Source organism: Afipia massiliensis, assembly GCF_014203115.1.
Taxonomy (GTDB): Bacteria; Pseudomonadota; Alphaproteobacteria; order Rhizobiales; family Xanthobacteraceae; genus Afipia; species Afipia massiliensis.
Genome location: NZ_JACHIJ010000005.1, coordinates 229407 through 284843, shown reverse-complemented (window position 1 = coordinate 284843; position 55437 = coordinate 229407). Strand labels below are relative to the sequence as shown.

Sequence of the window (55437 nt, the reverse complement as noted above, 5' to 3'; positions counted from 1 at the left end):
CGACACCAGCACAGGTGTCACGAACGCACCGACCACGCCGAGCCCTGCAAGCGCGCGGCCGTGCAAAAGTGCAGCCGCAAGCGTGCCAAGCGCGACCGCGCCGAGCAGGACGAATGCGATGGGCGGCGACAGAAAACCGTAGAGCGCGTAGGACGCGTAGACGGTTGCGAACGCCACCGCCGTTCCGGCGGCGGTGAGGATCGCGGGAATGTTGGCCTTCGGCAACTGCTCGAAAGATAACAGGCTCTCCTTGCGGCGCGCGAATTCGCCGACAGCGAGCAGCGCCAGCGCGAACACGCCGCCCAGCAAGACGCGCACCTCGGGGCCGAGCAGGCCGGCTTCGATGGAGTACTTGACGAGAAACACGCCGCCGAGCGCCAGCGTCAGTCCGCCGACCCAGACCACCCAGCGGGTGCCGAGACGTTCTTCGAGGCCGGGTCCAGCCTGTGCAGGTTCAGCCGGTGCTTCGGGAATATCGCCGTCCACCTTCTCGCGATAGCGCGCGCCAGCGGGAGGCAGCGGTGGCGGCGTTGACGGTGCTCTTTCGGCTGTATCGGACGCGGTTGTTTCTGGCACGATGGGCGGCGCAATGGGCGCGCCGGTTGGCAAGGGTGCCCGTAGGATGCTTCCCGGAAGCGATGCTTCAAGCTGCGCCAGCCTCGCGTTGACCTCTTTCGACTCCATGATGGCCTTGCGGGCAATCCCAATCGCGATGACGGCAAGAGCAAGCGCAATAAATTCCATCGTTCCTCCTTGCGCGATCCGTCCCCGCAGCGCGGGCGATCTGGATCGTGCGAAAAATTCAAAGCGGCCTTGTGAGAGGCCTTAATCTAGCGACGGCCACGCACCCGTAATCCCGGTGCGGGCCGCTCCTGCAACACCTCGCGCCGAAAGCGAAACAGCGCCGCCGGACGTCCGCCGGTCTGGGTCGACATCTCGCCGGTGGGTTCGACCAGCGCGCCGGCCTCCACCAGCCGCCGGAAATTCTGCTTGTGCAAATGACGCCCCGAGATCGCCTCAACGGTCCGCTGCAAGTCAGTTAGTGTGAACTCCGGCGGCAGAAGTTCAAACACCACCGGACGATATTTCAGCTTGGCGCGCAGCCGCGCGATGGCGGTGGCCAGAATCCTGCGATGGTCGAAGCGCATCGGTGCGCCGAGCGCAGGCATCGCCTTGCGCGCCAGTGCCGCGGGGCGCTCGTCGCGGCGCGATTCCTCGATCAGCCCGGCCTCATAAAGTAATTCGTAACGGTCGAGCACGCGCTCTTCGTCCCACTGAGCGCCATCGCTACGAAAATCACGGGTGCCGAAACAAAGCCGCACGCGGTCGCCGCGCGCCAGCGCGCGCTCGGTATCCGGCTTTTCCTGCGCCGCCCAGGTCTCCAGCGCGGGAATGATTTCTTTCTCGATGATTGCGGGGCGTGCATCGCGCCAGTCTTCCCACGGAAAGTAGCGGTACCACGGCTTGAAGGTCGCGCCCGCCACCTGCGGCTTCGAGGTGTTGTCCGCCGCGCGCGTCAGCGCGAGATAGCCGACCGAGGCGACATGGGCGTCGGTGTCGCCGCGCTGGGCGTGGCGGCCGCGATCGCCGAATGTGTAAAGCTGTTCGACATAGCCGAGCCGCAGGCCGGTCTGTTCTTCCACCCAAGACCGCAGGCCGATTTCCAGCGTGCGATGCGCCACCGCGTCGAACGGGCCGAACGGCAGGCCTTCCAGCGCTTCGCCGTCGTTGCCTGATGCGGTCAGGATCGACGGTTCGTTGCCGTCGATCGACACGATGGCGGCCGTCAGCCCGATTTCGATTGGGGTGAGAATTTTATCGGTCATGGCAACGACCTGAATAGCAGACATTCTTTCCGTCATGGCCGGGCTTGTCCCGGCCATCCACGTCTTTCACGCTGCGGTGCGGGCCCACAAGGCGTGGATGGCCGGAATAAATCCGGCCATGACGTGCCAAAAAACAACAGCTCCGTCTTACTGGCTGCATGTCCGAGGACGACGGCGTGGAAATCGCTCTCTCATTCGAGGTCGACCCGGAACGGGCGGCCCTCGATGGTCATGTTGCCCGGACCCATCGCATCGAGCGCGCGAACCATGCGCCCGCCGCGTCCCAGCACCTCGTCCGCCAGCGTGACGATCAGGCGGTTGGGATACGCGCTCGGCGACGCGGCGCGGATCTGCCGGGCGATGGATGTCTCGTCGCGATTTGGATTGAGCGCGCAGGCCGCCATGAATGCGCTGGCGGTGGAGCGGCTGATTCCGGCGTAACAGTGAATGACCATGGGTGCTGTGCGATCCCACTTGCGGATGAAGGCCAGCGCCTGTTCGACATGCTCATGCGACGGCGCGACAAAACCCAGCGCGGGCTCGTTGATGTCGTCCATCTGGATGCGCAGGTGATTGGCTTCCAGCACCGACACCGGACGCACCACCTGCGCGACATTGGCCATCACGGTGAGGATGTGTTGCGCGCCGGTGGCTTCGACGGTGGCGGGCAGGGCGGCGAGCGAGCAGACGTGAATCATGGCGATCCTTGTGTTGACCGCCATTATAGGCCCGGGCTTGCGGCTCCGCCATCACCGGATGAGCGGTCGCCTCCGGAACGGGAGGGCAATGTGTCCCGGCAACCGCCAGGACACAGGGACGCCGTCAGGATTTGACCAGTTCGACGCGCCGGTTCTTGGCGCGCCCTTCATCGGTGTCGTTCGTGGTTGCCGGCTTGTCGGGGCCATAGCCTGCGGCGTTCAGCCGCTTGGCATCGATCCCTTGCGCCGCAAGGGCGGAGACAACGCTGCCGGCGCGGCTGCCCGACAGTTTCACGTTGTAGTCGCGGGCCCCGATATTGTCGGTGTGACCGCCGATCTCGAGCTTGAGCGCGGGATTGTCCTTCAGCAGCTTGACGACCTGCTCGATGATGGGTGTGGCGTCGGGCTTGAGCGTTGCCTTGTTGAAATCGAAATTGATGTAGAGGGAGACGCGGCCATCCTTGTCGAGCGCGGTCTTCAGCGCGCTGGCCGTGGGCGGCTGCACGCTGGACTGGAACGGCTTTTCCTCAATCGCGGTGAGTTCGATCAGGCTTTCCTCGGCGTAGACACTGAGCCAGATCGACTGTCCCTTGTCCTCAAGGCGCGCGACAATGAGGTTGGGTTCGGAAAACATGACCTGCCCGCCCGCCGCGAGAAATGTGGCCTTGTAGTTTTCCTGGACTTCAAGAGGGCTCGCGCCCTCCCGCGGATTGGCTGCCCGGTAGGCGACGGAATGCCTCGCGCCTGCGACCTGTACCTCGCGCGTATCGTCGCCGTCCTGAATCTTGAAGGCCACCTTGTCGAAATTGCGCTTCACCGGCGGGTCGGCGACAAATTTCGGCATGCGACCGGCAAGCCGGTAATCTCCGCCCGACGGCGGCAGCAGCGACGGCTTGAACGCGGCCTTGTCGACAACCGTGACCTCGATCAGGCGCTCTTCGTTGTAGACCGCGACCCAGGTTTCCTGCGCGCCCTTCACGATTTTGGCCGTCATGTTCTGCTCGTCAGCAAACAGGATCTGGCCGCCTAGCTTCTTGACCTGCTCGCGGTAGTTGGTCTGGATTTCAAGGTCGCTCATCGCCTGGGCGCCGTCCTTGAGTTGGTAGGTCTGAAAACACTTCTTTCCGGCCACGGAAACGTTTTCGGTTTCCTCGCCGCGCTTCACCTTGAAATCGGATGAGTTGTGATTGTGCAGGGTCGGCTTCGGTTCGCCGATGTAATTCGGAAGGCTTCCGATCGGAGGGCAATCGGCGGCTTTTGCCGCGCCCGTCGTGCTCAACCCCAATACAGCTAAAAGAAAAACAATTTTATCAATCCGCAGGTTCATTCCAGTCTCCATTTTCGGAGCTGGAACCTAGCCTCAAGGATTGTTGCTGAACAAGGCCATGAATCGCGCGAGAAACTGCTTTTCCGCCCGCCCTGCCGACCACGGCGTCACATAGTCCTTTTCGGTGGCGGCCGGCAGCTTCGGATCGCGGCCGAACAGGCGCCGGGCTTCGGCCTGTGCGAAGCCCGCCAAGTGCGTCGCTTCCAGATAGGCCGCGCCCATATCCGCGGCCTTGATCTGCTGTTCGATCTCGGCAGAGAGTACGGCGGGCAATCCGAACCGGATATGGATCGCCGACAGCAGCCGCTTTTCGACGATTTTGTAGGAGCCACCGATCACCGCCTTGAACGGCGAGATCATGTCGCCGATGACGTATTCCGGCGCGTCGTGCAGCATCGCCGCCAGGCGCACGCGGTGATCGACGCGCGGCGTCTGCTGGCGCAGCACGGCTTCGACCAGCAGCGTGTGCTGCGCCACCGAGAAGATATGCGCGCCGTTGGTCTGGCCGTTCCAGCGGGCGACTCGCGCGAGACCATGGGCGATGTCCTCAACCTCGATGTCGAGCGGCGAGGGGTCGAGCAGATCGAGACGGCGGCCCGACAGCATGCGCTGCCAGGCGCGGGTCGATTGCTTGTGCGGTGCTGTTTTCTTGGCGGTCATGCGGGGATAAGAATCGGTTGTTCGTGCGAAGCGTGCGGGACGATTTCATAGCATCAAACCGCGAGCCGGGCATCGCCGAAACGGAACCCTTGGGTGTAGATTGCGTTTGAGTTAGGCCCCATCCCGAGAGATCATTCGCATGGCAGCGACCCCGCAAGATGCGCCCCGCCGCAAGCGGCTATTGAGCTTCAAGACCGCGCTCACGCCGATCTATCTGCTGGCGCTGGTCAATGCGATCGTGTGCTGGACGATTGCTTGGGTGTTCTGGGACCGCTTCGAGTTTTCCGCGACGCTGTTCGGTCTCGGATGTTTCCCGATTGTGGTCGCGGTCTGCGCCTATCTCTATCTGCTGACAAACAAGGTCGAGCGGAAATAGCGCGTCAGCGCCGCTTTGGCTTCTTCATTTTCCCGCACTTCTCATGGCAGTGGCATGTCACGAGATGATCGTTGACCATGCCGGTGGCCTGCATGAAGGCGTAGACAATGGTCGGCCCTACGAACTTGAAGCCGCGGCCGATCAACTCCTTGGACATTTTTGTCGAGAGCGGCGTGGCGGCCGGCACCGAGGCCGTAGTCTTGAAGTTGTTGACCTTGGGCTTGCCGTCAACGAAGTCCCACAGGAACGTCGAGAATCCGGGGCCTTCCTCCATGATCTTCAGATAAGCCTTGGCGCTGTTGACCGTGCCCACGATCTTGGCGCGGTTGCGCACAATCCCGGCATCATTCATCAGCGCTTCCACCTTCTTGTCGCTGTAGCGCGCGATCTTTGCGGGCTCGAAATCGTCGAACGCGTTGCGGAAATTGTCGCGCTTGCGCAGGATCGTGATCCACGACAGCCCGGCCTGAAATCCGTCGAGGATCAGTTTTTCGAACAGCGCGCGGTCGTCGTATTCCGGCACGCCCCATTCGGTGTCGTGATAGGCCATGTAGAGCGGGTCTTCGCCCGGCCACGGGCAGCGCACCAGCCCATCCTCGTGCAGGCGCGCGCTTTTCATGCGGAAGCTTTCTTCGGCGCGGCCTTCACGTCATCAGGCGAAACAAGACTGATCGGGAGGCCGCCCGCGGTCAGCGCCAATCCGGCATCAAGCGCATCGGAGACGCGGTCGGTGCGCAGCAGCGCGAGGCCAACACCGTTGGCGGACGAGCCCATGGTGCCGACCGGCTTGTCGCCCGCATTCACCGGCAGGCCGATTTCCGGCACTGAGCCATCGAGACGCACGCGGATGGTTCGCGTCCGCGCGGTGCCGCGATGCTCCATGCGCGACACGACCTCCTGGCCGACATAGCAGCCCTTGTCGAAATCGACGCCGTGCAGCCGATCCATGTTGGTTTCGTGCGGGAAGGCGTCGCTGTAGATGAAATCGACGCCGCCGCGCGGCACGCCGCAGGCGATACGGTGAGCCTCATAAGCGTCGCTTTCGGTCACCTCCGCGCCGAGCGCGGCCGCCGTTTCATCCACCAGATCGTCCGGTATGAAGATGCGCCAGCCGAGCTGCGGATCGCGCGGGTCTTCGAACGCGAGATCGGGCGTCATCGCGGGCGTACCGCCCCATGCGGCCATCACGCCGAGCTGCGACGACAGGTTCTCGACGGTGACCTTCGCGCGCAGCTTGTAGAAGCCGAGGCGGTCGGTCAGCGCCTGCGCCAGCACCAGCGGACAATCGAACACGAAGCCGCTGCCATGGGCCTCCGGCGCTTCGGTGACGAGAAAGTCCACGATGATCTTGCCCTGCGGCGTCAGCAGCGCGCCGAACCGGCCGATGCCGGGGCGCACCAGTTCCACATTGGTGGTCAGGAGGCCGTCGAGGAATGCCCTCGCATCTTCGCCGCTCACTTTGACGACGCCGCGATCCGGCAGAAACGCTGCTTTCATAAGGTTTTCTCGGGATTCTCAAGTTCTTTGGGAAAATTCGCCCGTCGGTTGTTACACCGCAACGTAAGGCGCTAAGGTGCGGACAACAAGGCCCGCGCGGCCCTGCGCAGACTGCATTGGATGCGCAGAATCACCCCAACACCAGACGAGTTTCGAGCATTGGCCCAGACATTTGATGTGATCCTGAAATCCGGCACCGTGGTCAACCAGGACGGCGAGGGGGTCCGGGATATCGGCATTTCCGGCGGGCGAATCGCGGAAATCGGGTCGCTCGGGGGCGCCAGCGCCGGTGAAGTGATCGACTGCAAGGGACTGCACATCCTGCCCGGCGTGATGGACACGCAGGTGCATTTCCGCGAACCCGGCCTGACGCACAAGGAAGATCTGGAGACCGGATCGCGCAGTGCGGTGCTGGGCGGCGTCACCGCCGTGTTTGAGATGCCGAACACCAATCCGCTGACCGTGACCGAGGAAACCTTCACCGCCAAGGTCAAGGCCGGACATCACCGGATGCATTGCGATTTCGCCTTCTTCATCGGCGGCACCCGCGAGAACGTCAATCATCTGCCCGATCTCGAACGTGCGCCGGGCTGCGCGGGCGTGAAGGTATTCATCGGCTCAAGCACCGGGTCGCTGCTGGTGGAGGACGACGACAGCCTGCGCCGCATTTTCAAGGTGATCCGCCGCCGCGCCGCATTTCATGCCGAGGACGAATACCGTCTCAACGACCGCAAGCATCTGCGCATCGAGGGCGATCCGCGCTCGCATCCGGTCTGGCGCGACGAGGATGCGGCATTGATCGCGACACAGCGCCTCGTGACGCTGGCGCGCGAGACGGGAAAGCGCATCCATGTGCTGCACATCTCGACCAAGCAGGAAATCGAATATCTGCGCGGCCACAAGGACGTCGCCTCGTGCGAGGCGACGCCGCACCACCTCACGCTCGCAGGCCCCGAGGCTTACGAGCGGCTCGGCACCCGCGCGCAGATGAATCCGCCGGTGCGCGACGCCAGCCACCGCGACGGCATCTGGCGCGGCATCGAGCAGGGCATCATCGACGTGCTCGGCTCAGACCATGCGCCGCATACGCTTGAAGAGAAGGACAAGGTCTATCCCGCGTCGCCGTCGGGCATGACCGGCGTTCAGACGCTGGTGCCGATCATGCTCGATCACGTGAACGCCGGAAAGCTGTCGCTGGCGCGCTTTGTCGATCTCACCAGCGCCGGCCCGGCGCGGCTGTTCAACATCGCCTGCAAGGGCCGGATCGCGGCGGGATACGACGCCGACTTCACCGTCGTGGACATGAAGCGCGAGGAAACCATCACCAACAAATGGGTCGCCTCACGCGCGGGCTGGACGCCTTACGATGGCGTGAAGGTCAAGGGCTGGCCGGTCGGCACCTTCGTGCGCGGCAAGCGCGTGATGTGGCAGGGCGAGGTCGCGACACCATCGACCGGAGAGCCGGTGCGGTTTCTGGAAACGCTGAAGGCGTGATCTGACGAGTTGCCAAACAGCGCCCCGGCAGCGATGCCGGGTTTTTTGCTTTAGTGAAATCCATCAGCCTGGATCGCAAGCCGCCTCAGTCGACCTCATCGGTCCAGACCTTGAAGCTGACCAGCGTGTTCGGCCCGAATGTCTGCGTGATCGGAACATCGGATGCATCGCGGCCCTGCGCGATCAGCACGCGGCCGATCCGCGGCACATTGTTGCGTGGATCGAACATCTGCCAGCGGCCGCCGATATAGGCCTCGAACCAGCCGGCAAAATCCCCGACCCACGGTTTCGGCGTGCCGATGTCACTGAGATAGCCCGTGCAGTATCGCGCCGGAATATTCATGCAGCGGCAAAACGCGATCGCAAGATGCGCGTAGTCGCGGCAGACGCCTTTGCCTTCGTGATAGACTTCATGCGCCGTCATGGTCGCCCGCGCGTGTTCGTAGCCAAACTTGATATGGTTATGAACGACATCGCAGATCGCCTGCACGCGCGCCCAGCCCGGCGGCGTCTTCTCGAACAGCTTCCACGCGATATCCGACAGGCGATCCGTTTCGCAGTACCGGCTGCCCAGCAGATAAACCAGCGTATCCGGCGGCAGATCCTCCACCGCATGCTGGACGGCCGAGGTGACAATGACATCCGGCAACCCGCTGTCGCGGACCAGACCATCGGCGAAAAGGCGCATCCTGCCCGGCGGCGCAACCATGCGGCTGCACCAGTTGCCGAACATATCGCGATAGGGGAAAACCGGAACCGAGGGCGTGGTGGTGAGGTAATCGGGGGTAATCACATCCGACGCGCGCGTGAAGTGCGTACCCAGCACCATGATCATCGGCGTGGCTTGCGGAAAATCGTAGATCATTTCGTAGCCGACGCGAATCTTGATACCGGTCACCTGTTTCCAATCATGTATGGGGATATGACCTCGGCAGTATTGCCGCGGCTTTGATGCCGCTACTTGAGCGCGATCACCGGCTCCTGCAGCGAACTTATCGGGATATTGACGTCGCAGACGAGGCCGGTTGGTTCAAAGATCAATCGTGCTTCGCCTTGGAGCTGGCCGGGCAAGGCTTGCTCGATGAAGCGGCTGCCAAAACTTTTTGTTTTTGGTTCAATGACCATGGGACCGCCGCTTTCGCGCCATTCAAGCTTGAAGCGCTCCGCCTCGACATCGACCGACCATGTGATCGAGACGCGGCCTCCGGGCACCGACAGCGCGCCGTATTTCAGCGCGTTGGTGCTGAGTTCATGGATCACCATCGACAATCCGACGGCGGGTCCCGACGACACGGCGATGTTCTCGCCGGTGATCGTGAACTGCGCCAGCCCTTCGGTCTGGAACGCGAGGATGGCGTTTTCGATCAGCGTCCGGCAGCCGGCGCCAGTCCAGCTCTCGCGAATGAGAAGATCGTGGGAAATCCCGAGCGCCGCCAGTCGGCTGGCGATGGTTTTCTCCGCCGCCTCGATGCTGGTTGCGCCGCGCAGGCTTTGCGAAGCGATCGCCGAGGCAATCGCCAGCATGTTCTTGACCCGGTGATGAAGCTCGCCGATCAGCACGGTCTGGAGTTTTGCGGCGACAACATGGGCGTGGGCTTCGACACCTGCCTGAATGAGCAGTTGCCGAAGCTGGTCGTTTTCGTTCTCGACGTCACGCAGCGGCGCGAGATATCTCACAGGACTCATGGATCATCCCTATGTTGCGGCCGCGCCTCACGACTTGCGCTTTGGAGCGGGCGGAGCTGGCGGTCTCAATTCGGCGATCTTGCGAAGAGCCTCTTCATGGGTATCGTGAGGGCCCGTGACGAAAGTGCCGCTCATCTTGGTGGTGTACCATCCAGAAACGACGCCAAGCCGAAGCGCTTCTTCTGCCTTGACGTGTCGCGACGACAGCTCTTTCGTTGTCATATCAAGCATGCATAGTCCTCCCGTTCCCGCCGAACGTCTCGATGAAGTTTCAGGATCAATCGTTCGCGGAAAACAATCGAGATGCAAAACGTAGTCAGCTTTCGCTGTCGAGCCGCGCAAAGTCCTTGAGGACCGAGGCGACGAGATCGCGGTGATGCGAGTCCTGCGCACCCAGCGTCGCGTAATAAAGATTCAGGACATAGCGAGCCTTCGCCGCCGCTTCGGGCCAGGACGACACTGGCGCGTCGAGCAACTCTCTCTCAATCTGAAGTTGCCGCTCGCGCAAGACGGCTGCGTGGGCCTCGGCGTCAGCGAGAATCCGCCGCAGTCCTGTCGCTTTTTGCGCGGCCATGCCGCGACGGGAATCGAGCTCGACCGGATCGTCAGACATTTGATGCCACCGCGTCGTGATGCTGCGCGTCCGCGAGATCGATCGAGCTGATCGCCAGCATTTCCATCGAGTGATGATGCGGCGGTGCGCCGGGCACCATGATCATGGTAGCGATGCGCCGGAAACTCGGAAAGGAAAGACCTTCGATCATTTCCTCGTCGGTGACCACTTCGTAGGCGCCAGCCGGAAGCAGGCGTTCAATACCCTTGATGCGCGCCGGATGTTTGAAGATGACCGTCTCCCGCCGCGTTCTCATGGTCATGAGAGGCGCTGCGCGGTAACGCGATAGTTTGGCATGAATTGACTGTGCGCCTTTGTGGCGGGGATAGCCATCGGTTTATTGCATGCAGATCGCGGCAATTCGCGCGAATAGGGCAGAAGTGACGCTGTTCTCGCGCATTCCTGCAACACTTCGTGATGGGGATACCAATCCCCGCACTCTGAACCTCTCTTATGTTCGGGGCGTCCTGTTCGCGAGGGGCGCTTCTCGAGGGCGCTTTTGAAGCGGAACAGGATGCGGCGCCTGCGCGCGTGTCTCGCACACACGTCGCCCGGGAGGCTGGGGTCACCGTCCGGGCCAACTACGTGGCTCTGCCGTTCGCGGCTGGACGAGGCGAGGATGAAGGCGGCGAAAGCCGGCCGGATCAGGACGTGAAAGCGTCCATCCTCACCCGGAAGTACGGTCCCTTCGCCCAAAATCGCCGCAGTGGAGCGCCGTGAGGCGATGCGCTTTCGGACACATCATCGCCTCGCAAGCGGTGCCGGAAGCGAAACGATACCAAGGTGCGCCTCGCGGCGCTCCATGCCCCTCATCTTTTCAAGGGGCAAGACGAAAGCTCACCTCGCGCGATGCGCGAGGGCGAATGCGCGTGGCTGTTTGAAAATTGAATCGAGGACGAGATGCAAAGCGCAACCAAGCCACACTTACGATGTCGCCCCCGCGCAGGCGGGGACCCATAACCACTAAACATTATGATGACGACGAAAAGAATTGTCCCGCACTCGCGACAACATCGATAGCTCAGGGAGTATGGGTCCCGGCCTTCGCCGGGACGACCGGGGAGGGATCACGCGTGCCGTCTCAACACACGCGATGCGTCATCCTGAGGTGCGAGCGCTTGCGAGCCTCGAAGGATGACACCAACACATGCCGCGCATCCTTCGAGGCTTGCCGCTAACGCGGCTCGCACCTCAGGATGACGGCTCATGATTTACTGCCGGAATTCCACCACCGAGAATTCGCCGCTGCGGATGCGGCCGGCGAGGCCCTCGACGAACTTGGCCACCGCGTCTTCGCCATAGGTGCTGACGAGTTCGGCAAACGCGGCGAACAGGCTCGCTTGCGCCAGGCAATCGCCGTCGACGCCGTCGTGACGCGCTTCCGCCCATGCTTCGTTGAGATAATTCAGCGCAGCCCGCTTCTGATCCTGATCGGGCGAAAGGCCGTGAGCCGTCCAAGGGTAGGAATGCGACATGAAATCAACTTGCCTGTGGAACGCGTCCGGCGGACTGCACGGTTGAAACTGCACAAGGAATAGCATGCAGGGCGCGGCCCGCGAGCCGGTTCTTTAGGAAAGGTTAACGGCGCGAACGCAAGTTATCCCGTTATTTCCTGCATTTTCGCGCCAGCGCCAAAACGTCATCCACCGGAAAATGTCAGTTGGCGTAACGCGCGGTCAGGTCTCGCGAGATTTTCGAGCCTTCTTCGAGATAGCGGCGAATCGCGACGTTCGCGGCCGGGGTGCAGGAGCGGTAGGTCTGCTGGAACCCGTTATAGCCACGGTTGAAGCTCGCGATCATGCGGTTGCGACGCTCGCCGGAGGGCGTCTCGGCATCGACCAGCGCCTGCATCTCGGCGCGCCACTTCTGGCCTTCATTGGTGCCGCAGATTCCGCGCAGGTAATGCAGCGTGCCGAGGATTTCAGCGAGCCTCTGCAGGTCGCCGTCGAACGGCGCAGCCGCGTCCTGCGCCCGGCCCGGAACCGGACCAGCCACTGCCATTAAGAGGAAAATCGCGAAAATCCGCTTCAACATGAAGGCCGCATATGCCCGTTCAACGGGCCGGAAGCAAGGCAAAGGCCTCTATTACAGGCCCATCATGGCGGCGGCGGTCCGGATGGTCTCGTCCAGACCCTGGGTGACCCGCAGGCCGTCCACCGCGGTGGAGGGCGAAAGCCAGCGGGCGTCGTCCAGTTCGTCATTGAGCGCGACCTCGTTGGCGACCCAGCGGGCGGCGAACGGCAGGATGACGAAATGGCCGTGGCCGCCGGTCCGGGCGGGCAGCGCTTCGCGGTAGCCGACGAGGCCCACGATCTCGATCACGAGGCCGGTTTCCTCGCGGATTTCGCGGGTCAGCGCCTCGGTCAGGCTTTCGCCGAATTCCACCCGGCCGCCGGGGAAGGTGTAGACGCCCTTGGCCGGTTCGCGGGCGCGGCGCACCAGCAGGATCTTGCCGTCGCGGAAAATGCCGGCGCTGACGGCGAGACGGGGGCCGGTATGCGAGAGGTGTGCCACGGTCAGCGGTTCATGATCTGGTCGACGTCGTCGGCATCACTGCTGCCGCCGTTGATCATGGCGCCCGCCAGCGTGACCAGCGGCTTGACCCAGCCCGCGGCCTGCTCGGCAAGGATGGTGCGGGTCTCGGTATGCCGGGCCTGGCGCATGGCCGCGCCCACCGAGGTCAGGATCGAGGTCATCGTCGTGGTGATGTTGTCGAACTCGGTACGAAGGGCTGGGTCGCTCGAATCATAGGCGCTGATGGCGAGGTCCCGGGCCTTGAAATTCGAGGCCGCGAAATGCTCGCGATAGCTCATGGGCTTCCAGCCGAGGAAGTCGTCGATGCATTCGGGGATGTCGGGGACCATTTCGAGAAGCATGATCGCCTCGTTGAAATGATTCAGGTAATCGGTCGCCAGCCCGGTGCGGGGATTGATGTTGGCCTCAAGCAGGCGCTGGGCGCGTGCGGCCGCATCGTCGGTGGGGGGCATTTCTTGCAGGGCTGAATTCGACATCGTGGTGGATGTTTGAGCATCTGAAGTTAAAGGTGGCTGAACAAGTTTTACTTATGTGTCATTTTCCACCGCAGATGACGTATTTCGAGTCTTTTTATGTGCGGGCGATACGTAATTGCATCTAGTCCTGAAGCGCTTCGGCGTCTGTTCGGCTATTCCGAGCAGCCCAATTATCCGCCGCGGTATAACGTTGCTCCGACCCAGCCGGTGCCGGTGGTCATGCTCGAAAATGGCATGCGTCATTTTCAGTTGATGCGCTGGGGTTTCCTGCCGTCATGGGTGAAGGACCCCCGCACGTTCGCGCTCGTCATCAATGCGCGTGCCGAAACCGTTCTGGAAAAACCCTCGTTCCGCAACGCCATCAGACGGCGGCGGTGTCTACTTCCGGCGGACGGATATTACGAGTGGCAGGCGACGCCCGCGCGCAAGCGTCCGTTTTTCATTCGCCGCCGCGACGGCGAGCCGGTCGCCTTTGCCGGTGTTGCCGAAACATGGGTGGGGCCGAACGGCGAGGAGGTCGATACCGTCGCCATTGTCACCGCAGCGGCGAGCCCGGAAATGGCCGCGCTGCATGACCGCGTTCCGGTGACGATCGATCCGCCGGACTTCGATCGCTGGCTCGACGGCAGCATGACCGAGGCGGAAGATGCGATGAGCATGCTGGTCGCACCGCCGAGGGGGACGTTCGTCTGGCACGAGGTTTCGACGGCGGTCAATCGCGTGGCCAACGACAGTTCGGATCTCATTTTGCCGTGCAGCGAAGAGGACATCGCCATCGCCGAGGCTGCGAGCCGCAAGCAACCCAAGGAGTCGCAAAGAAAGACCAAGGTCTCTGCGCCCGAGGACAACGGGCAGGGCTCTTTGTTTTAGGAGAGGCTCGTTCTAGGCGCGATGCTGCAATCTCACGGCGTCATCGGGCGGCCATCGAGCCACTTTGCGTAGATGACGCGTTCCTGCTGATCGTAATCGAGCGTCTCGTAAAACGCCTGCACGCGGGTGTTGTCGGCGCGCACGAGCAATTGGAGCTTCTCGATGCTGCGTTCGCGCAACCAGTCTTCGGCTGCCGCCATAATCGCGCGTCCGTATCCCTTTTTGTGCTGATCGGGATTCACGGCGACGTAGTAGACCCAGCCGCGATGACCATCGTGTCCGACCATGACGGTTGCGACAATGGTGTTTCCGTCGCGGCCGACCAGTACTGCCGACGCCGGGCCTTGCCGCGCACGCGCAATATCGGCGGACGGATCATTCCACGGGCGTGTCAGTTCGCAACGCTCCCATAACGCGACAATGGAAGGAATGTCGGCGTCTTCCGCCGCCGCGACCGCCAGATTGGTTTTGGAAGCCGGTGTATCGGTCACAGCACCTTGCCCGGATTCATGATGTTGTGCGGATCGAGCAGGTTCTTGATCGACCGCATGATGTCGAGCGCGACCGGGTCCTTCACGTGCGGAAGCTCATCGCGCTTCAGCACGCCGATGCCGTGCTCGGCGGAAATCGATCCGCCGAGCTTTGCAACGACGGCGTGCACCGCGTCGTTCATGTCGTGCCACCGTGCCAGATACGCTGCTGTGTCTGCGCCGATTGGCTGGCTGACGTTGTAGTGGATGTTGCCGTCGCCGAGGTGACCGAACGCGAACGGACGCGCGCCGGGGATCAGTTTCAGCACCGCCGCATCAGCCTCGCGCAGAAAATCAGGAACAGCGGCGACCGGCACGGAAACGTCGTGCTTGATCGATCCGCCCTCAGGCTTCTGTGCCGGGGAAATCACCTCGCGCAGCTTCCAGAATGCCGCGCGCTGATCGAGATTGGTGGCAATTACAGCATCGTTGACGATGCCGTCTTCCATGCCCTTGGTCAGGATCGCTTCGATGGTGTCGCGGGCGTCGTCGCGCGGCGAGGAGATTTCCATCAGCACATACCATGGATGCTGTCCGGCCAATGGCGCGCGAATGGACGGGCCGTGCTTGACCACGAAATCGATGGCGATCTGCGGGATCAATTCGAAACTGGTCAGGCTTCCCGCCGCGATGTTGCGGGAGATGTCCAGCAGCGTGAGCGCATCGGCGGGGGAGACGATGGCGGCGAATGCGGTTTCGACCGAGTGCGGCTTCGGGAACATCTTCAGCGTCGCCGCAGTGATGAAGCCGAGCGTGCCTTCCGCGCCGATGAAGAGATCGCGCAGATCGTAGCCGGTGTTGTCCTTCTTCAGGCTGGACAGGCCGTGCATGATGCGCCCGTCTGCGAGTACGACTTCAAGCCCAAGTACGAGATCGCGCGCCACGCCGTAGGCCAGCGCGGCGATGCCGCCGGCGTTGGTTGAGAGATTGCCGCCGATGGTGCAACTGCCTTCCGCGCCCAGCGACAGCGGAAACAGCCGGTCTGCATCCGTGGCGCGCTGCTGCGCGTTGGCGAGAATCACGCCGGCCTCGACGGTCATGGCGTTGGATTGAGTGTCGACTGCGCGAATCTTGTCGAGCCGTCGCGTCGAGACCACGACTTCGCCGTTGTGCGGCGTTTGTCCGCCGACCAGCCCGGTGTTGCCGCCCTGCGGCACCAATGCGGTTTTCGTCTCGGTCGCGAGCTTGCAGATTGCCGCAACCTCTGCCGTCGAGCCGGGCCGGAGCACGAGCGGCGAGTGGCCCTGAAACAGGCCGCGTTCCTCGGTGAGGTAGGGGGCAGCTTCGTGCGGATCGGTCACCGCGTATTTATCGCCAACAATCGCCGCGAAGCGGGCCAGCAACTCAGGCGAGAGAACGGACGGCGGTGGCTGCACGATATTCATGTTCTTTTCTTTGCTTCTTGCCGAGAATCCTGACGCGATCAGCTTCGCGGAACGGCGGCGCGTTGCAACCGATCGTTGATGGCTTCGCCGAGGCCGTCATGCGGAACCGGCATTACCGCGATGGCGCGAGAACCGCCCGCGTCGAGTTCGCGAAGATAGCTGAAAAGATTCGCAGCCGCTTCCACCAGATCGCCGGCTTCCGACAAATTCATGACGCTGGCCCGCTCGGAGCCGGGGATGATGTGCGGCCCGAACGCCAGCAGCGCTTCGCCGGGCTCCAGTTGCTGTGCATTGAGCCGAACCGGCGTGCGCGGCGCATAATGCGAGGCCAGCATGCCCGGCGAGAGCGGTTGCGCGTCCGTCGTGCCGGCTTCTTCCGGCATTCGCGCGAGCTTCTCGCCCAACACCCGCTCGATGTCCTCGCGGGGAAGCCCGCCGGGACGCAGCAGCAGGGGCGTTTCAAAACAGCCGACGATGGTGGATTCGACACCGACCGACACCGGTCCGCCGTCCACGATCAGATCGATGCGCCCGGCGAGATCGCCTAAGACGTGCGCCGCCGTCGTGGGCGAGACGTGCCCGGAGATGTTCGCCGATGGCGCAACCACCGGTTTTCCGAAGGCACGCAGAATGTCGCGTGCTGCCGGATGGGCCGGAATGCGCACGGCGATGGTCTCAAGTCCGGCGGTGGCAAGATCCGAAACCGGGCAGCCGGAGGCCTTAGGCAAGACCAGCGTCAGTGGCCCCGGCCAGAATGCTTCCGCGAGTCGGAGGCTTTTGTCGTCGAAACGGGCGATCTGCCGTGCGGCGGTCAAATCGCTGACATGGGCGATCAGGGGATTGAAGGATGGCCGGCCCTTCGCCTCGTAAAGCCGGGCGACCGCGCGGGCGTTGGTGGCGTCGGCGCCGAGGCCGTAGACCGTCTCGGTCGGGAACGCGACAAGTCCGCCGCCCTCGAGGCAGCGCGCGGCGGTGCCCGCTGATCCGTCCGCCGGGATCATTGCCGTATTCAGACCGAGTTTCATCGCATGAGCCGCGCCATGGGTGGCGTTTCTGGAGGGGTTTGCCCCCTTATACAGCTTCTTGCGGTCTGCGAGAGCCGACGCTATACCGGCGCCCATGTCGGAGTGTGGCTCAGCCCGGTAGAGCACTGCGTTCGGGACGCAGGGGTCGCAGGTTCAAATCCTGCCACTCCGACCATAACTCCCCGAAAATCCAGCTATTTTCCCTTTCGCGCCGCCAGGATCCGCTGCCGGTTGTGACGGGACTCGCCTCAGCGGCCGCTGACCCGGGTCCAGTTTTCACCGCCGCAAATCGCGCCGACGCATCCTTCGATGCGCAGAGTTCTTGGCCCCGTCAGCAAAACCTTGCTGTCGTACACCTTGCCGTCATCGCCATTGTAGATGTGGCCCGCCCAGGTGCCGGGACCGCTCGGGACCATGCCGAGAAAAAGCTGCACGCCGATCATGGGACGCGACGCCAGCGTGGGATCTGGATTCTTGTCGTCGGTCTGCGGTCTGCCGGTTGCCGGGTCGATCGCCTCGCGCAGCCAGGCGACCTTGCCACAGAGCGCGCGCCCGCACTGGGTGACCTGGATTCGGGCGTCGCCCTTCTCCGTGAGCCAAAGGCCAAGAGGGGATCCTTCGTCGGCATTGGCGGCGCTCAAACCGCTCAAAAACACCAGCACCAAAATGAGATTCAATTTTGAATTCATGACCAACCTTGTCGTGCTCCAGTCCCCGCGCGAAACCTATACAGGCGGAGTCGTTATTCAACCCACGGAGCGATTCGGGTGAGCGTGTTTTTAATGATTGTCACTTCGCGGTCACCATCGGGCAGCGTTCCGCGCTGACTTGTCGCACAATCATGCGGCACCCTCTGCACTCTCGGCCGCCAACATGTTCAAATTCAAGGCCAGAGGTGAAAGCTGCGGCAAACTGCTCGCAGCCGAGAACCCGGATCGCGTAAAATGCGCCATGGATATTGCTTTCATGGCGGTCTTTGGTCCTTATACACAGGCTTGATTCAGGCATTTTTGACGCTGCCGAGCCGGCCGAGGGGCATGCACGAACTTATTCGCGATATTACCTTTTCGATCCTGTTTGCCTGGGTGCTTGGCCTAGCCGCGCATTTTTTCCGGCAACCTCTGATCCTCGCCTATCTGGTCGGTGGCTTCATCATCGGCCCGTTCGGCATGGGCTGGGTGAAGTCCGAGGAATCGATCCGCACGATTTCCGAGCTTGGCCTGATCTTCATGCTGTTCATGATCGGGCTGGAGATCGATCTGAAAAAGATCATCCGGGCGGGCCGCGTGATCCTGTTCGCCGCCGGCGGGCAATTGATCGGCGCCTGCGTGCTCGGTCTCGCGTTCTTCCTTGCCATCGGTCTGTCGCTGGGGGGCGGCAAGTTCGATGCGCTGTATCTGACGGTTGCCTGCGCTCTCTCGAGCACGGTCATCATCGTCAAGGTTCTCTACGAAAAGCGTGAGCTCGATACGCTGCCGGGGCGCATCACGCTCGGCGTTCTGGTTATTCAGGACATCTTCGCGATCTTGTTCCTTGCGGTTCAGCCGAGCCTCGGTGACCTCCAGATCAGCATCGTCCTGATGTCGATCGGCCGGGTCGGCCTGCTGGTTGCGACGGCGATGATCCTCAGCCGCTTTGTGCTGCCCAGGATATTTCACCAGATCGCGCGGAGCCCGGAACTCGTCATGCTCGGGGCGCTGGCCTGGTGCTTCCTGATCGGTGAAATCGCCGAGCGACTTCATCTGTCGCGGGAGATGGGGTCGCTCGTGGCGGGCGTGTCACTCTCGACATTCCCTTACGCGCTCGACGTCACGGCTAAAGTCACCACGCTGCGGGACTTCTTCATTACGCTGTTTTTCGTGGCCCTCGGCATGACGATCCCGATCCCGAGTTCGTCGACGATCGGGTTGGCTCTCGTTATCGCGGCGTTTACGGTGATCAGCCGGGCGGTGACGACGTTCCTGCCGCTCTACTTCATGAAGCAGGGGCTTCGCGCCAGCCTGTTGCCGGCGTTGAACCTCTCGCAGATCAGCGAATTCTCGCTGGTCGTGATTCAGACCGGCATCCTCGCCGGGCACATCACGCAGGAGACATCCAACGCGGCGTCATTCGCGTTCGTGATCCTCGCAGTTCTGTCGACCTTTGTGATCATGCGCAGCGACCCGATTACCCGATGGGCCATCGGAGCGATGAAGCGAATAGGGTTTCGCGATCTCGACCAGACACAAGCTGCCGATGAGGATCACGAGGGAGGCCACGGCGCAGCCAGACGCATCGTCATTCTCGGCTTTTTTCGTGCGGCGAGCGCGCTGGTCAGCGAGATCGAACGGCAGAACAAATCCCTGCTCGATCAGATCAGCGTGGTCGACTTCAATCCGAATGTGTTTCGCACACTGACCGCGCGCGGCATTCACGTCATCTATGGCGACATCAGCAATATCGACACCTTGCTGCATGCCGGTGTCGGCAACGCCGAGATCATCATTCTCAGCGTGCCGGATTCGCTGCTGAAGGGCGCCAACAACGAAAAGCTGGTCCGCCATGTCCGTTCGATGAATCCGGACGCGAAAATCATATCGACGGCGGATTTGCTGGTCGATGTGGCGGATATTTACGCCGCCGGCGCGGATTATGTGACGGTGACCCGCATCACGGACGCGGAGGAACTTTACAAGGTCATCGACGCTGCGGACCAGGGCCTGCTGCAAGAGAAGCGCGCCGAGATGGACAGCCTTTTGGCCGAACGCCGGGAAGTCCTGCCCTGAGACCGGGCTGTCGGTGCGTGTTTCGCCATGCGAAAGCTTCCCGTTTAAAACTGCGAAATCTGGCTTCTTGCACGCGCTTCAGACCCTTGCTCTGATTTGGCAGGGGCATATCTCTCAATTCATGCAGTCAGACGCCGGCGGATGACGGCCATGTGGACGGGACAGTTGCGCGCGCCCGCGCCCTGCGCCATACGATCAGCACCCTTTTGAGAGCGAGCACGTTATGGCCCATCCAATCCCCGAAGTTCTGAAGGCGTTCGCAGCGGGCGAAATCGTCGTGGTCACCGACGATGACGACCGCGAAGGTGAGGGCGATCTGATCGTCGCCGCCACGCTTTGTACTGCGGAGAAGATGGCCTTCATCATCCGCCACACCTCAGGCATCGTTTGCGCCCCGATCACCGCGGATAACGCTCGCCGCCTGCGGCTCGATCCGATGGTCGCCCATAACGACTCCAACCACACCACTGCCTTCACAGTGTCGATCGACTACAAGCCCGGCATGACCACCGGCATTTCGGCCGAGGAGCGCACCGTCTGTTGCCGCGCGCTGGCCAATCCCAATGCAGGCGCCAGCGACTTCGCGCGCCCCGGTCATATCTTTCCGCTGATCGCGCGCGATGGCGGCGTGCTGCTGCGCGCGGGTCATACCGAAGCCGCGGTCGACCTCTGCAAGCTGTGCGACTTGCCGCCGGTCGGCGTCATCAGCGAACTGATGAACGACGACGGTACGGTGATGAAGGGCGAGCAGGTCGTGAAGTTCGCGGCCCAGCACAACCTCAAGCATGTCACCATCGCTGACATGATCTCGTACCGTCAGGCGCGAGAGAAGCTGATCGAGCGGGTCTCGACCTTCACCGTCGACAGCCCGATCGGTCAACTCGACGGCTATGCCTATCGCTCGCCGTTCGATCCGATCTATCACGTCGCGTTCGTCTACAAGGGCGTCGGCAATGGCCAGAACGTGCTGGCGCGTTTCCACAAGCCGAACATCGTCAAGGATATCTTCTTTGGGTCGGGCCGCGTTCTCGCCGCGCTCGAACATTTCAAGAAAAACGGCAGCGGTGTGCTGGTCTATCTGCGCGACGGCGCCGCCGGCGTGCCGGTAGCGCCGATTCCCGAAGATCACTCGGCGGAAGCGGATCGCCATCGGCAATGGCGCGAAGTCGGCGTCGGCGCGCAAATTCTGCGCGATCTCGGCGTGACATCGATCCGGCATCTCACGTCATCGACGCACGATTACAAAGGCCTCTCGGGATTTGGCATCGAAATCGTCGCCAACGAGCCGTTTGAAGGCTGATCGTCACGCGCGCGCGGAACTGGTTTTGCGCTTGCAACCTGACGCCGACGATTTATCGTGATTTCTCAACAGCAGATGTAAGCTGAAAGGATACTATCATGAGTGCCCGTCCGCAGACCAAGGACAAGCCAGCCAAGGCGACATTCCAGTGGGACGATCCGTTCCTGCTCGACGATCAGTTGACCGAGGACGAGCGGATGATCCGCGACACGGCGCGCGCCTACGCTCAGGACAAGCTGCTGCCGCGGGTGACGCAGGCCTATCTCGAAGAGAAGACCGATCGCGAAATCTTCAACGAGATGGGCGAGCTCGGCCTGATCGGCGTGACGCTGCCGGAAGAATACGGCTGCGCCAACGCAAGCTATGTCGCCTATGGCCTGGTGGCGCGCGAGATCGAGCGGGTCGATTCCGGCTACCGTTCGATGAACAGCGTGCAGTCGTCGCTGGTGATGTATCCGATCTATGCCTACGGCGACGAGAGCCAGCGCAAGAAGTATCTGCCCAAGCTCGCCACCGGCGAGTGGGTCGGCTGCTTCGGCCTGACCGAGCCCGATGCCGGCTCGGATCCCGACGGCATGAAGACCCGCGCCGAGAAGGTCGCCGACGGCTATCGCCTGACCGGCTCGAAGATGTGGATTTCCAACGCGCCGATCGCTGACGTGTTCGTGGTGTGGGCGAAGTCCGCCGCGCACGACAACAAGGTCCGCGGCTTCATTCTCGAGAAGGGCATGAAGGGCCTGTCCGCGCCCAAAATTGGCGGCAAGCTCTCGTTGCGCGCCTCGATCACCGGCGAAATCGTGATGGACGGCGTCGTGGTTCCGGAAAGCGCGCTGCTGCCGAACGTCTCGGGTCTCGCGGGGCCTTTCGGCTGCCTCAACCGCGCCCGCTACGGCATTTCATGGGGCGCGATGGGTGCGGCGGAAGACTGCTTCGCCCGCGCGCGGCAGTACACGCTCGACCGCAAGCAGTTCAACCGTCCGCTGGCCGCGACCCAGCTCGTGCAGAAGAAGCTCGCCGACATGGAAACAGAGATCGCACTCGGCCTGCAGGGTTCGCTGCGGCTCGGCCGCCTGATGGACGACGGCAGGATGGCCCCCGAAATGATTTCGATCATGAAGCGCAACAACTGCGGCAAGGCGCTGGACATCGCGCGCATGGCCCGCGACATGCACGGCGGCAACGGCATCTCCAGCGAATACCACGTGATGCGTCACGCGCAGAACCTGGAGACCGTGAACACCTATGAGGGCACCCACGACGTCCACGCCCTCATTCTCGGCCGCGCCATCACCGGCATTCAGGCGTTTTCTTAAGAACGCCTGATCGCGTGAGGTGCAAGCTTGAGCGATAACGACGATATTCCGTTCAACCGGGATTTTCCGCTCGCGCCCGGTGTCGTGGACGAAGTGGTCCCCGGCGTACGGCGCGTGTTGTGCAACAACCCCAGCCCGTTCACGTTTACCGGAACGGTGAGCTATATCGTCGGCAAGGGGAATGTCGCGATTATCGATCCCGGTCCGGTCGATGAGGCTCATACGCAGGCGTTGCTCGACGCGGTGCGCGGCGAGACCGTTACGCATATCCTCGTGACGCACACCCACAACGATCACTCACCCGGCGTCGCCCGCATCAAGGCCGCGACCGGTGCAACAGTGTACGCCGAAGGGCAGCATCGCGCTTCGCGCCCGGCCTATGTCAGTGAAACCCGCGCCACCGAGTCCGGTGGCGACTGGAATTTCCGTCCGGATCGCATCCTCAAGGATGGCGATGTCGTGGAGGGGGATGGCTGGCGGCTGGAAGTTATCGCAACGCCAGGACACACCGCCAACCACATCGCCTTTGCCTGGCCCGAACGGAAGCTGATGTTCGTCGGCGATCACGTGATGGGCTGGTCGACGTCGATCGTTGCGCCGCCCGATGGATCGATGGTCGATTACATGGCCTCGCTCGAGAGGCTGGCGCTTCGCGACGAGCAACTCTATTTCTCCGGCCACGGCCCGGAAATTCCGGATGCCGTGCGTTTCGTCAAGTTTCTCATTCGCCACCGCAAGGCGCGCGAGGCGTCGATCCTGCACCGGCTGGCGAAGGGCGAGGCCGATATCCCGACCATCGTGCGTGCGAGCTATATCGGTATCGATCCCCGGCTGATGGGCGCTGCCGGTTATTCCGTGCTGGCGCATCTTGAAGATCTGGTTGCGCGCGACGTGGTGGCGACCGATGGCGACCCGACCATTGAGGGTATCTATCGCTTGGTCGCGCCCTTGGCCTGAGGCTTGGCTGGCGTGATGAGCTTCTTCACCGGCTGCGCGGTATCCACGGCGTCATTCAGTTCTTCCGCGAACTTGATGATGCGTGCGGCGTTGGAGCCGAGGTCATGCTCGAAATAGCGAGAGGATGAGCGAAGGTCGACACGCGCGCCGTCGCCGTCGGGCATGATGCGGATCGCGACGTCTTCGCGGAAACCCATGATCGGTGTTCGCGCCACCGCCTCGATGCGGCCGACCCGTTGGGGCGGCTGTGGCGGGCGTTCGTCGATCACCAGCCACTTGTGCCGGTTCACCTGACGGAGCGCCATCTCGTAGGCTTTCAGCACGGGCACGTCGATATTGATCGGTTCGACGTCGGGGTAGGCGATACGCTGCTGTTCGGCGGAATAGAGACCCGCGTAGACGGCCGGGTTTGCGCCGTCGCCGGCGCGCAGCCGCGCCAGCGCCTCGAAGCGTGGAGGATCAATCGGGTCGGTGGTGATGTCGTGAATCGCCGGCAGCGTGCGGAACTGAAAGGCGAGGTAGGCCGGGTAGGCGAGGATCGCAGCGTCGATCAGGAAAGCCAGCAGGATGCGGCTCATGCCGCGCGAGCCGTTCTGCCAGATAGCCGCAAACGCCGCGAGGCCGACCAGGATTGAGAGACCGGCACAAGCGAGCGCGCCGAAGAACGTCGTCAGCGCCGGTTTGAAGTCGAGAAATCCGAACCGGACGATGACGACCGCCACGATCGATGCGACCAGCGAAAACACCGCAAGGCGCCGCGACCACGACGCGAGAGCGGAGATCGGCTCCATCTGGTATGCGGCGGCAATTCGGCGGGCCATGCCTCGAATCCATTCCCTGCGCCGATCTGAAAGGGGCGCGCCGGTGACCTAGCGCATTTCCAGGGCCGGTGGGAAGCAGGTTTGGAAATCAGGCACGAAAATGCCCGGCACGAGGCCGGGCATCACGTCAAACCGGATCAACAACCTCAGGCGGCTGCGGTCGGGAACTGGTAGTTCTTGAATTGATCCCGGAGAGCGGTCTTCAGGATCTTGCCTGTGGCGGTGTGCGGAATGGCGTCCACGAACTGGACGTCATCCGGCATCCACCACTTTGCGATCTTGCCGTCCATGTACTGCAGGATCTCGTCACGGCTCGCCTTCTGCTCGGGCTTGAGCTGCACGATGAGCAGCGGCCGCTCGTCCCACTTCGGATGATGGACGCCGATGACCGCAGCTTCCAGCACCTTCGGATGGCCGACCGCGAGGTTCTCGAGGTCGATCGACGAAATCCATTCGCCGCCCGACTTGATCACGTCCTTTGAGCGGTCGGTGATCCGCATGTAGGCGTCGGCGTCGATGGTTGCGACGTCGCCGGTATCGAAGAAGCCCTTGTCGTCGAGGATGTTGGTCTCGACGCGGTAATAGGCTTTCGAGATCGACGGTCCGCTCACCTTGAGGCGGCCAAAGGTCTTGCCGTCCCACGGCAGATCCTTGCCGTTGTCGTCGGTGATCTTCATCTGCACGCCGAACGGCGGATAACCCTGCGTCTGCAGGATATCGAGACGCGGGTCGCCGGTCAGATTTTCGAAGGGTGGCTTGAGCGCGCCGACGGTGCCGATCGGGCTCATCTCCGTCATACCCCAGGCATGGCGAACCTCGACGCCCTGATCGACAAAGGCCTTGATCATCGAACGTGGCATTGCCGAACCGCCGCAGATCAGGACCTTGAGGTCGGGCAGCGTCTTCTTTTCCGCGGCCATGTACTGCAGCAGCATCAGCCAAACCGTCGGCACGCCGGCGGTATAGGTCACCCTCTCTGTGGAAAGCAGTTCGTAGACCGATGCGCCGTCGAGCTTGGCGCCCGGCATCACGAGCTTGGTGCCCATGGTCGGCGCCGAGAACGCGATGCCCCAGCTGTTGGCGTGGAACAGCGGCACCACCGGCAACATGGTGTCGCTCGCACGGGTGCCGAGCGCGTCGGTGTTGTTGGCCATCAGCGCGTGGAGAACGTTCGAGCGGTGCGAATAGAGCACGCCCTTCGGATCACCAGTGGTGCCTGACGTGTAGCACATTGCAGCGGCGGTGTTCTCGTCGAACTCCTTCCACTGGAAGTTGCCGTCGACTTCCGCGATCCATTCCTCATAGGAGATCGCGTTCTTCAGCGTGGTCTGCGGCATGTGAGCCTTGTCGGTGAACACGATGAAGCGTTCGACGGACGGCATCTTGTCGGCGATCTTTTCCAGCAGCGGAACGAAGGTGAGGTCCGTCATCATGATGCGGTCTTGCGCATGATTGACGATCCAGACGATCTGGTCCGGGAACAGCCGCGGGTTCACGGTATGGCAAATGGCGCCGATGCCCATGATGCCGTACCATGCTTCGAGATGACGCCAGGTATTCCACGCGATGGTGGCGACGCGATCGCCGATCTTGATGCCATGCTTGTCGAGCTGCTGGCCGACCTTCAGCGCGCGCGCGCGGATTTCGGCATAGTTGGTGCGGTGGATGGGTCCTTCGACCGATCGCGTCACGACTTCCTGCTTGCCGTGAATGGCCGCTGCGTGATCGATAATCCGATGACACAACAAGGGCCAATTTTGCATCAATCCAAGCATCCGGTATCTCCTCCTGAAGGCAGTCTTTTGTTTGGTGATTGGGCGCTCCCCGAAGGGACCTGAATGAACTTTAGCGCGGACAACGCGGGCCGCAAATGGCCTTCTGGCTGGCATGCCACCCGCCGGCCACCGCTGCCCGTCACCATGGCGGTTGCGCTGGTCCTTACCTTCGCCGTTTTGATGGAGGCAAGCGCAAATGTGCCGCTGCCGCGGCCGCGCCCTGCCGAAGCGCCGGCAGCCGAAGGCGTACAGGGGCGTGCAACTGATCAGGCAGAGCCCACGCAGCAGCCCGAAGAGGCCAAACCGCCTGAACTTTCGGCATGCAGGCTGGCGCTGACCGAAAGCATCGCCATCGCGCCCTCGATCCCGGCCATTAAGGGCCCGGGCGGATGCGGCGGCGAGGATCTCGTCCGGCTGGAGGCGATCGTGCTGTCGCCGACCCAGCGGGTGGCGGTGAAGCCTGCCGCGATCCTGCGCTGTACGATGGCTGCCGCGGTCGCCGACTGGGTCCGCGCCGACATGGCGCCACTGGCAGCGACGCTGGGCACCACGATCAGCGAGCTCGATAACTTCGATTCATTCGAATGCCGTGGCCGCAATCGGGTCAAGAATGCCAAACTTTCCGAACACGGGCTTGCTAACGCGCTCGACTTGCGCGGTCTGAAGTTCGCCAATGGCAATGCGCTGTCGCTGACCGACCGCACCGTGTCGCGGGACATCCGTGAGAAGGTGTTGGCGTCGGTCTGTACCCGATTTACCACCGTGCTTGGGCCAGGCTCGGACTGGTACCACGAGGACCATATCCATCTCGATCTCGCCCAGCGGCGCAACGGCTACAAGCTCTGCCAGTGGGGCGTGTACGATCCGCTGCCGGCTGTTGCTCCCTTAATGCCGGCGGAGAGGCCGCAGGAGGCTCCGCCGCGCGCCAGCGAGCAGGAGGGTGCAATGTCCGAGCAATCTTCCGAGAATATGCCACAGGCGGCTTCAGGCGGCGCGGGCGACAAGCCTGCACCGTCCGCCAAGCCGCGCCGTGCGCTCTCGCGTCAGACCAGCCCGAAATGAAAAAGCGCCGGACCGGCCGGCGCTTTTGATCAGATGAAGGAAAGCGAAGCGTTCAGAACGGACCCGTGCCGCCGCTTGCGCCCTGCAACGCCATCTTCGAATTGAACGGGGAGTCGCCCTGCTTGGGTTCAAGCACAACCACCACGCTGCCTTGTTTCGCGCGGCTGTAGAGATCGATGACGTCCTCGTTGGTCATGCGGATGCAGCCCGAGGAGATCGACGCGCCGATATATTCCGGCTGGTTGGTGCCGTGAATGCGGAACAGCGTGTCCTTGTTGCCTTGATAGAGGTAGAGCGCGCGCGCGCCGAGCGGATTGTCAGGACCGCCGGGCACGGACTGCGGCAGGCCTTCGATGCGCTTGTGAATGTCCGCGGTCGGGGTCCACTTCGGCCATTCCTGCATGTTGCCGACGCGGGCGATGCCGGAGAACGCAAGCGCTTCCTCGCCAACGGTGATGCCGTAGCGGATCGCCTTGCCACCCTCGAGGACGTAGTAAAGATAATGATTGTCGGAATCCACGACGATGGAGCCCGGCGTTTCCTTGCGATGATAGTTCACGATCGCGCGCCGGAACGGCTGCGGAACCTCAACCTTCTCGTACTTCGCCTTCGCGAGAAGCTCTTTGTCGCGCGGCTTGAGATTGGCATCCGATGATTTCTCGAAAGTGGCCGAGGTCGCCTGCATGCAGCCGGCGAGCGCAAGACCTGCGAGGAGAACGATAATTTTTGAGCCGAACGAGGACATTCCGAAGTTCCAATGGGCGCTGGCGTGTCTTCACACCTAGATTTAGCCGGAAGATGCTTCCGATTTCGTTACCCCTTATTTGCGCTGAAACCGGCCGTTTTTCCAGCGATTCCGCATCGGTTTTGCTATGCAGCACGTCACCTGTGGCATTTGAGCCTCAGGACCGGGGGCGAATAAGCCAGAGCGTGCTCAAATGCGTGGCAAGAACGCGCATTTCGGCCAGCAGGACGCCTCCCAGCAGCCGCGCTGGAGCGCGATTTTCAAACCGTACGCGAATCGCCATAGCCTCACGAAGCGGCGAGCTGCTGAGTTTCATTTTCTCGATTGCCAGCCGGTCAATACCCGGTCTCGTAGACTTTATTCCTAGTTCTCGCCTGCGAACCTTGTTGGACGATGCAATGCCGGTCGCCTCCACGGAAGGCAGAGAACTATCCACGCGTGCCGGCCTATCTGACGGTGCCGGACGTGCTGACCTTCATGACATCTGTATGTCTCGCCGCCGCCCTTGCGGAAAATCGGAGAGATTGCGCTTTGAGAGAAGATAGACGACACGTTGTTCGCGAAAGATATTCTGGGAGTCGCCTATGTTGTCGGTCTTCGTTCCCACTGCATCAGCGTTGCAGAAGCTTGATAACGTTGAGGCGGACGCACTGCCGCCGAACGCGATCTGGATCGACATGAAGTCGCCATCCCCTGGCGAGGACAAGGCGGTCGAGAAACTGGTCGGCATCGAAATCCCGACTCGCGAGGACATGCAGGAAATCGAAATTTCCAGCCGCCTCTACGTCGAGAACGGTGCGCGCTACATGACCGCCACGCTGATGTGCGCGGCCGATTCCCAGGCGCCGCGCACCACGCCGGTCACCTTTATTTTGACCGACCATCGCCTGGTGACTGTACGTTATGACGAACCGAGGCCGTTCGCGCTGGTCGCCGCGAAGCTGGCGCGATCATGCTCGCCTAACATGACAGGTGACGAACTGCTGCTCGAACTGCTCGACGCCGTGATCGATCGCTGCGCCGATATTCTGGAGCGTGCCGGCGCGGACGTGGACAGCGTGTCATCGCAGATTTTTGAACCGTCCGCGGAGCGCGGGCATGCCCGCACCTATTCACAAATTTTGCTGACGATCGGCAAGAAGGGTGACCTGACCTCGAAGGTGCGGGAAAGCCTTGTGTCGATCGGGCGGCTGATTTCCTTCGTCACGGTCGAAACCGACAACGTGCGCTGGAGCAAGGAGCAGAAAGCCCAGTTCAAGACGCTGCAGCGCGACGTCTCGTCGCTGACCGATCACGCCTCGTATCTGTCGAACAAGATCACCTTCGTGCTCGACGCCATGCTCGGCGTCGTCAATCTCGAACAGAATAACATCATCAAGCTGTTTTCGGTGATGGCGGTGGTGTTGATGCCGCCGACACTGATCGCTTCCGCTTACGGCATGAATTTCAAGATGATGCCCGAATTGGAATGGGCGTTCGGCTATCCGATGGCGCTGGGCATGATGCTGGTCGCGGCCGTGCTGCCTTACATGTTCTTCAAGTGGAAGCGTTGGCTCTAGGTCTGGGCATTTTCCAAAAAAGCGGCTCCCACTTATAGGGATCATGCTCTAGCTACTTCGCAAGCTTTGCGATCGCAGTCTTGATCGGTCGGGCGGCGCTGTTGTAATCCGCCCAAGCCTTTGTCTTCGCGAGCAGCGCCGGCACCGTGCGCAACGTATATTTCATCGGATCGAGATCGCTGCGCACCTGCGCCCATGTCATCGGCATCGACACCGGTGCGCCGTCGCGCGCGCGCGGAGACAGCGGCGCCACCGCCGTCGACATCCGGTCGTTGCGGAGATAGTCGAGGAAGATTTTTCCCTCGCGCTGCTTCTTCGACATGTTGAGCAGGTAGTGCTCGGGGCTGTCCGCCGCCATTTGCTGACAGACAGCCTGCGCGAACGCCTTGGCCGTCTTCCAGTCGATCTTGTCCTTCTTCGCATCCTTCAGCGGCGTGACCACGTGCAGCCCCTTGCCGCCGGTGGTCTTGCAAAAACTCTCCAGCCCAAGATCCGTCAATCGCTCGCGCATTTCGCGCGCGGCATCGACCACCGCGGAAAACGCGACGTCAGGCGAGGGGTCGAGATCGAACACCAGCCGCCCCGGCACATCGGGTTCGCCCGGCGCGCAGTTCCAGGGATGCAGCTCCAGTCCGCCAATCTGCGCGACGGCGACAAGGCCCTCCACGCGATCGATCTGCACATACGGTTTGCGATCCCCCGAGACTTTCACGAGGTCGATCAATTTCGACATGCCGGCCATGGCATGCCGTTGGAAGAACGTCTCGCCGCCGATTCCATCCGGCGCGCGGATGATCGAACAGGGGCGGCCCTTGATATGTGTGATCAGCCAGACGCCGACCTGCTCCATGTAATAAGCGAGATCAAGCTTGGTGACGGGCTCACCGTCGCCGCCATCGGGCCACATCGCCTTGTCGGGATTGGAGATCGTGACGCCCATGACGGTGTTGTCGCCACCGCGCGAGGCCGCGCCATGTGCGGCGGGAGTCTTGCCGTTCGTCTTCGCGGACAGCGCCGACACATGCGTCCTGGCGGGCTTGTCGGCGGTCACGTGGCTTGCCGACTTGTCCTTGCGCAATCCCTTGAACGCCGCCTGCCGGACCATGTTGTCACCGGTCCAGCCGGCAAACTCGATTTCAGCGACAAGTTCAGGTCTCAGCCAATGGACGTCGGCGGTTTTTTTCGGCGCGTTCTCGCCGCCGAACGGGTTTTTGGCGGCGGCTTTGGCTTTCAACTCGGGCATGATCCGTTTGACCGTCGTCTGTCCGTAACCTGTGCCGACCACACCGACATAGGCGAGGTGGCCATCGAGCGGCACGCCGACCATCAGCGAGCGGAATTTGCCGCCGTTGCTTTTCCATCCGCCGATCACGACCTCATGTCCGGCGCGGACCTTCGCCTTGGTCCAGCTCTCCGAACGTCCCGAACGATAGGGGGCTGTAAGTTTTTTCGACACGATGCCCTCGAGCGCCAACGCACGGGCGGATTCCATGATGGCGTTGCCACTGGACTCGAAATGCTCCACGTAGCGGATGGTTCCCTCATCGCGCTTTCGTTTGCCGTTGAGCAGAAGCTGGAGCCGTTTCTTCCGTTCCGATAGCGGAAGTGGTCGCAAATCCTCGCCCCCCGCGAACAAAAGATCGAAGGCGAAGAAGATCAGGTTGTCCGTCTTCTCGTCGGACAGCGCCGCCTGCAACGAGGCGAAACTCGGACGGCCTTCGTGATCGAGCGCGACCACTTCACCATCAATGACGGCATAAGGAAGTTTCGCGGCCTGCTTTGCAATCGCGGAGAATTTCTCGGTCCAGTCGAGACCCTTGCGAGTTCTCAGTGTGACATCACCGCTTTCGATCCGCATCTGCACGCGATAGCCGTCGAACTTGATCTCGTGCACCCAGTTGCCGCCCGAGGGCGGTTTCTCGACGGACGCACACAACTGCGGTTCAACGAAGTCGGGGAGCTTCGCGATGCGCTTGACCGTGGTTTTTGACTTTGCGGTTTTGGCGGCAGGCTTGCTCTTCGTGGTGATGGTCTTGGAGCGTTCTTTCTTGCGTGCTTCCGCAGCGACGCCCTTGTTCGAATCCCACACCGCATCGGCTTGAGCCCGCGTTGATTTGCGCGTCATGAACGGCGTTGGGCCGCGGCCTTTGCCGGCGGCGATCTCGCTCATCTTGCGACCGGATGCGACAGACGTGTCGTCGTCGAGAATATCGTTTGCCTTGCCCTCGCGAGCGTATTCGTCGCGATGTTTGATCAGCAGCCAGTTGGTGCGCTTGCCGCCGTTGCGGTCATGCTTCATGCGCACCAGCACCCACTCGCCGTGGAGCTTGCCGCCTTCGAGTGCGAATTTGAGATCGCCTTTCTTGAAGCCGCGCTCGGGATCGTCCGACAGCCAATAGCCGCGATCCCACAGTTGCACGGTACCACCGCCGTACTGGCCCTTGGGAATGGTGCCTTCGAAATCGCCATAGTCGAGCGGGTGATCTTCCACTTCGACAGCGAGGCGTTTGTCTTTCGGGTCGAGAGAAGGGCCGCGCGTCACAGCCCAGGACTTGAAGACGCCGCCGAACTCCAGCCGCAGATCATAATGCAGCCGTGTCGCATCATGCTTCTGAATCACAAACCGGCGCGCCTTCGCCGCTGCGACCGGGGTGCGACCGCTTGGCTCAGCCGTTTTGGTGAAATCACGTTTTGTTCGGTAAACCTTAAGTTTCTTTTGGGTCACGGCGAGGCATTCCCAACGGTGCAATAAACGCAGAACGATTGTATCATGCGCCATCAGGCGGGGCTGCAGGAACCAAAACCTGCCACTTCAGTTGAGGCTCCGTCGCAGGTATGCGTTTGAGTTGGAGGTCGCCGATGTTGCCGCGTGCGTACTGGAAGGGTTCGCTGAAGCTGTCGCTGGTCACTTGCCCGGTGGCGCTCTATCCCGCCTCGACCACGGTCGAACGAACCCGCTTTCACATGATCAATACCGAGACCGGAAACCGGCTGAAGCAGCAGATGGTCGATTCCGAAACCGGTGAAGTGGTCGAGAAGGAACAGAAGGGCCGCGGCTACGAGGTCAGCAAGGGCGAGTACGTCCAGATCGAAAAAGAAGAACTGGAAGCGGTCCAGCTCGAAAGCAATCACACTATCGATATCGACAATTTCGTTCCGCGCGACGAGATCGACCGCAGATATCTGGACAGTCCTTACTATATGGTTCCGGACGGTAATGCCGGCATCGATGCCTTCGCGGTGATCCGCGATGCGATGAAGGATCAGGATCGCGTGGCGCTGGCGCGTGTCGTGTTGTCAAACCGCGAACGCATTGTGGCGATCGAACCGCTCGGCAAAGGTTTGATCGCGACCACGCTGCGATACGCCTATGAGGTGCGCAGCGAGGAAGATTTCTTCGCCGACATCAAGACACCGAAAATCTCGAAGGACATGGTTGAACTGGCTGCGCACATTCTCGATAGCAAGGCGGCGAACTTCGACGCCTCCAAATTCGAGGACGAATACGAAAACGCACTGAAAGCACTGGTGAAGCAGAAGGCCTCGGGCAAGACCATCAAGTCTGTTGAGCGCCCGGCGAAGGCCGACAACGTCATCAGCCTGATGGATGCGCTAAAGCAGAGTCTAAAGGGCAAGGCGCCTGCGCAGCGGCCGGCGCGTGCGTCCCGTGCAGCGCCAGCTCCCGCCGCGAAGAAGGCAGGGCGTTCGACAGCGCGGCAGCGCAAGGCGGGTTAACTTACGCTGCCTGCGCGGCGAGCAGCTTTTCGCGCAGCGCCTTGATATCGGCGGTCAGCTTCATCACCTCGGGAATGGTGATGTTGGTCGAGCAGCCGATCGCTTGCGGAATCTCGACTGCCTTCTGCTTCAGATCAGCGCCCTTGGGCGTCAATTGGATTCGCACAACCCGTTCGTCGTCGCGATCGCGCGTCCGGCGTACCATGCCCGCCGTTTCCAGCCGCTTGAGCAGCGGTGTAAGCGTGCTCGATTCCAGCAACAGCTTTTCGCCGATCTCGCCGACAGTTCTGTCGTTTTTCTCCCAGAGCACGGCCATGACCAAGTATTGCGGATAGGTCAGCCCCAGCGGGTCGAGCAGGGGCTTGTAAAGCCGCGTGAAGGCGTGCCCCGCCGAATACAGGGCGAAGCAGACGAAATTATCGATCTTCAGCAGATCGTCCGCAGTCGGTCGGGCGGCCATGGCTGTCCTCAAGGTTCGATCCTGGTTTGGATCATCTCCTATTTAAGGCGCGCGCGATTGAATCGCGCAACGCATTTTGCATGGCTGCCAACTAAATTATATATTGCACGATTATATCGTGCGCGATATAAATAACCCATTCCTTCCCGGCCAAGACCGGCCGAAGGCTGGTAGATTTTCAGCCCTCTTAAAGAGGCCCACCAAGGAGAAAGCGCATGCCCACGAAAGTTCTCTACCGCACCCAGGCCACCGCAACCGGCGGCCGCGACGGCAAAGCCTCCACCACGGACGGCACGTTTCAGGTCAGCCTTTCGACCCCGAAGGAACTCGGCGGTGGCGGTGGGGCAGGCAACAATCCCGAGCAGCTTTTCGCAGCCGGCTATTCGGCTTGCTTCATCGGCGCCATGAAGGCGGTCTCGGGAACGATCGGCGTGAAGGTGCCGGCGGATGCGACTGTCACGGCTGACGTGGGTATCGGCCCGCGCTCGGAGGGCGGCTTCGGTCTCGATGTCGCGCTGGCCGTGGCGCTGCCCGGACTCGATCGTGCCGACGCGGAGAAGCTGGTCGCCACCGCGCATCAGGTCTGCCCGTATTCCAACGCGACGCGCAACAACCTCGACGTCAAGATCACCGTCGTCTGATTGTCGTGTCACGAACGAGAGGGCGGGGCCTCCGCTCCGCTCTTTCGTTCGCCGCGTCCTTACACGTGCTGGCCGCCGTTGATGTGAATCTCGGCGCCGTTCACGTAGGAGCTTGTCTCCGTGCACAGCACGTAGATGATCTTCGCGACTTCATCCGGTGTGCCGAGGCGGTTCATCGGAATCTGCTCATGCACGATCTTGTCGGTGCCCGGCGACAGGATCGATGTATCGATTTCGCCTGGAGCAATTGCGTTGACGCGGACGCCGACGCGGCCGAAGTCGGCGGCCATCTCGCGCGTCAGCGATGCAAGCGCTGCTTTCGACGTCGCGTAAGCCGCACCGGCGAACGGATGCACGCGCGAGCCGGCGATCGACGTAACGTTGACCACCGATCCCTTGGCGGCTTTCAATTCCTCGATCAATCCGCGCGCCATCATGATCGGCGCGAAGAAATTCACGCGGAACACATGGCTCCAGGCATCGACGTCGGTGTCGATGGAGCCCATGCGCGCGCCGTTCTTGCCCTTCGGCGAAATCGCGGCGTTGTTGACCAGCGCGTGCAGCGCCCCGCCGTCGAGCCGCTCGCGAATTTCATCGATAGCGCGTGCGGTGTCGTTGTGATCGGCGAGGTCGACCTGGATATGGTCTTCCGGTCCGGCGCCCCACGGGCATTGTTCGGGAAACGGATGCCGCGAGCAGGTGAGGACGCGCCAGCCTGCGCTGGAAAATCGGATCACGGTGGCGTGGCCGATGCCGCGGCTCGCACCGGTCAGCAGCAAGGTGCGCTTGGGCGCGTTGGAATCGGCAGGTGTTGAAGTCGGCATGGATTGAGATCTCGCCTTCGGCGTTCGGTTACGGAATGTCGATCAGGGATAGAGCCGCGTCTTGCTCCATTCGGCATCGGGAGCAGCGCGCGTGAAGGTAATGCGGTCGTGCAGGCGGAAGGGGCGATCGTGCCAGAACTCGAAGGCTTGCGGCGCGATACGCCAGCCGCTCCAGCCGGGGGGGCGGGGGACTTCGCCGAGGGCATATTTCGCGGCATTGAGCGCGATGGCCTTTTCGAACGCCATGCGGCTTTCCAGCGGCTGCGACTGCTTGCTGGCCCATGCGCCGATCTGCGCCTGCTTCGGCCTTGTGGCGAAATAGGCATCGGCTTCGGCATCGGTGACCCGGGTGACGGTGCCGCGGATCCGGACCTGCCGGCGCAGCGATTTCCAGTGGAACAGCAGCCCGGCCTTGGGGGTGGCGGCCAACTCCCGGCCCTTGGCACTGTCGATATGGCTGTAAAACACGAAACCGGCGGTATCGAACCCCTTCAGCAGCACCATGCGGACGTCAGGCAGCCCGTCCGGGTCCACGGTGGCCAGCGCCATGGCGTTGGGATCGTTCGGCTCGGACTTCACCGCCTCGGCAAACCACACCGCAAAAAGCCCAAAAGGCTCGTCGGCGGCGGTGAAATCACCGGAAATTAACTCGGCTGGGGTTTTGATGGTGTTTGGACCGGTCATGTCTGGAGTATCCGATTGCGTATCCTGGCGCCCCTTCGTGCCAAGCCTGTTCTCGAGCGTTCCCTATATAGGGTACGTGAGGGCCGTGGCCTATCGCCGATCGGGCGGTTGATCGCGGCGGCATCGCTGGTAGCTGTGGGTTGTTCGGCCAGCGGCTGCAGCATGGGCACCATGTTCAGCAAGGAGCCCAAGAAGGATGACGCCTCGGACGTCACCGGCTCCATCGGCCCGATCCTGCGGTCTCACGACGACACCAATCTCACCGACGCCGATCTCGCTTTGGCCCGCAACGCCGCCTCCGACGTGCTGACCCGGGGCCAGAAGGATGTCAGTCAGCCTTGGGAAAATCCCGAAACCGGCGCGCGCGGCTCGGTCACGCCGCTGGCCTCGACCTATACTTCCGAGGGCCGGACCTGCCGGGATTTCCTGGCGAGCTACGTGCGCGGCACCAATGAAGGCTGGCTGCAGGGCGAAGCCTGTCAGCAGCCCAAAGGGTCTTGGGAAATTCGCAACTTGAAGCCTTGGAAACGAAGTTGAAGGTTTGGAAGCGAAGTTGAAGGTTTGGAAGCGCAGCTAAAGGCGCAGCCAGTAGATCGAAACGCACGGCCAGAACCGCCGCGCCTACCGCAGTTTTCACACCGCAACCGGTGAAACCCGTTGCAGGATTGTCACGAAAACCCCACATCAGGGCAAAGGGGCCACACTCGGCTCTCACCTGAATTCCACTAACACTAAGGAGACCTGACGGATGCGCGACCCCTATGAGGTCCTGGGGGTGCAGCGGGGTGCCAGCTCTGCGGCGATCAAGAGCGCCTTTCGCAAGCTCGCCAAAAAGCACCACCCCGATGCCAACAAGGGCGACCCGAAAGCGGCCGACCGCTTTGCCGAATTGAACACTGCGAATGAAATCCTCGGCGACGAGGACAAGCGCAAGCAGTTCGATCGCGGCGAGATCGACGCCGAGGGCAAACCGAAGTTTCAGAGTTTTGAAAGCGGCTTCCCCGGAGGCGGCGGCGGACGCCGCGCGGGGCCGGGCGGCTTCGAATATTCGTTTCGTACCGGAGGCAATCCCGGCGGACCGGGCGCGGGCGGCTATGCCAGCGGCGGCGCGTTCGAGGATATTCTCAAGAGCATGTTCGGCGGTCAGGCCGGCGCTGGAATGGGTGCTGGCGGTCCCGGCGGTCCGCGCGGCGGCGCAGGCACGTTCGAGTATGACGCGCCGTTCGCGGCCGATCTCGATCTCAACGTCACCATGAGCGTGGCGCTCGAGGAAGCGGTGCAGGGCGCAACGCGGCGCGTGCGGCTGCCGACCGGCAAGGAATTGAACGTCAAGATTCCGGCGGGCGTCACCGCCGGCCAGCAGATCCGTCTCAAAGGGCAGGGCGAGACCGCGCCTGGCCACCGTCCCGGCGACGTGCTGATCACGGTGAACATCGCGCCGCATCCGTATTTCAAGGTCGACGGCAACGACCTGCGGCTCGAACTGCCGATCACGCTGTATGAAGCCGTGCTCGGCGCGAAGGTGCGGGTGCCGACCCTCGACGGCGCGGTGCAACTGTCGATTCCGAAGAACACCTCGTCCGGCCGCACCTTCCGCCTCAAGGGCAAGGGCATGCCGATCAAGGGTGCGACGGGAGCCGACGGCGCGGGCGATCTGTTCGCGACCACGCGCATCGTCTTGCCGGACGCCAACGACGCGGAGCTTGAAGCGCTGATGGAAAAATGGCGCACCGAGCATCCGACCAATCCGCGCAGCGATTTCGAGTGAGAACGAAGCCGATAACTGGCCTCCGCCGCTCGCGGGACCCGATCAAACAGGTCGATGTTCTATTCTGGTCGACCTTCCTCGGTCAGGTTGATGATCGTTCCGGATAAGATCAAGAGGTCTATTTTGTCATCGAACGCTGCGCGGCCGATGGCAAGTATCCAGCGGAGCTTTCCCGACGGTTGGATGATGCGGAATGCCACGCAGAGAACCTCGCCCTCCATCACGGCTCTTCGCACGGCTCCGTTCAGGCGCTGACGATCCTGCGCATGGACGATGGAAATGAGCTTCGCCAGCGAAGCGGTCGCGTCGTGAATGACTGTCGGGACATGAACCAGCAAGGCGACGGCAGGATCGATGGAGAGAAGATCGTGCTTCGCATCCCATTGCCAGCCGCCGACGGCGTTCGCCGCGGGGTCATGTGCTAAAGAGGGAATGAACCTGTGCTCCGATGGAGGCAACTCCCGCACGGCTTCGTCCTGTTGGGGAGCAAGTTTCTCCAGGACATGCCGCGTCTCCAACTCGGCCATCATAAGGATATATTTGATAAATTCGAGCCGCAGCGAGTCTGCGGTATTGATTGCGTCGGCAATCTGATTTTTGAGATCGAAGTAAGGTGTCGTTTTCAAGATGGCAGCACCAGCTGATGACTAGACGGCTGTAGCGGCTTGAAGGATCGCGATCTGTCCAAAACGCGACAATCCGGCACGAACGTTGCGCCCGGGCACACATTGCTAATCAAGGCTTGGTGCGGCACGATACGCTGTCGGTCGGCTGAAGGCTCACGATGTCCGGCTCATCGAAGGAAACCCGGATCGAGATCGCAAGGAGCGTGCTGGCGCACGTCCCATGGTTCGCACATTGCCGCGCCGAGACGCTGGACAGCTTCGTAAGCAAGGGAATGATCCAAAGATTTCGGCGCGACCAGGCGATTTGCCGTCGAGGCGCGAAAGTCGCGGCATTGTCGGTGGTGTTAACCGGGACTGTCGAAGTCAGCTCCGTCGCCCCCAGCGGAAAGCGCCATATTCTGACTTATCTGAGCGCGGGCGAAATTTTCAACCTTGTCCCTATCGTGGACGGCCAGCCGTGCATTCACGATGCTAGTACTCACGAGTCCTCATTGTTGCTGACGATTCCCAAGGGTCTGTTTCAAGCGGCTGTAGAAGCAAACCCTGCTCTTTCGAAGTCCGTCATGCGGCTGTTGTCCATGAGGACGCGTGCATTATACCATTACGTTGCAGACAACACGCTGCTGCCGCTGCATGCGCGTTGCGCGCGCTTGCTTCTGTTGCTCGTGGAGTATCATGGAATGACCGGTCACGATGGTCATGTGATCAACCTCCGACTGTCGCAGGAAAGATTCGCGGAGATGCTGGGCGTTGCTCGACAGAGCGCGAGCCGCGAACTCAGGGCCATGGAAAAAGATGGAATCATAGAAACTGGCTATTCGAGATTCGTCATCAACGATGTCCCCGCTCTCAAGAGAATTGCGGAGCATCCTGACGAACATTGATGTCGACGGATCGTATTTTGTTTCCCGACTTTCCGATTCAATTTTCAAACAGCATGCGCGTGTGGGGCTTGCCCCGTTCACGCCAACGAAAGACGTGCATCATCGTTCTCGCGCACGCGCGCGAGGTGAGCTTTCGTGTTGCCCCGTCAAGATGAGGGGCATGGAGCGCCGCGAGGCGCACCTTGGTATCGTTTCGCTTCCGGCATCGCGGGCGAGGCGATGTTACTTCCGGAAGCGCATCGCCTTGCGGCGCTCCATTGCGGCGATTTTGGGCGAGGGGACCGTACTTCCGGGTGAGGACGGACGCTTTCACGTCCCGATCCGGCCGGCTTTCGCCGCCTTCATCCCCGCCTCGTCCAGCCGCGAACGGCAGAGCCACGTAGTTGGCCCGGACGGTGACCCCAGCCTCCCGGACGACGTGTGTGCGAGACACGCGTGCAGGCGCCGCATCCTGCTCCGCCTTTAAGACGCCTCTAGAAAGCGCCCCTCACGAACAGGACAATAGGAATATAATCACATACTGCCGGTTTGTCAAATCCATCGGAGGGATGCGGAAAAGTTCCGTCGTGGAACGATATTTTACAAGCGGTGGCAATCCGGGGTCGGAATACCCATATGTTGATCATGACCAGCAAATCGCAGACCAAGCCGCAAACGCCCGAACAATTGGCCCGCCTCGAAAAGCAGCGTCTGGCCAAGATCGAGGGCGCACAGGCTCTCGCCCAGGTCGACAAGGAGTATGTCGACGTCCGCAGGAATATGGAGCGCCTGAAGGCGCTGCGACTGGCGAAGGAGGCGCACGACGCCGCCAACCCGCCACCGGTGGAGCCGAAAAAGAAAAAGGCCGCACCGAAGAAGCTGGCGGTCGTCAAGGCACCCGAGCCGGAAGCTGTCGGCGAGTAAAGCCGAATCACGGCGACTGGTCGTACCATTGCATCCATGGATAACTCTCATGGCCATGCGCGATGGATCGGCGTCGCTTGTCTCGGGATCACCGCCTTAGGGTGGGGCCTGAACTGGCCTTTCATGAAATTGTTGCTGCGCGAATTGCCACCGTTGTCCGCACGCGGACTGGCGGGAGTGACTGCGTCTCTCATTCTGGCAATTGTCGCGCTGAGCCGTCATGAACGCTTGAGCGTTCCGCGCGAGGTCGTGCCGCGGCTGTTGCTGGCGACATTCACCAATGTCATTGCGTGGATGGGCTTCGGCACCGTTGCCATGAAATGGGTCAGCGTGAGCGAAGGCGCGTTGCTGGCCTACACGATGCCGATCTGGGCGACGCTGTTTGCATGGCCGCTGCTGGGTATGCGGCCGACGCTTCGTAATATTGTCTCCCTGTGTCTCGGAATCATCGGGATCGTGATCCTGTTCGGCGGGGAAGGATTCTCTTTCACTTATGAGAAGCTGGCCGGCGCGTCGCTGGCGCTCTCGGCGGCAATTCTCTTTGCACTCGGAAATGTTCTCAATCGCGCGCCGATACCGGTGCCGCCGGTTGCGCTTGTGGCGTGGCAGGTCGGCTTGGGTTGCCTTGCGATGCTCATCTTCGGCCTGCTGTTCGAGAAGCCGGATTTTCAAGCGGTGTCGTTCACCGGCTGGGCGCTGATCGGGTACATGACGATCATTCCGATGGGCGTGTGTTATCTCACCTGGTTTGAAACCTTGCGCCGTCTGCCGCCCGCGACCGCGTCCACCGGAATGCTGATGGTTCCTGTTATCGGCGTGGTGTCCGCCGCTCTCGTGGTGGGCGAACCGCTCGGCATCAGGGAAGTGCTGGCGATGGCGTTTACGCTCGGCGGTGTCACGCTGGCGCTGCAGCGGTCCTGATCGCGGCTGGTATGCAAATGATGGCGCATGCCACATGGTCCTGCGGCAATTGCGATACTGCAGGTGACCCGTCGGCATGCTATCACTCGTACTCAGAGTACGTCACCGCAAAGGAACAAATTGTTACTCGAACTTGGAATTGTTGCCGTTCTCATCGTCATCAACGGCCTGCTCGCGATGTCGGAGCTTGCCATTGTCTCATCCCGCCCGGCGCGATTGACGGGCCTGGTTGAAAAGGGCGTGAGCGGTTCGCGCCGCGCGCTCGCATTGGCGTCCAATCCCGGAAAATTTCTCTCCACCGTGCAGATCGGCATCACGCTTGTCGGCGTGCTCTCGGGCGCATTCTCCGGCGCGACGCTCGGCCCGCGGCTGTCCGCTTGGCTCGTAAGCATCGGATTGTCACAAGGCGTCGCCGACGCAATTGGTGTTGGCGTGGTGGTCACGCTGATCACTTATGCCTCGCTCATTGTCGGTGAACTGGTGCCGAAGCAGATCGCGCTGCGCGATCCCGAGGCGGTCGCGGTGAAGGTCGCGCCGGCCATGGTCGTGCTTGCAAAAATCTCGTTGCCGCTGGTGTGGATTCTCGATCGCTCGGGCAAGGCCTTGCTCTGGGCGCTCGGCCATCGTGGCGACGCAGAGGAAAAGGTGAGCGAAGAGGAAATCCGCACGCTCGTGGTGGAAGCGGAGAATGCCGGCGTGCTCGAACCCGGCGAAAAGGAGATGATCGCAGGCGTGATGCGGCTCGGCGATCTTTCCGTTGGAGCGGTGATGACGCCGCGCCACGAAGTCAGCATGATCAATCTGTCGGAGCCTCCGGAAGCGATACGATTTGCATTCAAGGAAAGTTCGCACTCCCGGCTGCCGGTGTTCGACGGCGAGGAAACGCTCGGTATCGTGCAAGCCAAGGACATGCTGGATGCGTATCTTTCAGGCAAGGTACCCGACATTCGCGACCTGATCCGCGAAGCGCCAGTGATTCCCGAAACGGTGGATGCGCGCGATGTGGTCGCGATCCTGCGCGACTCGCCGGTTCACATGGGACTGGTGCACGATGAGTACGGCACGTTTCAGGGCGTCGTCACCAGCGCCGACATTCTCGAATCCATCGTCGGCAGCTTTCACACCCGGGAAGGGCCCGCCGAACCGGCTTTCGTCAAGCGCGACGACGGATCGTTTCTCATCGCGGGATGGATGCCGGCGCTTGAATTCGCGCACCTGCTCGACATTGCGTTGCCCGCATCGCGCCCGTACCAGACGTTCGCGGGCTTCCTGCTGGAGAAATTCGGCGCGATCCCGTCGGTCGGGCAAAGCATCAATGCCGATGGCTGGAAATTCGAGGTGGTCGATCTCGACGGCCGCCGCATCGACAAGGTGCTGGCCAGCAAGGAGTAAGGAGAGTTACGTCATTGCGAGCGAAGCGAAGCAATCCAGAAGCAACAAGCAAGACTGGATTGCTTCGTCGCAAGTGCTCCTCGCAATGACGGTTCTCTTGAAGGTTTTATCCGGGCTTACAGTCCCGCCTTCTCGTTCTGGTCGTAGACCAGCCGCGCGACCTGCGTGAGCCGGTCGCGGTCGGTGCCGCCGCTCACGACATAGCCCACGCCGCGATCGGCCCAGAACAGCGCGCCGTTGCTGCCGCTTGCGGCATAGCGCATCTGCGTCGTCTCGGTTTCCGCGCGCGAGGCGAAGATCGTGAAGCGCTCGCCCGATGCGGTTTCGTACATCAGGAACGACGCGGGGCCGGTGGGGCCGGGCAGCAGCCGTCCGCCGACCAGCTTCAGTCCGCTATCGCCCAGCTCCGGCGCACGCACCTGCCAGCCACAGCGCTTGGTCAGCCACTGTTGCAGATGCGCGCGTTCGCTGCCCGCCACTTCGACGGGATGACGGACTTCGACGACGTAAAGCTTGTGTGCTTCCAGCGCGTCGCCGGTGAAATTCGCGAACACCGACGGCGTCGCGCTTGCACCCCGGACAGCCCAGCCGACGCCGCCGCCGACGGCGAACGCCAGCAGCGACGCGGCGATGGCGCCCATCATCCAGCGGCGCGGCGGCCGCGACAACTGATCGACCGAGAGACGCGCGGGCACCGGCTCGTCCGCAACTGCCGCGTATTTCGCATGCAGCGCATCGCTCATTGTGCGCCATGAGGTCACCCGCGCGGCGTCGTCGGGATGCGCCGCGAGCCATGCCTCGACCGCCACGCGCCGCTCCGCGGGAAGTTCGTTGTCCACGTAGGCGTGAAGCTCGTCTTCGGTGACGGGAATGTTGTGGTCGGTCATCTTCGTTGTCTCTCGTCTTCAGTATCTTGCGGCAGCAACGGCGTCATCGTCGTGAAAAAGTGGGGTGGAGGTTACGCAAGGTACAGAGTTGACCTCCACCCCGCGCGCCGATCGCATGGCGTTCAGCGCGCCACCCTCTCCACACGGGAGAGGGAGAAGAAAGCAGGTCTCCCCATTCATCGCGCATCAAGTCCATCTCGCTCGTCCCCTGTCGTGTCTTACTTCACGCGCCGCAGCGCCGGGCGTTCGCCCTCGATGACGGCCCTCACATGCGCCCGCGCACGGGCGAGCCGCGACATCACCGTGCCGATCGGCACACCCTGAATGTCGGCAACGTCGCGGTAACTCAGACCTTCCAGCACCACCAGCAGCAGCACTGCGCGCTGGTCTTCCGCGAGCGTGGCGAGCGCGCGGGAAATGTCGCGGCCCTCGGCCTCGGTGCCGGAGGCATCGGCGGTGGTGTCGTGCAATTCCATCATCGTCGGCTGCCGCGCCAGCGAGCGGCGGCGGTTGCGGTTGAGGTTGGTCAAAATCGTGTAGAGCCAGGCGCGCAGGTCGCCGCCCAGAAACAGTTTCTCCGAGCGCAGCGCCCGCACCAGCGTGTCCTGCACCAGATCGTCCGCGATGTCCGTGTCCCGCGCCAGCGCGCGCGCGTAGCGCCGCAGGGCCGGGATCATGGTCTCGACGCTATGGCGGAAATCGTTGCTCATCCAGGTCGTCCGATGCGGCGGCGCATTTGCCGTTCTACTCTGAAAAACACCGCAAACAGGGGAGTATTCCGGCGGTTTTGCCCGTTAAGGTTAGGGCTGCGCCGTTGGTCCGGCTTGAACGGCCATGGCGCCTATGTCATGAGGGGCGTCCCTTCACGCGACAATCTGGACTAGTGATCCGGTTCTGACATTCGTATCGTATCTTTCGCAGGCACTTTTGCGAATGTCAGAGCCAAAGGATCACTAGAATAATGGTTTGCTAGTGTCCTTTCGTATCCGACGTTCGCTCGGAAGGTGCTGAGAAATGAAGCGAACGTCGGATACGGGACACTAGGTGATGGCTGAAAATATGGGCCTGATGCGCGGCAAGCGCGGCGTTATCCTCGGTGTGGCGAACAACCGCTCGATTGCTTACGGCATCGCGAAATCGTGCCGCGATCAGGGCGCGGAACTCGCGCTGACCTGGCAGGGCGATGCGCTGAAAAAGCGCGTCGAGCCGCTGGCCAAGGAACTCGGCGCAATCACGCTTGGCCATTGCGACGTCACCGATCCGGCGACCATCGATGCGGTGTTTGCCGAGGTGAAGAAGCAGTGGGGCAAGATCGATTTCGTGGTCCACGCCATCGCGTTCGCGGACAAGGATCAGCTCGACGGCCGCTATCTCGAAACCACGCAGGAGAACTTCACCAACTCCATGCTGATCTCGTGTTACTCGCTGACCGCGATCACCCAGCGCGCCGAGCACCTGATGACCGACGGCGGCTCGATCCTGACGCTGTCGTATTACGGCGCGGAAAAGTGGATGCCGCATTACAACGTGATGGGCGTCGCCAAGGCCGCGCTCGAGGCCAGCGTGCGTTATCTCGCGGCGGACCTCGGCGAGAAGAACATCCGCGTCAACGCCATCTCGGCGGGACCGATCAAGACGCTGGCCGCGTCGGGCATCGGCGATTTCCGCTACATCCTGAAGTGGAACGAGGCCAACGCGCCGCTGCGCCGCAACGTGACGCAGGAAGAAGTCGGTGACAGCGCGATGTATCTGCTGTCCGATCTGTCGCGCGGCGTCACCGGCGAAGTGCACCACGTCGATTCCGGTTATCACGTCACCGGCATGAAGCGCCCCGAAGCGCCGGACATCTCGCTGGGCGGCAAGGAATAGCGTCACCCAAGGCGCGGCGTCATCCTGAGGTGCGAGCGACGGTTGTCGCGAGCCTCGAAGGATGACATGTCCAATTTCCGGTCGTGCCGCCATCCTTCGAGGCTCGCCATAAGAACGGCTCGCACCTCAGGATGACGGCCAAAAGCAAAAGAGTATCGATGCCATCTCCCACCGTTTACTTCGTCCGTCACGGCCAGACCGAATGGAACGCCGCGGGCCGCTTTCAGGGCACGCAGGACATTCCGCTGAACGATCTCGGCAAGGAACAGGCGATCCGCTCCGGCGAACTGCTGGTCGATATCCTCGCGCGGGATTCCCACATCCCGGCCAAGATGCCGTTCGTGTCGTCGCCGCTCGGCCGCGCCCGCAACACGATGGAATTGCTGCGCGGCGCGCTTGGCGTGCCGCCGCACGACTATGAGCTCGATGACCGCTTGCGCGAGATCGGCTACGGCCACTGGGAAGGCTCGACCCTGCCGCAGATGGAGCTATCGCACCCGGAGGTCTTCGCGGAACGCCAGGTCGACAAGTGGGGTGTGCCGCCGCCGGGCGGCGAGAGCTACGCCTCGGTGACTATCCGCATGCGCGACTGGTACGACTCGCTCATTCAGGACACGGTGGCGGTGTCGCATGGCGGCTCGATGCGCGCGCTTCTGGTGGCGCTCGATGTCGAGACCCCGGTCGGGGCATCGGACCTCATGGTGGAGCAGGGCGTGGTCTATGTTTTCGCCGACGGGCAGGTCACGAAGCATAGTTAAGGCTTCCTTAAGGTGACACTTTAAGCGCCTCAGATTTGACCCTCAGAGGCGCGCGCGTTACGACTTTACGTCAATTTTCGCGAATAGCGGGTCCGCGGCCTGCCGGGTATTTTCCTATGTCCTTCAACACCTTCGGCCATATGTTTCGCGTCACCACCTTCGGCGAAAGCCACGGGCCGGCGCTCGGCTGCGTGGTTGACGGTTGCCCGCCGCAGATCCCGCTGACGGTGGAGGAGATTCAACTGGATCTCGACCGCCGCCGCCCCGGCCAGTCGCGTTTCACCACCCAGCGGCAGGAAGCCGATCAGGTCAAAATCCTGTCCGGGGTGATGGACACCGACAAGGGCCAGGTCACCACCGGCACGCCGATCGCGCTGATGATCGAGAACACCGACCAGCGCTCGAAGGACTATTCCGAGATCAAGGACAAGTTTCGTCCGGGCCACGCCGACTTCACCTATGAGGCGAAGTACGGCCTGCGCGACTATCGCGGCGGCGGGCGCTCCAGCGCGCGCGAGACCGCGGCGCGGGTCGCGGCCGGTGCCATCGCGCGCAAGCTCATGCCCGATGTGAAGGTGCGCGGCGCGCTGGTGCAGATGGGTCCGCACAAGATCGACCGTGCCGCATGGGACTGGGACGAGGTCGGCCGCAATCCGTTCTTCTGCCCGGACAAGGCGAAGGCCGAGTTCTTCGCCGAGTATCTCGACGACATCCGCAAGCGCGGGTCGTCCATCGGTGCTGTGGTCGAGGTCGTCGCCGAAGGCGTGCCTGCCGGATTGGGCGCACCGATCTACGGCAAGCTCGACAGCGATCTCGCGCTGGCGCTGATGAGCATCAACGCGGTGAAGGGCGTCGAGATCGGCGCGGGCTTTGGCGCGGCTGAGCTGCACGGCGAGGAAAACGCCGACGAGATGCGGATGGGCAATAACGGCCCGGTGTTCCTGTCGAACCATGCTGGCGGCATTCTCGGCGGCATCTCGACCGGGCAGGCGGTGGTCGCGCGCTTCGCGGTGAAGCCGACGTCGTCGATCCTGACGCCACGCCGCACCATCGACAAATCCGGCGCGGACACCGACATCATGACCAAGGGCCGCCACGATCCCTGCGTCGGCATCCGCGCGGTGCCTGTCGGCGAGGCGATGATGGCCTGTGTGATCGCGGATCACCTGCTGCGACATCGCGGCCAGGTCGGCGGCTAGCCGTATCGGTAGGATAGCTTCAGGCTGTAGGTCAGGACGAGCAGGGTGATCCACAGCCGCAGCATGGCGAAGCTGAAAATGAACACGAAGAAGATAAGGTTCTTGACGAAGTGGCCGTGCGGCGCGGCCTGTCCGTAAACCCAGATCGCATTTCGTACCAACCCCTGCACGAAGCCAAGTCCAAGATAGATCGCGCCGAGGACGACAATCGCGGAGCCGATCCAGATCGCGCGACGCCCCAGTTCGCGCATGGCCGAGAAGAAGCCGATGGCGCCGTTGTTTGCTTCCGCGCCGATCACCATTAGCAGCACCAGCGACGCCACCGCAGCGCTCCAGAATTTGCCGGCGATCGTGAACTGATCGAAGGCCATGCCGTCGAGGCCGAACATCATGTTCGGCGCAAACCTGGCGTACCCGGCGAGGCTCACGACGGCGAACGCTGCAAGCATCAGCAAGACGATCCGCCAGAGGATGCCGCGGGCGAGCTTGAGCTGCTCGACAAATGTCAGGGAGCCGAGGCCGGTGTGACCGTCCGCGAGTTCGATCGAGCGCTGCGTCACGAGCACGAAGGCCATCAGAACGGAGATGCTGGCGACGATGATTGCGGGCAGTGCGATCGGGCCGCCGCCATAGGCGAGGACGCGCATGGTGGTGGCAAGCACCAGCCAGGGCAGGGCTTCAAGAAAGCGAAACGGACCGAACGATGTGTTCGGGCGGCTCAGACGGTCCTGGCGAAGCGTGATCGACATCCGGCCAGTCAAGCCAGATGCGGGTGAACAGCCGGTGGGGGCGAAGCCTAAAATTGAAGGGAAATGCCGTGCGGATGGCGGAAACAAGCCCGATCTGCGGCGTTAGGACCTTGGCCAGTAATGTCGCCGGCTATCCTGGTTCAGGACGGCCGCGATGCGCCGTCTGTGGCGCAGGCCTGCCGATGGACACGGGTCATGGACACGCGTGCCGGCTCGGGCAAGACGCCGTTTTCGGTGAAAATCGTCACGCGCGACGATCTGAAATCGTGCGCTGTCTGGCAGTCGATGTTCGCCCCCGAGCGGAAGGATCATCGCTATTACGAGATTGTCGAGGACGCGCTCACCGACAGGTTCGAATACCGGTATTTCGCCATTGTCGATGACAGCGGAAAAACACGGGCCATCCAGCCGTTCTTCCTGATCGATCAGGATATCATGGAAGGCGTCAGGCCCGAACGGGTGCGCTGGGTCTCACTCATCCGCCGGATCAATCCGCGCTTTCTCAAACTGCGAACCCTGATGGTCGGTTGCTCCGCAGGCGAGGGGCATCTTGCCTGCGCGCACGATCTGCCGGCCGCTGTTGCAGCGGAATCGCTGTCGCGAGAGATCGTCAAACATGCGCGGGCGCTGGGCGCGGATCTTATCGTTTTGAAGGAATTTCCGGCGCGGTACCGTGAAACTCTGGCGTGCTTTGTGAAAGCCGGATTTACCCGTGCTCCGAGCATGCCGATGACCATGCTCAATGTCGACTATGACAGCTTCGATGCTTACGCCTCGAAGGCCATCAGCGGCAACTCGCGCCGGCACTTCCGCAAGAATCTCAAGGCGACGGAGGGTGAATGCATTCGCATGAGCGTCACCGATGACGTCTCGGCCCAGCTCGACGAAATCTATCCGCTCTATCTGCAGGTGTACGAACGCTCAAAACTTCGCTTCGAAAAACTGACCAGGGATTACTTCCGCCAGCTAAGCGTACGAATGAAGGACAAGGTCCGTTTCCTGCTCTGGCACCGCGGCAACAGGCTGGCTGCCTTCGGCATGTTCATGATTCAGGAGGACCAGTTGTTCTCCGAGTATCTCGGCTTCGACTATGCCGTCGCGCTCGATCTGCACCTCTATCACTACGTGGTCCGGGACATGACGACCTGGGCGATCGAGCGCGGATTTAAAGGGATCCGCAGCAGCGGCCTCAACTACGATCCGAAGCTGCGTTACGGACATCGGCTCGACCCCATCGACCTTTATGTACGTCACGTCTCGCCGCTGTTGAATCCCGTCATGAAGCTGGCCCTGCCGTGGCTGCAGCCGGTGCGCTATGACGCCACGTTGAAGAAGTTCCCGAACTATGGCGATTTGTGGTGAGCGCGGGGCGTCATCGATCTTGACCAGGCCCGGTCTGCCGTCGCAAAACGGATCGCATGCAGGCTGTAAACCTTCAGGGCGTCACGGACTGGCTCATCAGCGGAGCACAGTCGGCAAGGCGCGTCGATGAGTTCGTGATCGAGACGTGCCAACGCATGATCGATGGCGGACTGCCATTGTCACGCGTCGGCGTGTTCGTCACCACGCTTCATCCCAACATGGTCGGCCGCAATTTCATCTGGCGGCGCGGCTCCGGCGTGACCATGGGCAGCATGGCCTATGGGTCCGAGGAGTCCGACGACTATCTCTCGAGCCCGCTTGCCACCGTGTTCGAGCAGGGGCTGGAAGTGCGACGCCGGTTGCTCGACGAGAAGGTGGGCAACTCGCCGTTTCTCGCAGAGATGCGTGCCAGCGGTGCGACCGATTACATCGCGCTCCCGCTTCACATGTCCGATGGCGCAACTCATGCATCGAGCTGGATGACGCAACATGCCGAGGGCTTCAGCGACGCGCAGATCGACGGCCTGCGGTCGCTGATGCCGACCCTGACACGCATGATCGAAATCTGGCTGCTGCGGCGGACCGCGGCCGGCCTGCTCGACAACTATGTCGGAGCCCGCGCCGGCGCGCGCATTCTCGCCGGGCAAATCCGCCGCGGCCATACCGAATCCATGCATGCTGCGATCTGGCTGTCGGACCTGCGCGGTTTCACGCCGCTGTCGGATCGGCTGTCGTCCGAAGCGGTGGTCGATGTGCTGAACACCTATTTCGACTGTCAGGTGCCGGCGATCCTGGACAATGGCGGGGAAGTCCTGAAGTTCATGGGCGACGGCTTGCTCGCGGTGTTTCCGATCACCGACAAGGAAGGCGATACCGCAACCGTCTGCCGGCGCGTGCTGGAGGCCGCGCGCGCGTGCCGCGCCAGTGTGGCAGCGATGAGTTACGCCTATGAGCGCGAAACGCTCGACAACTTCCGCTTCGGGCTGGCGTTGCACATCGGCAAGGTGCTGTACGGCAATATCGGCGGCGGCGACCGGCTCGATTTCACCTGTATCGGACCGGCGGTGAATCTGGCCGCCCGCATCGAGAAGATCACCGGACGTCTCAACCGCACGGTGCTGGCGTCTACCGAATTCGCCAGCCATGTCGATGCCGGGTGGACCGACCTCGGCCTGTTCTCGGTGGCGGGATTTTCCGCCGCCGAGCGTGTGTATGGCCTGGCGGACGAGACGCCTGCCACGAACGGCGCGCGGCAGCCGCAGTCGCCGGCCAGCGCGAGCTAGCGCCAAGGTTCGGCAAGCCGTTGTTACTGTCCAAAAAGAAAACGGCGGCTGTGAAGCCGCCGTTTCCGTGTCGTGATGGGTACGCGCTTTAGGCAGCGCGGACGTTGGTGAGGAATTTCTCGACCTCGACCTTGAGACGGGCGCTGTCGGTGGACAGCATCTGGGCTGCGGACAGGACCTGGCCGGAGGCGGCCCCGGTTTGGCCGGCGCCGCGGCTGACATCGGTGATGCTGGTGGCGACTTCGCCGCTGAGCGATGCAGCCTGCTGGACGTTGCGGGAGATTTCCTGTGTCGCGACACCTTGCTCTTCTACCGCCGCGGCAATTGCCGCGGAGATTTCCGAGATCGAGTTGATAGTCTTGCCAATCTCCTTGATGGTCGAAACCGATTCCTGCGTCGCGGTCTGCATGCCTGCGACCTGGGCGCTGATTTCGTCGGTGGCCTTGGCGGTCTGGGCCGCCAGGGCTTTCACCTCGGAGGCGACCACGGCGAAACCACGTCCGGCTTCGCCAGCGCGGGCCGCTTCGATGGTGGCGTTGAGCGCGAGCAGGTTGGTCTGCTCGGCCACCGCCGTGATCAGCTTCACCACGTCGCCGATCCGGGCGGCAGCCTGCGACAGTTCGGTGATGCTGGTGTCGGTCTTCTGGGCCTGACGCACGGCCTCGGAGGCGATGCGGCTAGACTCCTGGACCTGACGGCCGATCTCGCCGACCGACGAAGTGATTTCCTCGGTGGCGACCGCGACCGACTGGACGTTGCTGGAGACTTCCTGCGAGGCGGCGGCGGCTTCGTCCGAGGTCTTGCCGGTGGATTCCGCCGTCGTGGTGAGGGTGTTGGCGGCTGCTTCCAACTCGGTGGAGGACGACGACAGCGAGCCGACCAGTTCGCCGATCAGCTTTTCGAAGTCGCGGGTGATGCCATCGACCCGCTGGCCGCGTGCGATCTTGGCATCGGCGTCGGCTGCGGCGGCTTCATCCGCGGCTTTCTTGGCGATCAGGGCTTCCTTGAACACCTGAAGCGTGTCGGCCATGGTCCCGATTTCGGTCTTTTCACCCTGATGCGGCACGTTGGCGGTGAGATCACCCTCGCCGAGCGCCTTCATCGGAGTCACGATCGAGGCAATGCCGCGCGTGACACCTCGGACGAGATAGAAGCTGAAGGCAAGGCCGGCGACCAGCCCAAGGCCGAGGATGACGAGCCCAAGCTGGACAGCCGTTGAATAGTTATCGTTCGCCCTCTGGCCCTCGGTCGCAGCGCCCTTGCTGTTCATTTCGACCAGCCGGGTCAGCGTCTCGTCCACTTTGATCCCGATTGGGGAGGCCTTCTCGAAATTCAGATCCTGCGCCATGGAGCTTTCGCCCTTGCGGGATGTCTCGAGAACCTCATTGGCGGCGCCGAGATACTCCTGCCAGATTTTGACCAGCTCGCCATAGACGGCGCGTTCCTCGGGCGACGAGATCAGGGCCTGATACTTCTGGTTGGCCTGATCGTAGGCTTGCAGGCGGCCTGCAAGGGTCTTGTCGATCTTGGCCTTGGCGTTGTCGTCGAACGTCAGGAAATGGTCACGGAGGAAAGCGCGGTAGCGCGCGGCCTGGGTCTGCATGTCTCCGAGCCAGCGAACGCTGGGAAGCCAGACCGTCTGAATCTGCTGCGCCGAGGCATTGATCGAGCGCATTTGAAGCATGCCGAAGAGATTCGTCGCGGCCAAAGTCAGCAGAAAGAACGACACGATTCCGATCAGTTTGGCGCGGATGGAGAGCTTGGACAGCATCGTCGTGATCCTTGGTTATCGATTTTTCTAACCGGATGCCGAAGGAGCCAGACCAGGACGAGGATCGGGCGAAAGGACGGGGTGGCAATTTCCAGTCGAATGCCGACGCCGTTCTGACGCCGGATTCGCGGACGGAATCATCAGGTATTCCCGTGAAATGTTAGTAAATGAGACACCCTCCGCGTCGGTCTGACGCGGCAATCGCGGACATAAAAAAGGGCGGCTGAATCAGCCGCCCTTTTGCCGGTATCGATGCTGCGACGAACTTACGCCGCGCGCACGTTGGTGAGGAATTTCTCGACCTCGGTCTTGAGGCGGGCGCTGTCGGTGGACAGCATCTGCGCTGCGGAGAGGACCTGGCCGGAGGCAGCTCCGGTCTCCCCGGCACCGCGGCTGACATCGGTGATGCTGGTAGCGACTTCGCCGCTGAGCGATGCCGCCTGCTGGACGTTGCGCGAGATTTCCTGGGTCGCGGCACCCTGTTCCTCGACAGCCGCTGCGATGGTCGATGAGATTTCGGAAATCAGTGTGATGGTCTTGCCGATTTCCTTGATGGTCGAGACCGATTCCTGCGTCGCGGTCTGCATGCCGGCGACCTGGGCACTGATCTCATCGGTGGCCTTGGCGGTCTGGGCTGCCAGCGCCTTCACTTCGGAAGCGACCACTGCAAAACCACGTCCGGCGTCGCCGGCGCGGGCTGCTTCAATGGTGGCGTTGAGCGCGAGCAGGTTGGTCTGCTCGGCCACCGCCGTGATCAGCTTCACCACGTCGCCGATCCGTGCAGCAGCCTGCGACAGTTCGGTGATGCTGGTGTCGGTCTTCTGCGCCTGACGCACGGCCTCGGAGGCGATGCGGCTGGATTCCTGAACCTGACGGCCGATTTCGCCGACCGACGAAGTGATCTCCTCGGTGGCGACCGCGACCGACTGAACGTTGCTGGAGACTTCCTGCGAAGCGGCGGCGGCTTCGCCCGAGGTCTTGCCGGTGGATTCCGCCGTCATGGTCAGCGTATTCGCGGCAGCCTCGAGTTCAGTCGATGACGACGACAGCGAGCCGACCAGTTCGCCGATCAGCTTCTCGAAGTCGCGGGTGATGCTGTCGACCCGCTGGCCGCGCGCGATCTTGGCGTCGGCGTCGGCTGCGGCGGCTTGGTCGGCGGCTTTCTTGGCGATCAGTGCTTCCTTGAACACCTGAAGGGTGTCGGCCATGGTGCCGATTTCGGTCTTCTCGCCCTGATGCGTCACGGTGGCGGTGAGATCGCCTTCGCCGAGCGCCTTCATCGGTGTGACGATCGAGGCAATGCCCTTTGTCACGTCGCGCACGAGGTAGAATCCGGCGGCAATGCCGCCGAGCGCTGCGATTGCAAGCAGGACGAGCACAGCGCGGAAGGACATCGCGTAGCCATCGTTGGCCGCCTTCCCGGCGTCGTCGCCGCCGGTGTTGTTGAGTTCAACGAGCTTGTTCAGCGTGGTTTCGAGAGCCCGGCCGACCGGGACCGTCCGCTGTTCCAGCACTTGAAGCGCCTTTCCGGCCTCGCCGTTGCGCGATGCAGTCAGCACCTCTTCGGCGGCCTTGATATAGTTTTGGCCTTCAGCGCGGGCTTGTTCAAAGAGCTTTTGCTCTTCCGGCGAACTGATCAGGGGTTCGTAGCGCTTGACGGCCTCGGTGTAATCCCGAACGCGGGCTGCCAGCGAGTTCTCCGCATCGGCTCGCCCCTTGGCGTCGGTGGCGAGGAGGTGGTCTCGGAGGTTGACGCGGTGCCGGGCAACTTGTGTCCGCAACTCGCCCAGCCATCGAACGCTCGGGAGCCAGCTCGTTTGAATATCCTGCGCGGAAGTATTGATCGAGCGCATCTGGAATACGGCGAAGACGCCAGTCACCAGCAGAGCGAGGAGCAGAAAGGAAATAACGGAGATGATCTTGGTGCGAATGGAAAGCCTTGAGAGCATTTGAACGAGTCCTTGGGTTTTTCTAACCCGTTGGCGGACAGGACGCTGATGACGGCCGTGTCCGGATGCAGCGCTGTCGGCGCAACGAAGTGCGGAGGGGCATTACCAGTCGAATGCCGCAGCCTTCAGGCCTGGATTCGCAATTGAATCATGAACAGATCAGGTGAAATGTTAGTAAAGGTACTTCTTCACCATACGCGTATCTGTGCTGCACGCGTTGCGCGGCATGCAAAAAAATCGGCGGCCGTGATGGCCGCCGATTTCGAAGTGTCTGTTTTGTGAGCGCTTAGGCGGCGCGGACGTTGCTGAGGAATTTCTCGACCTCGATCTTGAGGCGGTTGCTGTCGGTGGACAGCATCTGCGCCGCAGAGAGAACCTGGCCGGACGCGGCCCCGGTTTCGCCGGCGCCGCGGCTGACGTCGGTGATGCTGGTGGCGACCTCGCCGCTCAGCGATGCGGCCTGCTGGACGTTGCGCGAGATTTCCTGGGTCGCCGCGCCCTGTTCCTCAACCGCCGCTGCGATGGCCGAGGAGATTTCCGAGATCAGCGTGATGGTCTTGCCGATCTCCTTGATGGTCGAGACCGATTCCTGCGTCGCGGTCTGCATGCCGGCGACCTGGGCGCTGATTTCGTCGGTGGCCTTTGCGGTCTGGGCTGCCAGCGCCTTCACTTCGGAAGCGACCACTGCAAAACCACGTCCGGCATCGCCGGCGCGCGCCGCCTCGATGGTGGCGTTGAGCGCGAGCAGGTTGGTCTGCTCGGCCACCGCGGTGATCAGCTTGACCACATCGCCGATGCGGGCTGCGGCCTGCGACAGTTCGGTGATGCTGGTGTCTGTCTTCTGGGCCTGACGCACCGCCTCGGAAGCGATGCGGCTGGATTCCTGCACCTGACGGCCGATTTCGCCGACCGAGGAAGTGATCTCCTCGGTGGCGACGGCGACCGACTGGACGTTGCTGGAGACTTCCTGCGAAGCGGCGGCGGCCTCGCCCGAGGTCTTGCCGGTGATTTCGGCGGTGGACGTCAGGGTGTTGGCGGCAGCCTCAAGCTCGGTGGAGGACGACGACAGCGAGCCGACCAGTTCGCCGATCAGCTTTTCGAAGTCACGGGTGATGCCGTCGACGCGGTGGCCGCGCGCGATCTTGGCATCGGCGTCGGCAGCGGCGGCTTCATCCGCGGCTTTCTTGGCGATCAGGGCTTCCTTGAACACCTGAAGGGTGTCGGCCATGGTGCCGATTTCGGTCTTCTCGCCCTGATGCGGCACGTTGGCGGTGAGATCGCCTTCGCCGAGCGCCTTCATCGGCGTCACGATCGAGGCAATGCCCTTTGTCACGTCGCGGATCAGATAGAATCCGGCGACAAGACCCAGGACGATAGCAAGACCCAGCGCAATCACAACCATCTTGAAGGCGGCGTTGTAGCCGTCGCTGGCGGCCTGGCCAGCGTCGTCGGCGCCCTTGTTGTTCAGATCGACGTC

57 protein-coding genes and 1 tRNA gene (2 of these 58 running past the window's edge) are annotated in these 55437 nt (G+C 62.2%); 24 read left to right on the top strand and 34 right to left on the bottom strand.

Features of this window, described 5'->3' with window-relative positions:
* From HNQ36_RS18280 to HNQ36_RS18260, 5 genes are all read right to left on the bottom strand, one after another.
* Window positions 1-744, bottom strand: partial view of a DUF2339 domain-containing protein gene (locus HNQ36_RS18280; RefSeq protein ID WP_184087318.1) — the start only. 1929 nt of this gene lie to the left of the window's left edge; the window shows 744 of its 2673 coding nt (coding positions 1-744); it begins with the start codon at window positions 742-744; its stop codon lies off the left edge, out of view.
* Between the two features lie 86 nt (window positions 745-830).
* Complete coding sequence (locus HNQ36_RS18275) at window positions 831-1826, bottom strand: NUDIX hydrolase (protein WP_184087316.1); 996 nt, start codon at window positions 1824-1826, stop codon at window positions 831-833.
* 191 nt (window positions 1827-2017) lie between these two features.
* Window positions 2018-2524 (bottom strand): tyrosine phosphatase family protein, encoded by a 507-nt coding sequence (locus HNQ36_RS18270; RefSeq protein WP_184087784.1) that lies wholly within the window; start codon window positions 2522-2524, stop codon window positions 2018-2020.
* A 124-nt stretch (window positions 2525-2648) separates the two neighbouring features.
* Window positions 2649-3851: an OmpA family protein gene (locus tag HNQ36_RS18265; RefSeq protein ID WP_184087314.1), complete on the bottom strand. Its 1203-nt coding sequence runs from the start codon at window positions 3849-3851 to the stop codon at window positions 2649-2651.
* Window positions 3852-3884: 33 nt separating this feature from the next.
* Window positions 3885-4511 carry a YfbR-like 5'-deoxynucleotidase gene (locus HNQ36_RS18260; protein WP_184087313.1) on the bottom strand — a complete coding sequence of 209 codons (627 nt, stop codon included), beginning with the start codon at window positions 4509-4511 and terminating at the stop codon, window positions 3885-3887.
* A 139-nt stretch (window positions 4512-4650) separates the two neighbouring features.
* Here HNQ36_RS18260 and HNQ36_RS18255 point away from each other — a divergent pair, with 139 nt between their 5' ends.
* Window positions 4651-4887: a hypothetical protein gene (locus HNQ36_RS18255; RefSeq protein WP_184087311.1), complete on the top strand. Its 237-nt coding sequence runs from the start codon at window positions 4651-4653 to the stop codon at window positions 4885-4887.
* 4 nt (window positions 4888-4891) lie between these two features.
* On the opposite strand, the gene HNQ36_RS18250 is transcribed toward HNQ36_RS18255, so the two are convergent.
* On the bottom strand, window positions 4892-5506 hold the full coding sequence (locus HNQ36_RS18250; RefSeq protein WP_184087309.1) for a DNA-3-methyladenine glycosylase I: 615 nt from the start codon (window positions 5504-5506) through the stop codon (window positions 4892-4894).
* Complete coding sequence (ygfZ, locus tag HNQ36_RS18245; protein ID WP_184087307.1) at window positions 5503-6384, bottom strand: CAF17-like 4Fe-4S cluster assembly/insertion protein YgfZ; 882 nt, start codon at window positions 6382-6384, stop codon at window positions 5503-5505. Before ygfZ ends, HNQ36_RS18250 begins: the two co-directional genes overlap by 4 nt.
* Window positions 6385-6543: 159 nt before the next feature.
* On the opposite strand from ygfZ, the gene HNQ36_RS18240 reads away from it, so the two are divergent.
* A complete protein-coding gene (locus tag HNQ36_RS18240) occupies window positions 6544-7878 on the top strand; it encodes a dihydroorotase (protein WP_184087305.1) in 1335 nt (444 codons plus the stop codon).
* An 85-nt stretch (window positions 7879-7963) separates the two neighbouring features.
* Here the strand turns inward: HNQ36_RS18240 and HNQ36_RS18235 are convergent, their stop codons facing one another.
* The 9 genes from HNQ36_RS18235 to HNQ36_RS18195 all read right to left on the bottom strand — a co-directional run bounded on the left by HNQ36_RS18235 (window position 7964) and on the right by HNQ36_RS18195 (window position 13188).
* Window positions 7964-8767 (bottom strand): transglutaminase domain-containing protein, encoded by an 804-nt coding sequence (locus tag HNQ36_RS18235; RefSeq protein ID WP_184087782.1) that lies wholly within the window; start codon window positions 8765-8767, stop codon window positions 7964-7966.
* 68 nt (window positions 8768-8835) lie between these two features.
* Window positions 8836-9564, bottom strand: coding sequence for a sensor histidine kinase (locus HNQ36_RS18230; RefSeq protein ID WP_184087303.1), 729 nt, complete (start codon window positions 9562-9564; stop codon window positions 8836-8838).
* A 27-nt stretch (window positions 9565-9591) separates the two neighbouring features.
* Entirely contained in the window at window positions 9592-9795 is a 204-nt protein-coding gene (locus HNQ36_RS18225; protein ID WP_184087301.1) for a hypothetical protein, read from the bottom strand.
* Between the two features lie 85 nt (window positions 9796-9880).
* Window positions 9881-10177, bottom strand: a complete 297-nt coding sequence (locus HNQ36_RS18220; protein WP_184087299.1) for a hypothetical protein — start codon at window positions 10175-10177, stop codon at window positions 9881-9883.
* Window positions 10170-10439: a hypothetical protein gene (locus tag HNQ36_RS18215; RefSeq protein ID WP_184087297.1), complete on the bottom strand. Its 270-nt coding sequence runs from the start codon at window positions 10437-10439 to the stop codon at window positions 10170-10172. The genes HNQ36_RS18220 and HNQ36_RS18215 overlap by 8 nt, the downstream gene beginning before the upstream one ends.
* A gap of 949 nt (window positions 10440-11388) precedes the next feature.
* Entirely contained in the window at window positions 11389-11652 is a 264-nt protein-coding gene (locus HNQ36_RS18210) for a hypothetical protein (RefSeq protein ID WP_184087295.1), read from the bottom strand.
* 181 nt (window positions 11653-11833) lie between these two features.
* The gene (locus tag HNQ36_RS18205; RefSeq protein ID WP_184087293.1) at window positions 11834-12211 is read right to left on the bottom strand and encodes a TIGR02301 family protein; all 378 of its coding nucleotides are present in this window, start codon (window positions 12209-12211) and stop codon (window positions 11834-11836) included.
* Between the two features lie 51 nt (window positions 12212-12262).
* Window positions 12263-12691 (bottom strand): NUDIX domain-containing protein, encoded by a 429-nt coding sequence (locus HNQ36_RS18200; protein ID WP_184087291.1) that lies wholly within the window; start codon window positions 12689-12691, stop codon window positions 12263-12265.
* 2 nt (window positions 12692-12693) lie between these two features.
* The gene (locus HNQ36_RS18195; RefSeq protein ID WP_246395430.1) at window positions 12694-13188 is read right to left on the bottom strand and encodes a hypothetical protein; all 495 of its coding nucleotides are present in this window, start codon (window positions 13186-13188) and stop codon (window positions 12694-12696) included.
* 96 nt (window positions 13189-13284) lie between these two features.
* Here HNQ36_RS18195 and HNQ36_RS18190 point away from each other — a divergent pair, with 96 nt between their 5' ends.
* Complete coding sequence (locus HNQ36_RS18190) at window positions 13285-14058, top strand: SOS response-associated peptidase (RefSeq protein WP_184087289.1); 774 nt, start codon at window positions 13285-13287, stop codon at window positions 14056-14058.
* A 32-nt stretch (window positions 14059-14090) separates the two neighbouring features.
* Here the strand turns inward: HNQ36_RS18190 and HNQ36_RS18185 are convergent, their stop codons facing one another.
* From HNQ36_RS18185 to HNQ36_RS18175, 3 genes are read right to left on the bottom strand one after another with little or no spacing between them, the layout of a single operon-like run.
* Window positions 14091-14549 (bottom strand): GNAT family acetyltransferase, encoded by a 459-nt coding sequence (locus tag HNQ36_RS18185; RefSeq protein ID WP_184087287.1) that lies wholly within the window; start codon window positions 14547-14549, stop codon window positions 14091-14093.
* Window positions 14546-15973, bottom strand: coding sequence for an FAD-binding oxidoreductase (locus HNQ36_RS18180; protein WP_184087285.1), 1428 nt, complete (start codon window positions 15971-15973; stop codon window positions 14546-14548). The genes HNQ36_RS18185 and HNQ36_RS18180 overlap by 4 nt, the downstream gene beginning before the upstream one ends.
* A gap of 38 nt (window positions 15974-16011) precedes the next feature.
* Window positions 16012-16998 (bottom strand): L-threonylcarbamoyladenylate synthase, encoded by a 987-nt coding sequence (locus HNQ36_RS18175; protein WP_184087283.1) that lies wholly within the window; start codon window positions 16996-16998, stop codon window positions 16012-16014.
* 98 nt (window positions 16999-17096) lie between these two features.
* On the opposite strand from HNQ36_RS18175, the gene HNQ36_RS18170 reads away from it, so the two are divergent.
* Window positions 17097-17173: transfer RNA gene (locus tag HNQ36_RS18170), tRNA-Pro, on the top strand.
* Between the two features lie 73 nt (window positions 17174-17246).
* Here HNQ36_RS18170 and HNQ36_RS18165 read toward each other — a convergent pair.
* Complete coding sequence (locus HNQ36_RS18165; RefSeq protein WP_184087281.1) at window positions 17247-17687, bottom strand: DUF2147 domain-containing protein; 441 nt, start codon at window positions 17685-17687, stop codon at window positions 17247-17249.
* Between the two features lie 184 nt (window positions 17688-17871).
* Between HNQ36_RS18165 and HNQ36_RS26480 the strand changes: the two genes are divergently transcribed.
* From HNQ36_RS26480 to HNQ36_RS18145, 5 genes are all read left to right on the top strand, one after another.
* Complete coding sequence (locus tag HNQ36_RS26480; protein WP_283814042.1) at window positions 17872-17997, top strand: hypothetical protein; 126 nt, start codon at window positions 17872-17874, stop codon at window positions 17995-17997.
* Window positions 17998-18035: 38 nt separating this feature from the next.
* Window positions 18036-19763 (top strand): cation:proton antiporter, encoded by a 1728-nt coding sequence (locus tag HNQ36_RS18160; RefSeq protein ID WP_184087279.1) that lies wholly within the window; start codon window positions 18036-18038, stop codon window positions 19761-19763.
* Window positions 19764-19986: 223 nt separating this feature from the next.
* On the top strand, window positions 19987-21063 hold the full coding sequence (gene ribB, locus HNQ36_RS18155) for a 3,4-dihydroxy-2-butanone-4-phosphate synthase (RefSeq protein WP_046829009.1): 1077 nt from the start codon (window positions 19987-19989) through the stop codon (window positions 21061-21063).
* 98 nt (window positions 21064-21161) lie between these two features.
* Window positions 21162-22376: an acyl-CoA dehydrogenase gene (locus HNQ36_RS18150; protein ID WP_184087278.1), complete on the top strand. Its 1215-nt coding sequence runs from the start codon at window positions 21162-21164 to the stop codon at window positions 22374-22376.
* Between the two features lie 27 nt (window positions 22377-22403).
* The gene (locus HNQ36_RS18145) at window positions 22404-23333 is read left to right on the top strand and encodes an MBL fold metallo-hydrolase (RefSeq protein ID WP_184087276.1); all 930 of its coding nucleotides are present in this window, start codon (window positions 22404-22406) and stop codon (window positions 23331-23333) included.
* On the opposite strand, the gene HNQ36_RS18140 is transcribed toward HNQ36_RS18145, so the two are convergent.
* Together HNQ36_RS18140 and HNQ36_RS18135 are read right to left on the bottom strand one after the other, a co-directional pair.
* A complete protein-coding gene (locus HNQ36_RS18140) occupies window positions 23306-24154 on the bottom strand; it encodes a DUF1499 domain-containing protein (RefSeq protein WP_184087274.1) in 849 nt (282 codons plus the stop codon). The two genes, HNQ36_RS18145 and HNQ36_RS18140, sit on opposite strands and share 28 nt — an antisense overlap.
* Before the next feature lie 146 nt (window positions 24155-24300).
* On the bottom strand, window positions 24301-25929 hold the full coding sequence (locus HNQ36_RS18135; RefSeq protein ID WP_184087272.1) for a fatty-acid--CoA ligase: 1629 nt from the start codon (window positions 25927-25929) through the stop codon (window positions 24301-24303).
* A 63-nt stretch (window positions 25930-25992) separates the two neighbouring features.
* Here HNQ36_RS18135 and HNQ36_RS18130 point away from each other — a divergent pair, with 63 nt between their 5' ends.
* Window positions 25993-26991 (top strand): extensin family protein, encoded by a 999-nt coding sequence (locus HNQ36_RS18130; RefSeq protein WP_184087269.1) that lies wholly within the window; start codon window positions 25993-25995, stop codon window positions 26989-26991.
* Between the two features lie 52 nt (window positions 26992-27043).
* On the opposite strand, the gene HNQ36_RS18125 is transcribed toward HNQ36_RS18130, so the two are convergent.
* Window positions 27044-27736: a L,D-transpeptidase gene (locus HNQ36_RS18125; RefSeq protein WP_046829015.1), complete on the bottom strand. Its 693-nt coding sequence runs from the start codon at window positions 27734-27736 to the stop codon at window positions 27044-27046.
* A 584-nt stretch (window positions 27737-28320) separates the two neighbouring features.
* On the opposite strand from HNQ36_RS18125, the gene HNQ36_RS18120 reads away from it, so the two are divergent.
* Window positions 28321-29295: a magnesium transporter CorA family protein gene (locus HNQ36_RS18120; protein ID WP_046829016.1), complete on the top strand. Its 975-nt coding sequence runs from the start codon at window positions 28321-28323 to the stop codon at window positions 29293-29295.
* Window positions 29296-29347: 52 nt separating this feature from the next.
* On the opposite strand, the gene ligD is transcribed toward HNQ36_RS18120, so the two are convergent.
* Window positions 29348-32020: a DNA ligase D gene (gene ligD / locus HNQ36_RS18115; protein ID WP_184087267.1), complete on the bottom strand. Its 2673-nt coding sequence runs from the start codon at window positions 32018-32020 to the stop codon at window positions 29348-29350.
* Between the two features lie 134 nt (window positions 32021-32154).
* On the opposite strand from ligD, the gene ku reads away from it, so the two are divergent.
* A complete protein-coding gene (ku, locus tag HNQ36_RS18110) occupies window positions 32155-33030 on the top strand; it encodes a non-homologous end joining protein Ku (protein ID WP_184087264.1) in 876 nt (291 codons plus the stop codon).
* Window position 33031: 1 nt separating this feature from the next.
* On the opposite strand, the gene HNQ36_RS18105 is transcribed toward ku, so the two are convergent.
* On the bottom strand, window positions 33032-33490 hold the full coding sequence (locus tag HNQ36_RS18105; protein WP_184087262.1) for a MarR family winged helix-turn-helix transcriptional regulator: 459 nt from the start codon (window positions 33488-33490) through the stop codon (window positions 33032-33034).
* Window positions 33491-33705: 215 nt separating this feature from the next.
* On the opposite strand from HNQ36_RS18105, the gene HNQ36_RS18100 reads away from it, so the two are divergent.
* Entirely contained in the window at window positions 33706-34131 is a 426-nt protein-coding gene (locus HNQ36_RS18100) for an organic hydroperoxide resistance protein (RefSeq protein ID WP_184087260.1), read from the top strand.
* 59 nt (window positions 34132-34190) lie between these two features.
* Here HNQ36_RS18100 and HNQ36_RS18095 read toward each other — a convergent pair whose 3' ends face one another.
* Window positions 34191-34955, bottom strand: a complete 765-nt coding sequence (locus HNQ36_RS18095; RefSeq protein WP_184087258.1) for an SDR family NAD(P)-dependent oxidoreductase — start codon at window positions 34953-34955, stop codon at window positions 34191-34193.
* Between the two features lie 42 nt (window positions 34956-34997).
* Entirely contained in the window at window positions 34998-35639 is a 642-nt protein-coding gene (gene pdxH / locus HNQ36_RS18090; RefSeq protein WP_184087256.1) for a pyridoxamine 5'-phosphate oxidase, read from the bottom strand.
* A 15-nt stretch (window positions 35640-35654) separates the two neighbouring features.
* On the opposite strand from pdxH, the gene HNQ36_RS18085 reads away from it, so the two are divergent.
* On the top strand, window positions 35655-36176 hold the full coding sequence (locus tag HNQ36_RS18085) for an RT0821/Lpp0805 family surface protein (protein WP_046829022.1): 522 nt from the start codon (window positions 35655-35657) through the stop codon (window positions 36174-36176).
* Between the two features lie 211 nt (window positions 36177-36387).
* Window positions 36388-37407, top strand: coding sequence for a DnaJ C-terminal domain-containing protein (locus HNQ36_RS18080; protein ID WP_184087254.1), 1020 nt, complete (start codon window positions 36388-36390; stop codon window positions 37405-37407).
* 59 nt (window positions 37408-37466) lie between these two features.
* On the opposite strand, the gene HNQ36_RS18075 is transcribed toward HNQ36_RS18080, so the two are convergent.
* On the bottom strand, window positions 37467-38033 hold the full coding sequence (locus HNQ36_RS18075) for a PAS domain-containing protein (RefSeq protein WP_184087252.1): 567 nt from the start codon (window positions 38031-38033) through the stop codon (window positions 37467-37469).
* Window positions 38034-38191: 158 nt separating this feature from the next.
* Here HNQ36_RS18075 and HNQ36_RS18070 point away from each other — a divergent pair, with 158 nt between their 5' ends.
* From HNQ36_RS18070 to HNQ36_RS18055, 4 genes are all read left to right on the top strand, one after another.
* Window positions 38192-38917, top strand: coding sequence for a Crp/Fnr family transcriptional regulator (locus tag HNQ36_RS18070; protein WP_184087250.1), 726 nt, complete (start codon window positions 38192-38194; stop codon window positions 38915-38917).
* Between the two features lie 624 nt (window positions 38918-39541).
* Entirely contained in the window at window positions 39542-39820 is a 279-nt protein-coding gene (locus HNQ36_RS18065; protein WP_046829816.1) for a hypothetical protein, read from the top strand.
* 36 nt (window positions 39821-39856) lie between these two features.
* Entirely contained in the window at window positions 39857-40741 is an 885-nt protein-coding gene (locus tag HNQ36_RS18060; RefSeq protein WP_184087249.1) for a DMT family transporter, read from the top strand.
* Between the two features lie 120 nt (window positions 40742-40861).
* Window positions 40862-42133 (top strand): hemolysin family protein, encoded by a 1272-nt coding sequence (locus HNQ36_RS18055; RefSeq protein WP_184087247.1) that lies wholly within the window; start codon window positions 40862-40864, stop codon window positions 42131-42133.
* Window positions 42134-42249: 116 nt separating this feature from the next.
* Here the strand turns inward: HNQ36_RS18055 and HNQ36_RS18050 are convergent, their stop codons facing one another.
* Window positions 42250-43020 carry an anti-sigma factor family protein gene (locus HNQ36_RS18050; protein WP_184087245.1) on the bottom strand — a complete coding sequence of 257 codons (771 nt, stop codon included), beginning with the start codon at window positions 43018-43020 and terminating at the stop codon, window positions 42250-42252.
* Between the two features lie 218 nt (window positions 43021-43238).
* Window positions 43239-43730: a sigma-70 family RNA polymerase sigma factor gene (locus HNQ36_RS18045; protein ID WP_046829818.1), complete on the bottom strand. Its 492-nt coding sequence runs from the start codon at window positions 43728-43730 to the stop codon at window positions 43239-43241.
* A 337-nt stretch (window positions 43731-44067) separates the two neighbouring features.
* On the opposite strand from HNQ36_RS18045, the gene fabI reads away from it, so the two are divergent.
* From fabI to aroC, 3 genes are all read left to right on the top strand, one after another.
* Window positions 44068-44889, top strand: a complete 822-nt coding sequence (gene fabI / locus HNQ36_RS18040) for an enoyl-ACP reductase FabI (RefSeq protein WP_184087243.1) — start codon at window positions 44068-44070, stop codon at window positions 44887-44889.
* A gap of 158 nt (window positions 44890-45047) precedes the next feature.
* Window positions 45048-45647 (top strand): histidine phosphatase family protein, encoded by a 600-nt coding sequence (locus tag HNQ36_RS18035; RefSeq protein ID WP_184087241.1) that lies wholly within the window; start codon window positions 45048-45050, stop codon window positions 45645-45647.
* A 116-nt stretch (window positions 45648-45763) separates the two neighbouring features.
* Window positions 45764-46846 carry a chorismate synthase gene (aroC, locus tag HNQ36_RS18030; protein ID WP_184087239.1) on the top strand — a complete coding sequence of 361 codons (1083 nt, stop codon included), beginning with the start codon at window positions 45764-45766 and terminating at the stop codon, window positions 46844-46846.
* On the opposite strand, the gene HNQ36_RS18025 is transcribed toward aroC, so the two are convergent.
* Window positions 46843-47595, bottom strand: coding sequence for a hypothetical protein (locus HNQ36_RS18025; RefSeq protein WP_184087237.1), 753 nt, complete (start codon window positions 47593-47595; stop codon window positions 46843-46845). The two genes, aroC and HNQ36_RS18025, sit on opposite strands and share 4 nt — an antisense overlap.
* A 195-nt stretch (window positions 47596-47790) precedes the next feature.
* Between HNQ36_RS18025 and HNQ36_RS18020 the strand changes: the two genes are divergently transcribed.
* Together HNQ36_RS18020 and HNQ36_RS18015 are read left to right on the top strand one after the other, a co-directional pair.
* The gene (locus tag HNQ36_RS18020; protein ID WP_184087235.1) at window positions 47791-48957 is read left to right on the top strand and encodes a GNAT family N-acetyltransferase; all 1167 of its coding nucleotides are present in this window, start codon (window positions 47791-47793) and stop codon (window positions 48955-48957) included.
* 56 nt (window positions 48958-49013) lie between these two features.
* A complete protein-coding gene (locus HNQ36_RS18015) occupies window positions 49014-50240 on the top strand; it encodes an adenylate/guanylate cyclase domain-containing protein (protein ID WP_184087233.1) in 1227 nt (408 codons plus the stop codon).
* Between the two features lie 88 nt (window positions 50241-50328).
* Here HNQ36_RS18015 and HNQ36_RS18010 read toward each other — a convergent pair whose 3' ends face one another.
* From HNQ36_RS18010 to HNQ36_RS18000, 3 genes are all read right to left on the bottom strand, one after another.
* Window positions 50329-52011 carry a methyl-accepting chemotaxis protein gene (locus tag HNQ36_RS18010; RefSeq protein WP_184087231.1) on the bottom strand — a complete coding sequence of 561 codons (1683 nt, stop codon included), beginning with the start codon at window positions 52009-52011 and terminating at the stop codon, window positions 50329-50331.
* 266 nt (window positions 52012-52277) lie between these two features.
* Entirely contained in the window at window positions 52278-53960 is a 1683-nt protein-coding gene (locus HNQ36_RS18005) for a methyl-accepting chemotaxis protein (RefSeq protein ID WP_184087229.1), read from the bottom strand.
* A 286-nt stretch (window positions 53961-54246) separates the two neighbouring features.
* Window positions 54247-55437, bottom strand: the 3' portion of a protein-coding gene (locus HNQ36_RS18000; RefSeq protein ID WP_184087778.1) for a methyl-accepting chemotaxis protein. It continues 501 nt past the right edge of the window; the window shows 1191 of its 1692 coding nt (coding positions 502-1692); the start codon falls outside the window, past its right edge; the stop codon is at window positions 54247-54249.

What these genes read in the sequence shown, in the direction of transcription:
- HNQ36_RS18275 (WP_184087316.1), bottom strand. Translation starts at nt 1,826, where the DNA reads ATGACCGATAAAATTCTCACCCCAATCGAAATCGGGCTGACGGCCGCC.
- HNQ36_RS18270 (WP_184087784.1), bottom strand. Translation starts at nt 2,524, where the DNA reads ATGATTCACGTCTGCTCGCTCGCCGCCCTGCCCGCCACCGTCGAAGCC.
- HNQ36_RS18265 (WP_184087314.1), bottom strand. Translation starts at nt 3,851, where the DNA reads ATGAACCTGCGGATTGATAAAATTGTTTTTCTTTTAGCTGTATTGGGG.
- HNQ36_RS18260 (WP_184087313.1), bottom strand. Translation starts at nt 4,511, where the DNA reads ATGACCGCCAAGAAAACAGCACCGCACAAGCAATCGACCCGCGCCTGG.
- HNQ36_RS18255 (WP_184087311.1), top strand. Translation starts at nt 4,651, where the DNA reads ATGGCAGCGACCCCGCAAGATGCGCCCCGCCGCAAGCGGCTATTGAGC.
- HNQ36_RS18250 (WP_184087309.1), bottom strand. Translation starts at nt 5,506, where the DNA reads ATGAAAAGCGCGCGCCTGCACGAGGATGGGCTGGTGCGCTGCCCGTGG.
- ygfZ (WP_184087307.1), bottom strand. Translation starts at nt 6,384, where the DNA reads ATGAAAGCAGCGTTTCTGCCGGATCGCGGCGTCGTCAAAGTGAGCGGC.
- HNQ36_RS18230 (WP_184087303.1), bottom strand. Translation starts at nt 9,564, where the DNA reads ATGAGTCCTGTGAGATATCTCGCGCCGCTGCGTGACGTCGAGAACGAA.
- HNQ36_RS18225 (WP_184087301.1), bottom strand. Translation starts at nt 9,795, where the DNA reads ATGCTTGATATGACAACGAAAGAGCTGTCGTCGCGACACGTCAAGGCA.
- HNQ36_RS18220 (WP_184087299.1), bottom strand. Translation starts at nt 10,177, where the DNA reads ATGTCTGACGATCCGGTCGAGCTCGATTCCCGTCGCGGCATGGCCGCG.
- HNQ36_RS18215 (WP_184087297.1), bottom strand. Translation starts at nt 10,439, where the DNA reads ATGACCATGAGAACGCGGCGGGAGACGGTCATCTTCAAACATCCGGCG.
- HNQ36_RS18210 (WP_184087295.1), bottom strand. Translation starts at nt 11,652, where the DNA reads ATGTCGCATTCCTACCCTTGGACGGCTCACGGCCTTTCGCCCGATCAG.
- HNQ36_RS18205 (WP_184087293.1), bottom strand. Translation starts at nt 12,211, where the DNA reads ATGTTGAAGCGGATTTTCGCGATTTTCCTCTTAATGGCAGTGGCTGGT.
- HNQ36_RS18195 (WP_246395430.1), bottom strand. Translation starts at nt 13,188, where the DNA reads ATGTCGAATTCAGCCCTGCAAGAAATGCCCCCCACCGACGATGCGGCC.
- HNQ36_RS18190 (WP_184087289.1), top strand. Translation starts at nt 13,285, where the DNA reads ATGTGCGGGCGATACGTAATTGCATCTAGTCCTGAAGCGCTTCGGCGT.
- HNQ36_RS18180 (WP_184087285.1), bottom strand. Translation starts at nt 15,973, where the DNA reads ATGAATATCGTGCAGCCACCGCCGTCCGTTCTCTCGCCTGAGTTGCTG.
- HNQ36_RS18175 (WP_184087283.1), bottom strand. Translation starts at nt 16,998, where the DNA reads ATGAAACTCGGTCTGAATACGGCAATGATCCCGGCGGACGGATCAGCG.
- HNQ36_RS18165 (WP_184087281.1), bottom strand. Translation starts at nt 17,687, where the DNA reads ATGAATTCAAAATTGAATCTCATTTTGGTGCTGGTGTTTTTGAGCGGT.
- HNQ36_RS26480 (WP_283814042.1), top strand. Translation starts at nt 17,872, where the DNA reads ATGTTCAAATTCAAGGCCAGAGGTGAAAGCTGCGGCAAACTGCTCGCA.
- HNQ36_RS18160 (WP_184087279.1), top strand. Translation starts at nt 18,036, where the DNA reads ATGCACGAACTTATTCGCGATATTACCTTTTCGATCCTGTTTGCCTGG.
- ribB (WP_046829009.1), top strand. Translation starts at nt 19,987, where the DNA reads ATGGCCCATCCAATCCCCGAAGTTCTGAAGGCGTTCGCAGCGGGCGAA.
- HNQ36_RS18150 (WP_184087278.1), top strand. Translation starts at nt 21,162, where the DNA reads ATGAGTGCCCGTCCGCAGACCAAGGACAAGCCAGCCAAGGCGACATTC.
- HNQ36_RS18140 (WP_184087274.1), bottom strand. Translation starts at nt 24,154, where the DNA reads ATGGCCCGCCGAATTGCCGCCGCATACCAGATGGAGCCGATCTCCGCT.
- HNQ36_RS18135 (WP_184087272.1), bottom strand. Translation starts at nt 25,929, where the DNA reads ATGCTTGGATTGATGCAAAATTGGCCCTTGTTGTGTCATCGGATTATC.
- HNQ36_RS18130 (WP_184087269.1), top strand. Translation starts at nt 25,993, where the DNA reads ATGAACTTTAGCGCGGACAACGCGGGCCGCAAATGGCCTTCTGGCTGG.
- HNQ36_RS18125 (WP_046829015.1), bottom strand. Translation starts at nt 27,736, where the DNA reads ATGTCCTCGTTCGGCTCAAAAATTATCGTTCTCCTCGCAGGTCTTGCG.
- HNQ36_RS18120 (WP_046829016.1), top strand. Translation starts at nt 28,321, where the DNA reads ATGTTGTCGGTCTTCGTTCCCACTGCATCAGCGTTGCAGAAGCTTGAT.
- ku (WP_184087264.1), top strand. Translation starts at nt 32,155, where the DNA reads ATGTTGCCGCGTGCGTACTGGAAGGGTTCGCTGAAGCTGTCGCTGGTC.
- HNQ36_RS18105 (WP_184087262.1), bottom strand. Translation starts at nt 33,490, where the DNA reads ATGGCCGCCCGACCGACTGCGGACGATCTGCTGAAGATCGATAATTTC.
- HNQ36_RS18100 (WP_184087260.1), top strand. Translation starts at nt 33,706, where the DNA reads ATGCCCACGAAAGTTCTCTACCGCACCCAGGCCACCGCAACCGGCGGC.
- HNQ36_RS18095 (WP_184087258.1), bottom strand. Translation starts at nt 34,955, where the DNA reads ATGCCGACTTCAACACCTGCCGATTCCAACGCGCCCAAGCGCACCTTG.
- pdxH (WP_184087256.1), bottom strand. Translation starts at nt 35,639, where the DNA reads ATGACCGGTCCAAACACCATCAAAACCCCAGCCGAGTTAATTTCCGGT.
- HNQ36_RS18080 (WP_184087254.1), top strand. Translation starts at nt 36,388, where the DNA reads ATGCGCGACCCCTATGAGGTCCTGGGGGTGCAGCGGGGTGCCAGCTCT.
- HNQ36_RS18070 (WP_184087250.1), top strand. Translation starts at nt 38,192, where the DNA reads ATGTCCGGCTCATCGAAGGAAACCCGGATCGAGATCGCAAGGAGCGTG.
- HNQ36_RS18065 (WP_046829816.1), top strand. Translation starts at nt 39,542, where the DNA reads ATGACCAGCAAATCGCAGACCAAGCCGCAAACGCCCGAACAATTGGCC.
- HNQ36_RS18060 (WP_184087249.1), top strand. Translation starts at nt 39,857, where the DNA reads ATGGATAACTCTCATGGCCATGCGCGATGGATCGGCGTCGCTTGTCTC.
- HNQ36_RS18050 (WP_184087245.1), bottom strand. Translation starts at nt 43,020, where the DNA reads ATGACCGACCACAACATTCCCGTCACCGAAGACGAGCTTCACGCCTAC.
- HNQ36_RS18045 (WP_046829818.1), bottom strand. Translation starts at nt 43,730, where the DNA reads ATGAGCAACGATTTCCGCCATAGCGTCGAGACCATGATCCCGGCCCTG.
- fabI (WP_184087243.1), top strand. Translation starts at nt 44,068, where the DNA reads ATGGCTGAAAATATGGGCCTGATGCGCGGCAAGCGCGGCGTTATCCTC.
- HNQ36_RS18035 (WP_184087241.1), top strand. Translation starts at nt 45,048, where the DNA reads ATGCCATCTCCCACCGTTTACTTCGTCCGTCACGGCCAGACCGAATGG.
- aroC (WP_184087239.1), top strand. Translation starts at nt 45,764, where the DNA reads ATGTCCTTCAACACCTTCGGCCATATGTTTCGCGTCACCACCTTCGGC.
- HNQ36_RS18025 (WP_184087237.1), bottom strand. Translation starts at nt 47,595, where the DNA reads ATGTCGATCACGCTTCGCCAGGACCGTCTGAGCCGCCCGAACACATCG.
- HNQ36_RS18020 (WP_184087235.1), top strand. Translation starts at nt 47,791, where the DNA reads ATGGACACGCGTGCCGGCTCGGGCAAGACGCCGTTTTCGGTGAAAATC.
- HNQ36_RS18015 (WP_184087233.1), top strand. Translation starts at nt 49,014, where the DNA reads ATGCAGGCTGTAAACCTTCAGGGCGTCACGGACTGGCTCATCAGCGGA.
- HNQ36_RS18010 (WP_184087231.1), bottom strand. Translation starts at nt 52,011, where the DNA reads ATGCTGTCCAAGCTCTCCATCCGCGCCAAACTGATCGGAATCGTGTCG.
- HNQ36_RS18005 (WP_184087229.1), bottom strand. Translation starts at nt 53,960, where the DNA reads ATGCTCTCAAGGCTTTCCATTCGCACCAAGATCATCTCCGTTATTTCC.